Source organism: Yinghuangia aomiensis (genome assembly GCF_039542225.1).
GTDB classification, from domain to species: Bacteria; Actinomycetota; Actinomycetes; order Streptomycetales; family Streptomycetaceae; genus Yinghuangia; species Yinghuangia aomiensis.
This window is the reverse complement of record NZ_BAABHS010000011.1, coordinates 226,337-266,751: the sequence shown is the minus strand read 5'-3', so window position 1 is coordinate 266,751 and position 40,415 is coordinate 226,337. Positions and strand designations below refer to the sequence as shown.

The window sequence follows — 40,415 nt, the reverse complement described above, 5'->3', positions numbered from 1 at the left end:
GCCGGGGCGCTGACGCGCCCCGGCCGCCCGGCCGTTCGTTTGAGAGACGGCTTTTTGAGAAGAGGGGATGAGGCCAGGGCGCCAAGGGAGAGGAGTCAGTGGGCCCAAGGCCGAGAGGGAGCGCGGGCTGAGTCGCGGGTCTGGGTCGGGGGCGGGGTGTGGCCCGGGGCCCGGATGTCGGCCGGAGGCCGGGTGTTGGGCCCGAGGCCTGGGCGGCAGGCCGGGTGCTGCCCGGGCGCCGGCGCTGGGGCCGGATGTCGGCCGGGGGAACGTCCGTGGGTGGGTGTTCGGGTTGGGCGTGGTTGGGCGGCTTGAGGATGGCGGTGTCGGGGTGCGGGTCAACTGCCGGTGTGGCCGAGGCGGTCCATGAGGATGGCGCCGCCGGTGGTGAGTTCCAGACCGCCGAAGCGGTTCGGTTTGGCGTAGGTGAAGGTGATGGACTCCTGGAGCGGGATCATCACGACGTCGTCGGCGGTGACCTGGGCGAGCTTGGTGTAGGCCGTTTTCAGGGCCTCGGGGGTGGTGGCTGCGCGGCTGGCTTCGAGGGCGGCGTCGGCGGCGGGGGACTTGTAGCCGAGCCAGTTGTTGGGCGAGCCGCTGTGCAGCGTGTTCCACAGGAGGGGTTCGCCGGGGGTGGCGATGTTGTAGTAGACGGCCTGGTAGTCGCGGTTGACGAGGACCTTGGCGGTGAGCGCGCCGATTTCGACGGTGGACACGCGGGCGGAGATACCGGGGATCAGGTTCCACTGCTGCTGCAGGTACTCGGCGGTCTTGGAGCTGTTGGTGCTGGCCGGCATGAGCAGCGTGAAGTCGAGGGTCTTGCCGTCCGCGGCGAGTTGTCTGACGAGGTCGGCGGCCTGCGCCTTGTCCTGGGTGCGGGGCGGCACGGCGGCTTGGTCGATCTGCGTGGACGTGGCCGCGAACAGGCTCTTGGGCGTGACGACTTGGCCGTCGTACATCATCTTCGTGAACGCGTCCGGGTCGAGCGCCAGCGCGAGCGCCTTGCGGGCGCGGGGGTCGTCGAACGGCGGCTTGGCCATGTTGAACAGCACGCCGCCGGGGCCGTTGAGCGCCATCTCGGTGACGTCGAACCCGGCGTTCTTGGCCGCGGAGGCGTTGCGCGCGTCCAGGGTGATCGCCATGTCCGCGCCGCCGGTGGAGACGCTGTTGAAGGACTGCTGCTGGTCGGTGATGGTCCGGAAGGTGACCTCGTCGAGGTAGGGCTTGCCGGGCTGCCAGTAGCCGGGGTTGCGGACGTAGGTCTGGTGGTCGCCCTGCACCCATTCCTTGAGCGTGAACGGCCCCGCGCCGACCGGTTTGCGGGCGAAGCCCTGCGGGTCCTTCTGATACGCCGTCGGCGAGACGACGTAGGCGAGGTGCGCGGCGACGACCTGGTCGAAGCGCGCGTTGACCTGCGCGAGGCTGATGTCCAGGGTCCGGGCGTCGACCACCCGGGTGGTCACGCCGCGGAGGGAACTGCCGTACAGCGAGCGGGCGGCAGGGTCGGCCATGCGGTCCCACGTGAACTTGACCGCGGCGGCGTCGAGCACGGTGCCGTCGGAGAACTTCACGCCGTCGCGGACCACGAGTTTCCAGGTGCGGCCGCCGTCGGGAGTAGTCAGGGATTCGGCCAGCTGGGGCTTGACCTGGCCGGTCTTGGCGTCGCCGTAGACCAGGACGTCGTAGAGGGCGTTGAGGCGCGAGTAGTCGGCGACGCTGGACAACGTGCCCGTGAAGGGGTCTAGGCCGCGCGATTCGGTGACGATGTTGACGGTCAGCGAGCCGCCGGTTCGGGCGGTCGCGCTGGTGAGTCCGTCGCCGGGCTGCTTGCCGGACTTGCCGCCCGACGAGCCGCCGCAGGCGGTGAGGGCGAGGGTCAGAACCGCGGCGGCGGCGCCGAGCCGGGCCGCGAGCGTTCTCCGGGGAATCCGAGGGGGCACCGTACACACTCCTTGTCGCCGTGGGGCGTCGGGCTGCGTTCGCGGTGGGGCGGATCGGAGTCGGATCGAAACGAGATCCGGCTCCGGTCGGAGCGGGAGAGGGATCGGGGAAACAAGCGGAGGCGCTTTTATACTATCTTTGCCGGTGAAATACTAGCGATCTCGGATGGCGGGGCAGTCCGGCGCGGCGTCGCGGCCGACCGCGTTTGTCGCGGGGCCGTCCGAGGCGGATCGTGGTGGGAGAGGCACGTTTTCCCATGGCCGAACGCACCAGTCACGAAGCCGCCGCAGCCTCGTCGGGCGAGGCGAGCGGTGCGGTGATCCGCGCCGAGGGGCTGACCAAGGTCTACCGGCGGACGGACTTCGCCGCCGTCGACCGCCTGGACCTGCACGTGCAGCGCGGCGAGATCTTCGGCCTGCTCGGCCCCAACGGCGCCGGTAAGACCACGACGGTCGGCATCCTCACGACGCGGGTGATCCCGACCGCGGGACGGGCATTCGTGGGCGGCGTCGACGTGGTCGCGCATCCCGCGCTGGTCAAGCAGATCATCGCGGTGGTGTCGCAGCAGAACACCCTGGACCGAGCGTTGAACGTGCGGGACAACCTGTTCTTCCACGGCCTGCTGTTCGGCATGTCGGGCCGCGCGTCGCGGCGGCGCGCCGACGAGTTGCTCGACCGGTTCCGGCTCGCGAAGTGGGCGCGCTCGTCGGTGTACGAGTTGTCCGGCGGGATGGCGCAGCGGCTGCTGGTGGCGCGGGCGATCTTCCACCGCCCGGCGGTGCTGTTCCTCGACGAGCCGACCGCCGGGCTCGATCCGCAGGGGCGGCTGGCGCTGTGGGAGGTGCTCGGCGATCTCAACCGGGCCGGTCAGACGATCCTGCTGACCACGCACAACATGGAGGAAGCCGACCGGTTGTGCGACCGGGTGGCGATCATCGACCACGGGCGCATCCTGGCGCTCGGCACTCCGGAGGCGCTGAAGCGCGGAACGGGGGCGGACACGGTGGTGACGGTCCGGGTCGCGGACGGTGCGCCCGGTCTGGGCGATCTCCTGAAGCGCGAGATTCCCGGCGCGACGCGGGCCCGGGTGTCGGGGCGCACGGTCGAGCTGGAGGTGGGGGACGGGGGTTCCGACCGGCTGCTGCCGCGGGTGCTGGGGGCGGCGGAAGGGGGCGGGTTCGACGTCGTGGACCTGTCGGTGGCGGGGACCACGTTGGAGACGGTGTTCATCGGACTGACCGGGAAGGAGTTGCGGGACTGATGGCTTCTTCCGCGGCGGCGCCTGCGCCTGAGCCCCGGGGTGTGTCCGCGTCCGTATCCGCCTCGTCGGCGGTGGGCGGGGAGGAGTTGCTGCCGATTCGGCCGCCGCGGTCGGCGGCCGCGGCGTCGTGGACCGCGTTGGGAGCGCTGATCCGGCGTGACCTGACGGTACTGGGGCGGAATTTCGTGGAGTTCGCGGCGCGGACGGTGATGCAGCCGCTGTTGCTGGTTTTCGTCTTCCTCTACGTGTTTCCGACCATCGGGCAGGGCATCGGCGGGAGTTCGACGTCGCCCGGGGAGTCGGGGTTCGCCACGGTGCTGGTGCCGGGGGTGGTGGCCATCTCGATCATGTTCCAGGGCATCCAGTCGGTGGCGATCCAGATGTCCCAGGAGTTCGGCTACACGCGGGAGATCGAGGACCGGGTGCAGGCGCCGTGTCCGATCTGGCTGGTGGCGGTGGCGCGCGTGCTGTCGGGGTCGTGCCAGGCGCTCATCTCGGCGGCGATCGTGTTCCCGATTGCGGCGGTGGTGCATGCGCCGGGGGTGGAGCCGGACTTGCATGTGCACTGGCCGATCGTGGTGACGATCGTTCCGCTGGCGTGTGTGGCGATGACGTCGCTGGGGCTGGTGCTGGGGACGTCGTTCGAGCCGCGGAACATCGGGCTGATGTTCGGGTTCGTGGTGCTGCCGTTGGTGTTCCTCGGTGGGACGTACTACCAGTGGACGCGGCTGTCGCCGGTGCATGTGGGGGGCTTCCACTGGCTGCAGGTGCTGGTGCTGGCCAACCCGCTGATTTATGTGGCGGAGGGGATGCGGGCCGCTTTCACGGAGGCTTCACATATGCATCTGTATGTGATTTATCCGGTGTTGGTGGGGTTTTGCGTGCTGTTCCTGGCGATCGGGCTGCGGAACTTTCGGCGGAGGGTGTTGTCGTAGGGTTTTGGAGCGGTCGTTCGGGGAGGGCTTGTGAGCCGCGCGCGCTCGGGCCGCCGCGGGGGGCGGCAGGGCGGATGCCCGCGGCGGCCGAGGTCCGTTGCCGGTCTGAGAAGTGGGTCCCGGGTCAGAGGTCGGAGAGTTCGTCGACCAGGTCGTCGAGGCCCAGGGAGCCCTGGGAGAGGGCTGCCATGTGCCAGGTCTTGAGGTCGAAGGCGTCGCCGTGGCGGGCCCGGGCGTTTTCGCGGCCGAGGAGCCAGGCGCGTTCGCCGAGCTTGTAGCCGATGGCCTGGGCGGGGATCGTGAGGTAGCGGGTGAGTTCGCTTTCCACGAAGTCGGCGGGGCGGCTGCTGTGCGCGGCGAAGAACTCCTCGGCGAGTTCGGGGGTCCAGGTCTCGCCGGGGTGGAACGGGGCGTCGGCGGGGATCGGCAGTTCCAGGTGCATGCCGATGTCGACGATGACGCGGGCGGCACGCATCATCTGGGCGTCGAGGTAGCCGAGGCGGTGCTCGGGGTCGGTGAGGAAGCCGAGTTCGTCCATGAGGCGTTCGGCGTACAGCGCCCAGCCTTCGGCGTTGGCGCTGACCATGCCGATGGTGGCCTGGTAGCGGGACAGGTCGGCGGCCACGTGCGCCCACTGGGCGAGCTGCAGGTGGTGGCCGGGGACGCCCTCGTGGTACCAGGTCGAGACGAGGTTGTAGACCGGGAACGAGGTGCGGTCCATCGTCGGGAGCCAGGTGGCGCCGGGGCGGCTGAAGTCCTCGGACGGGCTGGTGTAGTACGGCGCCGCGGCGCTGCCGGGCGGGGCGATGCGGGCTTCGACTTTGCGGACGCGTTCGGCGAGTTCGAAGTGGGTGCCGTCGAGGGCTTCGATGGCTTGGTCCATGAGGCCTTGCAGCCAGAGGCGGACTTCTTCGACGCCGTCGATGTGGGTGCCGTGCTCGTCGAGGTGGGCCAGGGCCGCCCAGGGGGTTGCCGCGTCGGGGAGGATCTTGTCGGCTTCGTGCTGCATTTCGCCGCGGATGCGGTGGTATTCGGACCAGCCGTAGGCGTAGGCCTCGTCGAGGTCGAGGTCGGTGCCGTTGAAGTAGCGGGACCAGCGGGCGTAGCGGTCGCGGCCGACGGTGTTCGGGGAGTCGGCGACGGCGGGGGCGTAGACGTCGCGCATCCAGTCGCGGAGGTCGACGACGGCGGCGGTGGCGGCTCGGGCGGCTTCGTCGAGTTCGGCGCGGCGGGAGTCGGGGCCGGCGGCGGCGAAGTCTTCGAACCAGCCTTGGCCGTTGCCGGTGTCGGCCCATTCGCCGAGTTGGCCGATGAAGGTGGTGGTGGGGCGGGGGCCGGCGTGGAGTTTGCGGTCCAGGCCGAGGGCGAGGGAGGCGCGGTAGCCGGCGAGGGTGGCGGGGACGGCGCGGAGGCGTTCGGCTACGGCGGCCCAGTCTTCGTCGGTTTGGGTGGGGGTGAGGGTGAAGACTTCGCGGACGGAGTGGATCGGCGTACCGAGGTTTCCGACGGCGCGGAGGCCTTCGTCGGCGTCGTGGAGGGCGAGTTCGGCGGTGAGGCGTTCGCGGAGGAGGCGGGCGCAGCGGCGTTCGATGCCGGTGTCCGCGCCGGGGGTGCGTTCGGCTTCGTCGAGGCGGGCGAGGGTGTGGCGGGCGAGGGCGGCGGTGGCGGCTTGGCCGGTGGGTGAGAGGTCGGGGAGTTTGCCGAAGCTGTCGCGGACACCGAGGAAGGTGCCGGTGATGGGGTCGAGGGTGATGAGGGCTTCGACGTAGGCGTCGGCGATTTGGCGGGGCAGCTGCGGGGGGTCGGGGGTCGGGAGGGGCTGGGGGGTGTTGTCATCGGCCATGAGGCCATCTTGGTAGGTGGTGAGGTGGGAGTCATCAGGGCGCGGGGGGTGTCTGCTTTCAGCGGAATGCGGAGGAGTTGGCGGGTGGGTGGCTGGTCGGGGTGACGAACCCCGGAGACCGCTCCGGTCACGGAGTCGGCAGCCGCACCGGGACGCGTTCCGATCGACGGTGCCGGACGATGGGGTGCGGGCCGGGCGCCTCTCCTCGGCGGGCCGGCCACCCCGCGCGCACGGCCCGCTCCGCGCCGGGCGGGGGTCAGCGGGGGGTTTGCGGGAGCAGGGTCAGGTAGCCGGGGAGGCGGTCCACGGTCTTTTGGGGCAGCCGGGTTGTGTGGGTGGTTTCGGTGAGGTGGTCGTGGATGGTGAGGAGGTATTTGCCGTCCTGCCAGATGAGTTCCGCGGAGTACATGGCGACGGTGTCCGGGGGCACTGGTGTGTCTCGGGGTGTGGTTTCGGGGGGCGGGAGTGTCGTCATGAGGTGACCTTGTCCAGCCAGGCGGTCCAGGCGTCGGTTTCGGTGGCGGTGTCGACGGGGCCGTAGCGGTGGTGGCCGATCCAGAGGGGCCAGTTCCAGGACGCGCCGTTGTAGAAGCGGTAGAGGCCGTCGGTGGTGCGTAGGCCGAGGAAGTCGGTGTCGCGGTAGTCGATGACGGCGTCTTGCGGGGGCATGCCTTCGGGCGCGAAGACGACGTGGTCGCCTCGGCCTTTGGTGTCGGGGACGCCGATGGCGTGGAGGATGCGGGTGAATTGGGTGGTGGCGTCGGGGGTGGGGGCGGGGCGGTCGGCGCGGATGTAGGCGGTGGGCAGGCCGTGGAAGTGGGCGAGGTACTCGTGGAGGGAGTGGTGGTAGAAGTCGGCGTAGCGGGTGGCGGCGTCGGCGCGGGTGTTCCAGCCGTCGTCGGGTTGGCCTTCGTGCACCCAGTGGATGGACATGTGCAGGTGGGTGGTGGTGTGCGTGTCGTGGGGCTTGAGGTCGTAGGAGAGGGTGTTGGAGAAGCCGGTGTGGTCGGCGTAGCGGCAGGCGAAGGTGCGGGGCGGGTTCCAGGCGGTGACGGTGGCGGGGCCGCGGGAGACGGTGCCGCCTACGCGGGGTTCGACGTCCATGGGGTAGAGCCAGCCGCGGGTGCCGGGGGCGGTGGCGACGGCGTGCCAGACGGCGTCGGGGGTGGCGGGGAGGATGTGGTCGCGTTCCAGGAGGAATTCGGCGGGCATCGGCGGTTCGTTCCCTTCGTGGGGTCAGTAGGTGATGGGGAGGGTCCGTAGGCGTCGTTGGAGGGGGTTGGTGTGCCAGGTGAGGTCCTCTTGGGGCACGGCCAGGCGGAGGTTGGGGAGGCGGCGCAGCGTGGTGGCCAGGGCGATGCGGGTTTGGAGCCGGGCCAGGGGGGCGCCGAGGCAGAAGTGCGGGCCGTGGCCGAAGGTGAGGGGGCGGGCGGCGCCGGGGCCGGTGGCACGGGTGAGGTCGAGGCGGTCGGGGTCGGGGAATCGGGTCTCGTCGTGGTTGGCGGATCCGAGGAGGAGGTAGACGAGGTCGCCGGCGGGGAGGGTGTGGCCGGCGAGGGGGGCGTCTTCGGCGACGACGCGGATGATCGCCTGGGTGGGGGTGTCGTAGCGGGCGAGTTCGTCGACGGCCGCGGCGGTGAGGCCGGGGGTTTCGCGGAGCAGGGCGAGTTGGCGGGGGTTGCGGAGCAGCGCCAGGAGGCCGTTGCCGAGGAGGTGGGTGGTGGTCTGGTCGCCCGCGGTCACGAGCATGAAGCAGGTGGACAGGAGTTCGTCGTCGGTGAGGCGGTCGCCGCGGGCTTGGGCGGCGGTGAGGGCGCTGATGATGTCGTCGCCGGTGCCGCCGCGGCGGGCGCGGATGAGGCTGCCGAGGTAGTCCTCGAAGGCGATGACGGCGGCTTCGGCGCGGTCGATGTCGCCGGTGATGTCGCCGAGGACGTGGAACCAGTCGGCGACTCGGTCGCGGTCGGCGTCGGGGATGCCGAAGAGGGCGCAGACGACGGTGATGGGGAGGCGTTCGGCGACGTCGGCGATGTAGTCGGCGACTCCGCCTCGGGTTTGCGGGGCGTCGAGGAGGTCGTCGGTGATCTGCTGGATGCGGTCGCGGAGTTGTTCGACGCGGCGGGCGGTGAAGGCTTTGTTGACGAGGCCGCGCAGGCGGGCGTGGTCGGGCGGGTCGGTGTTGGTCATGACGCGGCCGAGGCGTTCGGTGAGCCGGCTGAGGGCGCGGAGGCCGCCGTCGCGGGCGAACAGGGCGCTGGTCATGCGGTCGCGGTCGTTGGACAGGCGCAGGTCGGCGAGGGCGGTTTCGATGTCGGCGTGCCGGCTGACGTACCAGACGCCGTGCGGGGTGCGGTGGACGGGACGGTCGCGGCGGAGCGCGGCGTAGGTGGGGTAGGGGTCGCGGAGGAAGGCCGGGTCGGCCATGGCGGACAGGACCGGGTCCGGCGGGGCTTCGGCGGCGGGGGCGGCTGCCGGGTCGTCGGTGGTGGAGGTCACCGGGGGCTCCTGTTCAGTGGTCGGCGGCGCGGTCCATGGCTTCGGCGAGGCTGCGGGGGCGCATGTCGGTCCAGGTCGCCTCGATGTGGTCGAGGCAGGCCTGGCGGGTGTCTTCGGGGTGGGCGGTGCGCCAGCCCGCGGGGACGTCGATCGAGGCGGGCCACAGCGAGTACTGGTCTTCGTGGTTGACGAGGACGAGGTAGCGGGCGTCGTCGTCTTCGAAGGGGTTGGTGGGGGCGTCGCTCACGGGAGTTCCTTTCGGTTTCCGGCAGGGTTTTCCGTGCCGGGTGGGGTGTGTTTCCGGGCCACGCGGTCGAGTTCGGCGGCCAGGACGGGGCCGATCTGGGCGAGGGAGCCGGGCTGGGTCATGCGGTCGTGGCGGGTGGCGACGTCGTGGGAGGTCACGTGTCCGGCCACGTAGGGCTGCCAGGCAGGGGCGCCGGGCGAGTCGGCCTCGCGGTCGATGGTGGAGTTGAAGAGGAGAAGGTCGCCGTGTAAGCGGGCGGGGGCGAAGTCGAGGGCCAGCCGCGCGTTGTTGATCATGATGGCGACGACGGCTTCGATGTGGTGCGGTTCGAGACCGGCCAGGGCGCTGCCGCGGTTCCGGAGGATCTCCGCGACGTGTTCGAAGGTGACGGGGCCGGGGCCGAGTTCGTCGGGGTTGCAGTCGAGGATGCCGACGAGGACGTCGCGTTCGGTGGGCACCGGGGGCTCGTCGAAGTCGACTTCGCCGACCGGGTAGGCGTCGAGGATCGCGAGGAGGGCGGTGTCCTTGCCGCGGTGGTGGAGTTCGACGGCCATGGCGTGGGCGATGAGGCCGCCCGCGGACCAGCCGAGGAGCTGGTAGGGGCCTTCGGGTTGGACACCGATGATCTGGTCGACGTAGTCGGCGGCCATCTGCTCGATGGTCGTGGGCCGGGGTTCGGGGCGGGCGAGGCTGCGCGCTTGGAGGGCGTAGACGGGCTGGTCGGGGCTGATGTGGTTGATCAGGCCGCAGTACGACCAGCTGATGCCGCCGCCGGGGTGGACGCACCACAGGGGTAGGCGGGTGCCGTGCGGGCGGAGGGGCAGGACGACTTCGAAGGCGTCGTCGCGGCTGTCGACGTCGAGGCGGGCGGCGAGGCCGGCGACGGTGGGGGCTTCGAACAGGGTGCGCAGGTTGAGGGGGACGCCGAGGGCGTCCTTGATGCGGCCGACGAGGCGGGCGGCCAGCAGGGAGTGGCCGCCGAGGGCGAAGAAGTCGTCGTCGATGCGGACCTGTTCGCGGTCGAGGACATCGGCGAAGAGGGTGCAGAGCATCTGCTCCTGAGGGGTGCGGGGCAGGCGGCCGTCGGAGGTCGCGCCGTCGTCTTCGGGGGCCGGGAGCGCGGCGCGGTCGACCTTGCCGTTGCGGTTGAGGGGCAGGGTGTCGAGGACGACGAAGGCGCTGGGGATCATGTATTCGGGCAGGGTGCGGCGGAGGCGGGAGGCGAGGGCGGCGGTGTCGAGGGGTTCGCTGTCGGATGCCACGGCGTAGGCGACCACCCGCTTGTCCCCCGGCCGGTCCTCGCGGACCAGGACCGCTGCCCGCGCGACCTCCGGGAAGTCGGTCAGGGCCGTTTCGATCTCGGCGGGTTCGAGGCGGAAGCCGCGGAGTTTGACCTGGTGGTCGGCACGGCCCACGAAGTCCAGGCCGTCGGCGGCGCGGCGGCGGGCCAGGTCGCCGGTGCGGTACATGCGCTCCCCCGCGGGGCCGTACGGGTCGGCGACGAACCGGTCCGCGGTGCGCCGCGGGTCGCCGTGGTAGCCGCGGGCCACGCCGTCGCCGGCGATGTACAGCTCGCCGACGACGCCGGGCGGGACGTGCCGGAGGGCCGCGTCGAGCACGTAGAGCCGCATGCCGGGCATGGGGCGGCCGATCGGCACCGGGTCGTCGGTGGCGGGGGTGGTGGTGGGCGGCGAACGTGGTGGTCTCGGTGGGGCCGTAGCCGTTGACCACGACGGTGCCGGGGCAGGCGGCCATGACGCGGGCGACCGCGCCGGGCGGGACGACGTCGCCGCCCGTCCACACCTCGGCGACGCCGGTGAAGCACTCGGGGAGGCGTTCGGCGACGATCTGGAACAGTCCGGCGGTCAGCCACAGTCCGGTGACCCGGTGGCGGCGTACGACGTCGCGAAGGTCGTCGGCGTCGAGGTGGCCGGGCGGGGCGACGACGATGGTGCCGCCGCCGAGGAGCGGTGCCCACATCTCGTAGGTGGAGGCGTCGAACGCGGTCGGCGCATACAGCAGCACGCGCTCGTGGGCTCCCCCGCGCCAGGTGGGTGCCAAGGCGAGTGCGGCGACGTCGTGGTGGGTGACGGTGATGCCCTTGGGCTCGCCGGTGGATCCGGAGGTGTACATGACGTACGCGGCGGATTGCGGGTGCCCGGCCGGTGCGGGGGCGGCGGCGGCCGGTGCGCCGGTGCGGCGGGCTTCGTCTTCCAGGGCGCCGAGGACGTCCTGGGTGAGGAGCACCCGTGCGCCGGTCTGGCGCATGATCAACTCGACGCGTTGGGAGGGGAACCGGGGGTCGAGGGGGACGTAGGCGGCGCCGGCTTTGACGATGGCGAGGACGGCGGCGACGAGGTCGGCCGAGCGGTCCAGGAGGAGGGCGACGGCGTCGCCGCGGCCGATGCCTTGGGCGGCGAGGGCGTGCGCGAGCAGGTTGCTGCGCTCGTCCAACTCCCGGTAGCTGAATGATTTTTCGCCATCCTGGACGGCGGTGGCGGTGGGGTGGGTGCGGGCTTGGCCGGCGAAGAGGGCCGGGAGCCAGGCGTTGTCCGGGACGGCGCGGCCGGGGGCGGTCGCGGTGGCGTCGGCGAGTTCGGCGGTGTCGAGGAGTTCGGCGCTGCCGATGCGGGCGGCGGGGTCGGTGAGGACGGCCCGCAGAAGCCTCGTCCAGCGGGTGACCAGCGTGCGGACGGTGTCCGCGTCGAACAGGTCGAGGGCGTACTCGACGGCGCCCGCGATGCCGTCGGGGGTGCCGTCGGCGGTGTGGCGTTCTTCGAGGGTGAGGGTGAGGTCGACGCGGGCGGTGCCGGTCGACACCGGCAGGGGCGTGGCGTGCAGACCGGTGAAGCGGAACTCGCCGGACGGTGCGTTCTGCAGGGCCAGCATCACCTGGAAGAGCGGGTGGTGGGCGAGGGAGCGCACCGGGTTGAGGGTCTCGACGAGGTATTCGAACGGGACGTCCTGGTGGGCGTAGGCGGCCAGTGAGGCGTCCTTGACGCGGGTCAGGAGGTCGCCGAACGACGGGTCGCCGGACGTGTCGGTGCGCAGCACGAGCGTGTTGACGAAGAAGCCGACGAGGTCGTCGAGGTTGTCGTCGGTGCGTCCGGCGATCGGGCTGCCGACGGGGATGTCGGTGCCCGCGCCCATGCGGGTGAGCAGGGCGGCGAGTCCGGCCTGGAGGACCATGAACATGCTGGCGCCGTGTGCGGCGGCCGCGTCGCGGAGCAGCGCGTGCAGGTCGGCGTCGATGGTGACCGGCAGCACTGCGCCGCGGCGGGTGGCGACCGCGGGGCGCGGGCGGTCGGCGGGCAGGTCGACGCGGTCCGGCAGGTCGGCCAGTGCCTCCTTCCAGTAGGCGATTTGGCGGGCGAAGCGGCTGGTGGTGTCGTCGTCGCGGCCGAGGAGTTCGCGTTGCCAGAGGGTGTAGTCGGCGTACTGCACGGGCAGCGGCGCCCAGTCCGGTGTGTCGCCGTGGCAGCGTGCGGCGTAGGCGGCGGCGAGATCGCGGGCGAGCGGGCCCATCGACCAGCCGTCGCACGCGATGTGGTGCACGACCAGGAATAGGACGTGCTCGGTGGGTGCCGCGGCGAACAGCACGGCGCGGAACGGGGGTTCGTGCTCCAGGTCGAACGGTGCGGCGGCGTGTTCGGCGATCGGGGCGTCGGGGCCTTCGTCCGGCAGCGGGATCACCGGCAGGTCGGGCTGTGCGGTGGCGAGGACGTGCTGGTACGGCATCCCCGCGTCGGCGCGGAAGACGGTGCGGAGGCTTTCGTGGCGGGCGGTGACGTCGCCGAGTGCGGCGTGCAGCGCGGCGCGGTCGAGCGGTCCGGTCAGGCGCAGCGCGAACGGCATGTGGTAGGTCGCGGCGGGGCCGTCGAGTTGTTGGAGGAACCACAGGCGGCGTTGCGCGAACGACAGCGGCAGCCGGTCGGGGCGCTGCTGCGGGGTCAGCGGTGGGCGGGCCGGCTGCGGGTTGCCCGCGTCCGACAGCCGGGCCGCGAGGCCCGCGACGGTCGGGGCTTCGAACAGGGCGCGCACGTCCGTTTCGACGCCGAGGGTGGCGCGGATGCGGGAGGCGAGGCGGGTGGCGAGCAGTGAGTGGCCGCCGAGGTCGAAGAAGCTGTCGTCGATCCCGACCCGGGCGATGCCGAGGACGGACGCGAACAGGTCGGCGAGGACTTGTTCCTGCGGGGTCCGCGGCTCGCGTCCCCCGGCGTCGGCGGCGTGCGGGGCGGGCAGGGCGGCGCGGTCGAGCTTGCCGTTCGCGGTGTACGGCAGCGCGTCGACGACCACGAAGGCCGACGGCACGAGGTGCTCGGGCAGCCGCTCGGCCAGCCAGGTGCGGAGGGCCCGCGGGAGGGCTGCGTGGGAGTGCGCGCGGGTGGGGTCGTTGGTGAGGGGACGGGGGCGGGTGACGACGGGAGGTGTCGGGCTGCCGGGTCGGTGGGCGCGTGCCGGGGCGTCGGCGGCGCGGTGGCCGGACCCGACGACGGCCACCGCGCGCTGCGGTGCGGCGATGCGGCGGTGGTCCCGGGGAGCGGTCCCGTTCGGGGCGAATCCGCAGCCGCTCCACGCCGCGGTCATCGCCGCGCCGACCGCGGCCGGATCGTCCGCGAAGTACACGTCGACGGTGTCGTTGTCCTCCGGCGACCACGTGGTGACAGCCGTGCAGCCGTGGCGCCCGGCGAGCGCGGGAAAGGCGTCCGGTGTCGGCCCGGCGGGGTCCGCCCCGCGGTGCGCGTCGGCCTGGGCGCGTGCGGTGATCTCTCCCGCGCGCTCCCCCTCCGCGCTTTCCGCCAAGGCACGTTCCGCGGCCGCGTCGGCGGCGAGGCGGGTGTTCGGCACTCCGCGCACGCAGAGGACGGCGCCGGGAACGCGCGCCGCCAGCAGTTCGGCGACGGCTGCCAGGCCGCCGTCGTTCCACGATGCGACGGTCACGGCGTGGGCGTGGGCGTGGGCGTAGGCGTCGGAGACGGATCGCTCCGACGTCGGCACGGTCGGGGTCGGCACGGTCGGGTTCGGCACGGTCGGGGTCGGCACGGCCGGGCTCTGCCCGGTGGCGTCCGCGGCCGCACGGGCCGGACCCGAATCCGCGACGGAGTCCCCCGCCGCCCGCCGCACCACCACGTCGTACCGGTACCGGCTCAGTTCGTTGTCGTAGCCCTCGGGCTTGCACGCCACCCGCACCGACGCGACTTCGGGCAGCCGGTCGCGCAGCGCGTGGAACAGCTCGGGATCGACCAGCAGTTCCTTCTCGCCGCGGAGGGCCTGTTCGGTCGCGTGCCGGACCTGGGCCGCGGTGGCGTCCGGTCGGGCGCGGCGCAGGTGGACAGCCGTCACCATGCGCCGGTGCAGGCGCAGGTTGCGGACGTCGCCGACGAACAGCGAGCCGCCGGGGGCGAGCCGGGACACCAGCCCGTCGAGCACCTCGGCGAGGTAGTCGCCGGACGGGAAGTACTGGGCGACGGAGTTGAGCACGATCGTGTCGAACCCGTCCGCGGGCAGGCCGTCGAAGTCGTGCGCGGGGCGGGTGCGCAGTTCCACGCGGTCGCGCAGGTCCGGGTCGGCGGCGACCCGGGCGGTCAGCGCGTCGATGGCCGTGGCGGAGAAGTCCGTGGCCAGGTAGCTCGCGCAGTGCGGGGCGATGCGGGACAGCAGCAGGCCGGTGCCGACGCCGATCTCCAGGACGCGGCGGGGGCGCAGGGCGAGGATGCGGGCGACCGTGCCGTCCCGCCATGCCCGCATGTCGGCGAGCGGGAGCGGCGCGCCGTCGTAGCTGCTGTTCCAGCCGGTGAAGTCGTCCGCGGCCGGCGCCGGGTGGCGGGCGGGGTCGAGCGGGAGCGCGTCGTAGGTGGCGCGCCAGGTGCCGACCTGTTCGTGTTCCAGGTCGGTGCTGCGTGCGGTGGCGGCGGGCACCAGGTAGGCGGCGAGGCGGTCGTCCTCGTACGGCACGACCGCGGCGTGGGCGACCGCGGGATGCGCGGTCAGGGCGGCTTCGATCTCGCCGGGCTCGATGCGGTAGCCGCGGACCTTGACCTGGTCGTCGGCGCGGCCGAGGTAGTCGAGTTCGCCGGTGCGGGTGCGGCGCGCCAGGTCGCCGGTGCGGTACATGCGGGACCCGGCGGGCCCGTACGGGTCCGCGACGAACCGGCCCGCGGTGAGGCCGGGGCGGTTCAGGTAGCCGCGGGCGAGGCCCGGGCCGGCCACGTACACCTCGCCGGGCACCCCGTCCGGAACCGGCCGCAGCGCCGCGTCCAGCACGTGGACCCGCGAGTTGAGGACGGGGCGCCCGATCGGCGGTGCCGCGTGCGGCCCGTCTCCCGTCGGCGGGAGCAGCGGGTCGCTCATGGTCGCGCACACGGTCGTCTCGGTGGGGCCGTACGCGTTGACCATGCGGCGGCCGCCGGCCCAGCGCGCCACCAGCTCCGGCGGGCACGCCTCCCCCGCGACGACGAGGGTGCGCAGCGCGGTGCCGTGCCCGTCCGGGACCGCGGCCAGCGCGGACGGCGGGACGGTCGCGTGCGTCACCGCGAGTTCTCGGTCGCCGAGCGCGGACAGCGGGTCGTCGACGGGTGCGAGGACCAGGACGGCACCGGTGAGGAGCGCGGTGAACACCTCGGACACCGAGGCGTCGAAGCTGGTGCTGGCGAGCTGCAGGACGCGGCTGTCGGCGTCGATCGCGAAGCCGTCGAGTTGTGCGGCGACGAGGTTGGGCACGCCCGCGTGGGCGACGACGACGCCCTTGGGTCGGCCGGTGGAGCCGGAGGTGTAGATGACGTAGGCGGCCTGTGCCGGATCGATGGCCGCCTTCGGATCGGTGTCCGGGTACCCGGCGGTGTCGTCGTCGACCTGGGCCGGGTCGTCGACGACCAGGACGGGGCGGGCGTCGGCGAGGAGGTAGTCGATGCGGTCGCGCGGGTAGGCCGGGTCGATCGGCAGGTAGGCCGCACCGGCCTTGAGCACGCCGAGCATGGCGACGACCCACGGGACCGACCGCGGGAGCGCGAGTGCGACGACGTCCTCGGCCCCGATGCCGCGGGCAAGGAGGGCGTGGGCGAAGCGGTTGGCGCGCGCGTCGAGTTCGGCGTACGACACGTCGGTGTCGCCGCAGACCAGTGCGGTCGACGTTCCGCATGCGGCGGCCCGGGACGCGAACAGTGCGGGGACGCAGCCGGGTTCGGTCGTCGGCCGGTCGGCGCCGCGGGCCGCGGCCAGCGCGGATACGCGTTCCTGGCCGGTGAGCAGGTCGACGTGCCCGAGCGGGGTGTCCGGGGCGGCAACGGCCGCGGCCAGCAGGCGTACCCAGCGGGCGACGACGGCTTCGGCGGTGTCCGGGTCGCACAGGTCGGCGGCGTATTCGGCGGCGCCGGTCACGCCCGCGGGGGTGCCGTCGTCGTCGAACGTCTCGGCGAGGCTGAGGCCGAGGTCGAACTTGGCGGTGCCGGTCGGCACCGCACCCGCGGTCACGGTGAGCCCGGGCAGGGCGAACTCCCCCATCGGCGCGTTCTGCAGGGCCAGCAGGACCTGGAAGAGCGGATGGTGGGCCGGGGACCGGGCCGGGTTCAGTTCCTCGACGAGGTGTTCGAACGGGAGGTCCTGGTGGGCATAGGCGCCCAGGGCGTTCTCCCGGACCCGCGCGACGAGTTCGCGGAACGTCGGGTCGCCGGACGTGTCGGTGCGCACGACGAGCGTGTTGACGAAGAATCCGACCATGTCGTCCATGGCCTGGTCGGTGCGTCCCGCGATCGGGCTGCCGACGGGGATGTCGGTGCCCGCGCCGAGCCGGGTGAGCAGGGCCGCGAAGCCGGCGTGCAGGACCATGAAGAGGCTGGCCCGGCAGTCCCGGGCGAAAGACGCGAGGGCGGCGTGCAGCTCGGCGTCGAGTCGGACGGCGGCGACGCCGCCGGCGAACGTGGCCGCGGCCGGCCGCGGCCGGTCGGCGGGCAGCCGCAGGAGTTCCGGGGACCCGGCCAAGGTACGGCGCCAGTAGCCGAGTTGGGCGGCGAAGCGGCTGTCCGGGGCGGTGCGGTCGCCGAGCAGGTCGTCCTGCCACAGGGTGTAGTCGGCGTACTGCACGGGCAGGGCGGGCCATTCCGGTGCGCGGCCTTCGGCGCGGGCGGCGTAGGCCTGCGCGAGATCGCGGGCGAGGGGCGCCGTCGACCAGCCGTCCCCGGCGATGTGGTGCACGACGACGACCAACGCGTGCCGGTCCGGTGCGACCGTGAACAGCCGCGCGCGGATCGGGATATCGGTGGCGAGGTCGAACGGGTGGCGGGCTGCGGTGGTGAGCGCGGCCTGCAGTTCGGCGGCGGCGACGGACTCGGCGCCGTCCGGCAGCATCGGGCCGACTGTGTCGGCGGCCAGGACGTGTTGGGCGGGCACTCCCGCGGCCTCGCGGAACACCGTGCGCAGGCTCTCGTGCCGGGCCACGACGTCCGCCAGCGCCTGTTCCAGCGCGGCGTGGTCGAGGGTCCCGGCAAGGTGCAGGACGAGCGGGATGTTGTACGTCGCGCTGGGGCCTTCGAGGCGGTGCAGGAACCACAGGCGCCGCTGCGCGTACGACAACGGCACCGCGGCGGGCCGTTCGCGCCGGGTCAGCGCGGGGCGGACACCCGACGCGGGATCGAGGCGCAGCGCCAGCCGGGCGACGCTCGGTGCCTCGAAGAGGGCCCGCAGGCCGAGTTCGGCACCGAGGACGGTGCGGATCCGGGCCACCAGCCGGGTGGCGAGGAGGGAGTGGCCGCCGAGGTCGAAGAACGAGTCGTCCGCGCCGACGTCGTGGACGCCGAGCACCTCGGCGTACAGCTCGGCGAGTGCGCGTTCCTGCGCCGTCCGCGGGGCCCGCCCGCGGAGGCCGTCGCCGAGCTGGGGCGCGGGCAGCGCGGCCCGGTCGAGTTTGCCGTTGGCGGTCACCGGCAGTGCGGCCAGCACGACGAACGCCGCGGGCACCATGTGCTCGGGAAGGAACCCGCGGACGTGGTCCTGCAACGCGCCGTGTTCCGGCATCGCGTCGCCGGACGCGGGAACGAGGTAGGCGACCAGCCGGTCGCCGCCGTACGGCACCACCGCCGCGTGCGCGACCGCCGGGTGCGCGGTCAGCGCGGCCTCGATCTCGCCGGGTTCGATGCGGTAGCCGCGCACCTTGACCTGGTCGTCGACGCGGGCCAGGAACTCCAGCTCGCCGCCGCGGTTCCAGCGCGCCAGGTCGCCGGTGCGGTACATGCGCGCACCGGCATCGGACGCGTACGGGTCGGCGACGAACCGGCCCGCGGTGAGCCCGGCCCGGTTCAGGTAGCCGCGGGCCAGGCCGGCGCCCGCGAGGTACACCTCGCCGGGGACGCCGTCGGGGACCGGCCGCAGCGACGCGTCGAGGACGTAGACGCGGGCCCCGGTGATCGGGCGCCCGATCGGCGGCGCGGACGTGGTGCGGCCCGCCGCGAGCGGGGCGCTCATGGTGGCGCACACGGTGGTTTCGGTCGGCCCGTAGGCGTTGATCATGCGCCGTCCGGGTGCCCAGCTTGCCACCAGCTCCGGCGGGCACGCCTCCCCCGCGACGACCAGGGTCCGCAGGCCCGCGCCCGCGCCGTCCGGGACGGCGGCCAGCGCGGACGGCGGCACCGTCGCGTGGGTGACGCCGAGCGACGCGTCGGCCAGTGCGGACAGCGGGTCGTCCACGGGGGCGAGCACCAAGGCCGCACCGGACAGCAGTGCCGCGCACAGGTCCCAGAACGACGCGTCGAAGCTGGGGCTGGCGAGTTGCAGGACCCGGCTGTCCGCGTCGAGCCGCAGGCCTTCGATCTGGCTCACGATCAGACTGGCGACACCGGTGTGGCTCGCGACGACGCCCTTCGGGCGGCCGGTGGAACCGGAGGTGTAGATGACATAGGCCGCCTGCGCCGGGTCGATCGCGGTCGCCGGGGCGGTCGCCGGGTAGGTCGCGGTGTCGTCGACCTGGACGGGGTCGTCCACGACGAGGACCGGGCGGGCGTCGGTGAGCATGTAGTCGATGCGGTCGCGCGGATAGCCCGGGTCGATCGGCAAGTACGCCGCACCGGCCTTGAGCACGCCGAGCACGGCCACGACCCACTGCACCGATCGCGGCAGCGCCAACGCGACCACGTCCTCGGGCCGGACGCCGCGCGCGGCCAGGGCGTGCGCGAAGCGGTTGGCGCGGGCGTCGAGTTCGGCGTACGACACCTCGGTGTCCCCGCAGCACACCGCCGGAGCGTCCGGGCGGGCAGCGGCCTGGGCGGCGAACAGCGCCGGGAACGAGACCGGTTCGATGCCGCGGGCGGCGGCGTTGCGGCAGCCGTCGCCGGTGCCGGTGAGGGCGTGGTGTTCGGCTTCGGTGAGCAGCGGGAGGCGGCTGATCGGGGTGTCGGGGTGGGCGGCGGCCGCGGTGAGGAGGCGGATCCAGCGGCGGGTGAGGGCGTCGGCGGTGGCGCGGTCGAACAAGTCGGTCGCGTACTCGACGACGGCTTCCAGCCCGGCCGGGCGGCCGTCTGCCGTGCGGCGTTCCTCGACGCTGAACGTGAGGTCGACGCGGGACGTCCCGGTCGGCACCCGCACCCCGCGGGCTTGGAGGCCGGGCAGCGTGAAGTCGGCGTCCGGTGCGTTCTGCAGCGCCAGCATGACCTGGAACAGGGGGTGGTGCGCCGGGGACCGGGCGGGGTTCAGCTCCTCGACGAGGTGCTCGAACGGCAGGTCCTGGTTGGCGTACGACGCCAGCGCGTTCTCCCGGACCCGGCCGAGGAGTTCACGGAACGTCGGGTCGCCGGACGTGTCGGTGCGCAGCACGAGCGTGTTGACGAAGAACCCGACGAGGTCGTCGAGCGCCGGATCGGTGCGCCCGGCGACGGGCGTACCGACGACGATGTCGTCGCCCGCGCCGAGCCTCGTGCACAGCGCCGCGAGACCGGCTTGCAGCACCATGAACAGGCTTGCGCCGCCGCGCCGGGCCAGGGCGGTGAGCGCGGTGTGGGTGTCGGCGTCGACGGCGACGCCGAGGTGGTCGCCGCGGGTGCCGGCGACCGCCGGGCGGGGCCGGTCGGCAGGCAGCCGCAGCAGGTCGGGGACGCCGTCGAGGGCCTTGCGCCAGTGGTCGAGGCGACGGGCGGCCAGGCTTGCCGGGTCGTCGGCGTCGCCGAGGAGTTCGTGCTGCCAGTCGGCGTAGTCCGCGTAGCCGACCGGCAGTTCGGCCCACTGCGGGACGCGGCCGTCGAGACGGGCGGCGTAGGCGTGCGCGAGGTCGCGCGACAGCGGTTGCAGCGACCAGCCGTCGCAGGCGATGTGGTGCAGGGCCAGGGCGAGGATGTGTTCGGCGGGTTCGCCGACGCCGGCGGCTTCGGCGGCTTCGGCGGCGGCTTCGGCTTCGGCTTCGGTGGCGAACAGGGTGGCGCGCAGCGGGGGTTCGGTGGCCAGGTCGAAGGGGTGGCCCGCCGCCGCGGTCAGCAGCGCGGGCAGGTCGTCGGTGGAAGCGTGCACGACCGGCAGCGCCAGGGCGGCGCGGGCTTCGTCCGGGTCGAGGATGTGCTGGTAGGGCACGCCGGCGGCGGATTCGGCGACGACCGTGCGCAGCGTCTCGTGTCGCTCGGCGACGTCGCCGAGCGCGGCCCGCAGGGCCGCGCGGTCGAGGTCGCCGGTCAGGCGCAGCACGAGCGGCATGTTGTAGGTGGCGGTCGGCCCGTCCAGGCGGTACAGGAACCACAGGCGGCGCTGCCCGAACGACAGCGGGATCCGGTCCGCGGCCGTGCGGGGGACGCGGCGCAGCGCGGGGCGGGTTGCGGCGTCCGCGCTGCCGAGGGCGGCGGCGAGGTCGGCGACCGTCGGCGTTTCGAACAGGACGCGCAGCGGGAGTTCTAGGCCGAGCACGGCGCGGAGCCGGGACACGAGCCGGGTGGCGAGCAGCGAGTGGCCGCCGAGCGCGAAGAAGTCCGCGTCGACGTCGACGTCGTGTTCCGGCAGGCCGAGCACCTCGGCGAAGAGTTCCGCGAGGAGGCGTTCGTGCGGGGTGCGCGGCGGGCGCGCGGCGGCCGGGCCGGGGTCCGCGTCGCCGGGGCGCGGTGCCGGGATCTGCGGCAGCGCGGCCCGGTCGAGCTTGCCGTTGGGGGTGCGCGGGAGCGGCCGGTCGTGCACGAGGAACACCGCGGGGACCATGTAGTCGGGCAGGCGTTCGCGCAGGCTGCGGCGCAGGCGGTCGGTGAAATCGGCGGATGCGGCGGACGCCTCCGATCCGTCGGACACCGCACCGGCACCGGCCACCACGTGGGCGACCAGCTGGACTTCCCCGGGCCGGACCTGGCGCGGCACCACGGCGGTCTGGGCGACGCCGGGGCAGCCGCTCAGCGCCGATTCGATGTCGCCGAGTTCGACGCGGAAGCCGCGCACCTTGACCTGTTGGTCGCCGCGGCCCAGGTACTCCAACTCCCCGTCGGCGTTCCACCGGGCCAGGTCGCCGGTGCGGTACATGCGGGCGCCCTGTTCGCCCGCGGGGGCGTAGGGGTCGGCGACGAACCGCTCCGCCGTCCGGCCCGCCCGGCCGACATAGCCGCGTGCCAACGCGGCACCGGCGATGAACAGTTCGCCCGGCACCCGGGGCGGCACCGGGTTGAGCCCCGCGTCCAGGACGTACACCCGCACGCCCGGGATCGGCGTGCCGATCGGCGGCAGCGACGCCCCGGGCGGGCCGCCGGCCGGCACGGTGTGCGCGGTGACGACGTGTGTCTCGGCAGGCCCGTAGTGGTTGTGCAGCCGCCGTCCCGGCACCCGGTCGACGAACGACCGCAGGCCCGCGGTCATCCGCAGCGCCTCGCCGGCCTGCGCGATGCAGCGCAGCGCGGGCAGGTCGAGCCCGGCTTCCCCGGCGGCTTCGGCGAGCGCCTCGACGACCAGCGTCGGGGCGAACAGCTCGGCGACCTGCTGCTCGTCGAGCCAGGCCGCGAACAACTCGGCGCTGCGCCGCTGTTCCTCACTGGGCACGCACAGCGTCTTGCCGTGGCAGACCGCGGACAGGATCTCCTGCACGGACACGTCGAAGCCGACCGCGGTGAACTGGGCCGTCCGGGTCCCCGCCCCGCCGCCGACCGCGTCGTGGTGCCAGCGCAGCAGGTTGACCACGGCACCGCCCGGCATGGCCACGGCCTTGGGGGTGCCGGTGGAACCGGACGTGGAGATCAGGTACGCGGGATGCCGCGGGTCCAACGGCCGACATCGGTCGCTGTCGGCCGGGTTGCGGGTGGGCAGCAGACAGCTCTCCGCCGCCCACGCGGCGGCGTCGAGCAGCAGCGTGGCGACGCCGTCGCCGGGGGCCACGGCGTCCTCGTCGAGGACGCCGGACCGGGTGACCAGCAGGGCGGGCCGCGCCTCGGCGAGCATGAGCCGGATGCGCGCCGCGGGGTGGTCTGCGTCGATCGGCTGGTACGCGGCACCGGCCTTGAGGATGCCGAGCAGCGCGGCGATCGGCGCACTGCCGCGCGGCAAGGCGACCGCGACCGTGTCGTCGGGCCCGATGCCGCGGGCGATCAGCGCGTGCGCGATCCGGTTCGCGTCGGCGTTGAGTTCGCGGTACGTGCGGGTCCCGTCGGCGGACTCCACCGCGGGGAGGTCGGGAACCGCGCGGACCTGGGCCTCGAACAGGCCCGGCAGCGTCTCGGGCGGCGCGGTGCGGGCCGCCGGAAGCGCGAGCAGGGTGCGGCGTTCCGCGGCGGACAGGATGTCGATGCGCCCGATCGACCGCGCCGGGTCGGCGGACGCGGCGTCCAGCAGGCGCAGCCAGCGGGTGGCCAGGGCCTCGACGGTGGTGTGGTCGAACAGGTCGGTGCGGTACTCCACGGCGACCCGCAGCCCGTCGTCGGGGCTTTCGGTCACCGCAAAGAACAGGTCGAACTTGGCGGTGGCGGTGCCCACCGGCACGGGTTCCGCGGTGAGCCCGGGCAGCGTGAAGCCGCCGCCGGGGGTGTTCTGCAGCGCCAGCATGACCTGGAACAGCGGGTGGTGGGCGAGGGACCGCGCCGGGTTGACGGCTTCGACGACCTGCTCGAACGGGGCGTCCTGGTGGGCGTAGGCGCCCAGCGCGGTCTCCCGGACCCGGTCGAGGAGTTCCCCGAACGACGGGTCGCCCGAGGTGCCCGTCCGCAGCACCAGCGTGTTCACGAAGAAGCCGACCAGGTCGTCCGACGCCGCGTCGGTGCGCCCGGCGACCGGCGTGCCGATCGGCACGTCCGTCCCGGCACCGAGACGGGTCAGCAGTGCGGCCAAGCCCGCGTGCAGGACCATGTGCACGCTCACCCCGCGGGCGCGGGCGACCTCGCGGATCCGTGCCTCTGTATGCGGGTCGAACACCAGCGTGACGTGGCCGCCCGCGTGGCCCGCGACGGGCGGGCGCGGCCGGTCGAACGGCAGCTCGACGTGGTCGGGCAGCCCGTCGAGGACGTGCTGCCAGTACGTGAGCTGTCGGCTCAGGACGCTGCCGGGTTCGTCGCGGTCGCCGAGCACGCCGCGCTGCCACAGGGCGTAGTCGGCGTACTGCACCGGCAGCGGTTCGGCCGCCGCAGTCGTGCCGTCACGGCGCGCCGCATACGCCGCGGCCAAGTCGCGGGCCAGGGGCCGGACCGACCAGCCGTCAGCCGCAATGTGGTGCACCACCAGCAGGAGCACATGCTCGGTGTCTCCGATCGCGAAGAGTTCGGCGCGCAGCGGGAGCTCGGCGGCCAGGTCGAAGCCGCGGCCGGCGGATGCGGCGAGGAGCCGGTCGACGTCGGCCGGTGCGGCCGGGGTGACGGCGAGGGGCACGAGTCCGTCGGCGGGTGCGAGCACCCGCTGGCACGGCACCCCGTCGGTGTCCGGGAAGACCGTGCGGAGGCTCTCGTGGCGGGCGACCACGTCGTCCAGCGCCCCGGCGAGCGCGACGCGGTCGAGCGGGCCGCCGGTCAGCCGGAACGCGAAGGGGATGTTGTAGGTCGCGCCGAGCGCTTCCATCCGGTCGACGAACCACAGCCGCTGCTGTGCGAACGACAGCGGCACCGGCTCCGGCCGGTGCGCGGCCGCGCCGAGCGGGGGCCGGTCCGATGCCTCCGCGGCCGCCAGGCGCGCGGCGAGTCCGGCGACGGTGGGTGCTTCGAACAGGTCGCGTAGGCCGATCTCGACGCCGCGCACCGCGCGGATCCGCGCGGTCACCCGGGTCGCCAGCAGCGAGTGGCCGCCCAGGTCGAAGAACGCGTCGTCCGCCCCGATGCGGTCGGCCGGCAGGCCGAGGGCCTCGGCGAACAGTCCCGCGACCACGATCTCGTCGGACGAACGCGGCGCCCGGCCGCCGCCGGTCGTCCCGTCCCAGGTGGGCGCGGGCAGAGCGGCGCGGTCGAGCTTGCCGTTGACGAGCAGCGGCAGCTCGGGCAGGACGACGAAGGCCGCGGGCACCATGTAGCCGGGCAACCGGGCTTCCAGGTGGGCACGCAGGTCGGCGGGCACGGGCGTGCGTCCGGGGTCGGCGGCGACGTAGGCGGCGAGGCGGTTGCCGTGCGCGAGGACCACGGCGCGCGTCACGCCCGCGTGTGCGGCGAGGACCGCTTCGATCTCGCCCGGCTCGATGCGGTAGCCGCGGATCTTGATCTGGTCGTCGGCGCGGCCGGTGAAGTCGAGGGCCCCGTCGGGGCGGACCCGCACCAGGTCGCCGGTGCGGTACATGCGCGCACCCGGCTCGGCGGCATGCGGGTCGGCGACGAACCGTTCGGCGGTCAGCCCCGGGCGGCCCAGGTAGCCGCGCGCCAAGCCCGGCCCGGCCATGTACAGCTCGCCCGGTACGCCCACCGGCACCGGCTGCAACGCCGCGTCCAGCACATAGGCGCGGGCCCCGGTCATCGGACGCCCGATCGGCGGGCTCTCGCGGCTTTCGTTGCCCGCGCCGACGGCGGGCAGTGCGCCGGTCAGGGTCGCCAGGACGGTGGTCTCGGTGGGCCCGTAGGCGTTGACCATGTGCCGGCCCGGTGCCCAGCGGGCGACCAGGTCGGGCGGGCAGGCTTCGCCGCCGACGACCAGCGTCCCGGCGGTGATGTCCCCATCACCGACGGCGGCCAGCGCGGACGGCGGGACGAGGGCGTGCGTGATGCCGAGCCGCCGATCGGTCAGCGCGGCAAGCGGCTCGTCCGCGGGGGCGAGCACGAGCGTGCCGCCGTGCAGGAGAGCGGCGCACAGGTCCCAGAACGACATGTCGAAGCTCGGCGACGCGAACTGCAGGTGCCGGGCCCCCGGTCCGGCACCGAGCCGGGCGCTCTCGGCCGCCAGCCACGCGACGCCGGTGTGCGGCACGACGACGCCCTTGGGGCGGCCGGTCGAGCCGGAGGTGTAGACGACGTAGGCGGGATGCGCCGCATGCCGCGCCGCGACGGCGGGCGGCGTGTCCGGGTGCCCGTCCGCGAGTGCGGCGACCTGGGCTTCGTCGTCGAGCACGAGCGCGGGTGCGGCGTCGTCGAGGAGGAACCGCACGCGCGCTGCCGGAAGCCGCGGGTCGATCGGCACATAGCCGGCACCGGCCTTGAGCACGCCGATCACCGCGACGACCTGCGCGACGCAGCGCGGCAGCGTCAACGCGACCAGGTCCTCCGGGCCGATCCCGCGCGCGGCGAGGGCATGTGCGACGCGGTTGGCCCGGGCGTCCAGTTCGCGGTACGTGAGCCGCTCGCCGTCGGCCGCCTCCAGCGCCGGGGCGTCCGGGCCGGCGGTCACCCGCGCGGCGAACAGGGCGCCGAACGTCCGCGGCACGACGCCTTCGGACGGGACGCCGGACGCCCGGTCGAGCAGCTTCGCGCGTTCGTCCGCGCCGAGCACGTCGATCCGGCCGATCCGCTGCCCGGGGTCGACCGCGACCGCGCGGAGCACGCGCAGCCAGCGCGCGGCGAGGGCTTGCGCACCGGAGGAGGTGAAGAGGTCGGTGCGGTATTCGACGGTGCCGTCCAGGCCGCCGTCGCCGCCGTCGGTGAGCGCGAAGGTGAGGTCGTACTTGGCGGTGTCTGTCCAAAGCCGCGCTTCGGTGACCGCCAGGCCGGGCAGGTCGGGCACCTCGGGGGCACCGTGCTCCAGGGTGAGCATGACCTGGAACAGCGGGTGGTGGGCAAGCGAGCGCGCCGGGTTCACGGCTTCGACGACCTGCTCGAACGGGGCGTCCTGGTGCGCGTAGGCACCCAGCGCGGTCTCCCGGACCCGGTCGAGGAGTTCCCCGAAAGTCGGGTCGCCGGACGTATCCGTCCGCAGCACGAGCGTGTTGACGAAGAACCCGACCAGGTCGTCCAGCGCGGCATCGGTGCGCCCGGCGACCGGCGTGCCGATCGGCACGTCCGTCCCGGCACCGAGACGGGTGAACAACGCGGCGAGGGAGGCGTGCAGCACCATGTGCGTGCTGACGCCGGAGCGGCGTGCCAACTCGGCAAGGTGCGCGTGGAGTTCCGGGTCGACATGGACCGGCAGGTGGGCGCCGCCCGGTGCCGCGGCGGTCGGGGCCGGGCGGTCGAAGGGCAGGGCGAGGCGGTCGGGCAGGCCGCGCAGGCTCGTGCGCCAGTAGTCGAGACGGCGGTGCAGCAGGCTGTCCGCGTCGTCACGGTCGCCGAGGTAGGCGCGCTGCCACAGGGCATAGTCGGCGTACCGCACCGGCAACTCCGGCCACGCAGGCGCCTCGCCCGCGCACCGGGCCGCGTAGGCGGTGGCCAGGTCGCGGCTCAGCGGGCCGGTCGACCAGCCGTCTCCGGCGATGTGGTGCAGGACCAGCAGCAGCACGTGCTCGTCGGGACCGACCGCGAACAGTTCTACACGTAACGGCGGTTCGGTGGCGAGGGCGAACGGGCGCCGGGCGGACGCGGCCAGCAGCGCGTCGAGGCGGCCCGGATCGGCTTCCGTGCACGGTACGGCGATCCGCACCTCCGCCGCGGGCAGCACCCGCTGCACCGGCACGCCGTCGGTCTCCGGAAAGACCGTGCGCAGGCTCTCGTGCCGGCCCGCGACATCGGCCACCGCACGGGCCAGCGCCGCACGGTCGAGATCGCCGGACAGCCGCAGCACGAACGGGATGTGGTAGGTCGCATCCGACTCCCCCACCCGGTCGACGAACCACAGCCGCTGCTGCGCGAACGACAGTGGCACCGCGTCGGGCCGGTCCGCACAGGCGCGCAGTGCCGGGCGCTCGGCCGCGTCCGCCGCCGCGACCCGCTCGGCGAGCCCGGCGACCGTCGGCGCCTCGAACAGCTCCCGCAGTCCGATCTCGACGCCGAGGAGCGCCCGGATCCGCGCGAACAGCCGGGTGGCCAGCAGCGAATGCCCGCCGAGGTCGAAGAACCCGTCGTCCGCACCGATCCGGTCGGCCGGCACCCCGAGCACCTCGGCGAACAGCCCGGCCAGCACGGTCTCGCCGGACGACCGCGGCCCGCGCCCGGGCTCGTCCACGCCTTCCCACGCCGGCACCGGCAGCGCGGCGCGGTCGAGCTTGCCGTTGACGGTCAGCGGCAGCGCGTCGAGGACGACGACCGCGGACGGCAGCATGTAGTGCGGCAGGCGGCCGCGGGCATGCTCGCGCACCGCCGCGACATCGACCGACGCACCGGTCTCGGCGACCAGGTAAGCCACCAGCCGCGTGTCGTCGGCACCTTCCCGCCGCGCCACGACGGCGGCGTCGGCGACGTCGGGGTGAGCCGCGAGGACGGCTTCGATCTCGCCGGGCTCGATCCGGAAACCGCGCACCTTGACCTGCTGGTCGCCGCGGCCCGCGTACTCCAGCGTGAGGCCGCCGCTGCCGTCCGCGCGCCACCGCACGATGTCGCCGCTGCGGTACATGCGCGTCCCGGGCTCGGCCGCGAACGGATCGGCCACGAACCGCTCCGCGGTCAGGCCCGGCCGGTCCAGGTAGCCGCGCGCCAGGCCGCCGCCGGCCACGTACAGCTCCCCCGGCACGCCGGGCGGCACCGGGCGCAGCGCGGCGTCCAGGACGTACAGCCGCAGGTCCGGGATCGGGCCGCCGATGACACTGCCGGTGCCGTCGGCGGCGTGGCCGCGGTCGAGGGCCGCGTAGGTGACGTGCACCGTCGTCTCGGTGATGCCGTACATGTTGACCAGCGCCGGCGCTTGGTCGTCATGCCGGGCGTACCAGTCGCGCAGCCGCGTCGGGTCGAGGGCCTCGCCGCCGAACACGACCGTGCGCAGCTTCAGCCGGCGGCCGGTGTCCGGGTCGTCGCGGTCGGCCTGCATGAGCTGGTGGAACGCCGACGGGGTCTGGTTGAGGACGGTGACGCCCTCGTCGGCGAGCAGCCGCAGGAAGCGGCCGGGCGAGCGGGTGGTCTCGAACGGCACGACGACCAGGCGCCCGCCGTGCAGGAGCGCGCCCCACAGTTCCCACACCGAGAAGTCGAACGCGGACGAGTGGAACAGCGTCCACACATCGTCGGCGCCGAACCCGAACCACGGCTCGGTCCGGTCGAACAGGCGGACGACGTTGCGGTGGGTGACGACGACGCCCTTCGGGCGGCCGGTCGAACCGGAGGTGTAGATGACGTACGCGGCATGGTCGGGCCCGGCCGCGACCGCGGGCGCGTCGGCCGGATGCTCCTCGAGTTCACGGCGCATGCCGGGGTCGCCGAGGGCGACGGTGGCAACGCCCTGCGGTGCGCCCGAGGCGTCGTCGACGACCAGGAGTGCGGGCCGCGCATCGTCCAGGATCAGCGCGAGGCGTTCCGCGGGTGCATCCGGGTCGAGCGGAAGGTACGCGGCCCCGGCCTTCAGGACGGCGAGGATCGCGACGACCAGATCGAGCGAGCGCGGGAGGGCCAACGCCACGAGGGCTTCGGGACCGGCGCCGCGGGCCCGCAGGGCGTGGGCGAGCCGGTTGGCGCGGGCGTCGAGCTGCGCGTAGGTGAGGGATTCGGTGCCGTGGCCGGCGGCGGTGCGGTCGGGAGTCTGGCGCGCTTGTGCGGCGAAGCGGGCGGCGAGGGTGGCGCGTTCGGTGCGGTGCTCGGTGTGCGGCTCGGCGTGCGCTTCCGGTGCGCGGCCTGCGGGCAGCAGCCGGTCGGCTTCGCCGTCGAGGAGGACGTCGATCCGGCCGATCGGTGTCTCCGGCGCGACGGCGACGGCACGCAGGACCCGCAGCCAGCGGGCCGCCAGCGCCTCGGCGCCCGCACGGGTGAACAGGTCGGTGCGGAACTCCAGGACACCGGCCAAGCCGCCGGTCTCCGTACCGCGGCCGTGCTCGGTCAGGTTCCAGAACAGATCGAACTTCGCCGTCCCCGTCCCCACCAGCACGGTCTCCGTGGCCACCCCGGCGAGCGCGAAATCACCGCTCGGCGCGTTCTGCAACGCCAGCATCGTCTGGAACAGCGGGTGGTGCGCCGCCGAACGCGCCGGGTTCACGGCCTCGACGACCTGGTCGAACGGCACGTCCTGGTGCGCATAGGCACCCAGCGCGGTTTCCCGCACCCGGTCGAGGAGTTCCCCGAACGTCGGATCACCGGACGTGTCGGCGCGCAGCACCAGCGTGTTGACGAAGAAGCCGACCAGATCGTCCAACGCGGCATCGGTACGGCCCGCGATCGGCGTGCCGATCGGAATGTCCGTGCCCGCACCCAACCGCGTGAACAGCGCCGCCAGGGCGGCGTGCAGCACCATATGCAGACTCGCGCCGCGTCGCCGCGCCACGCGGGCCAGCGCCGCGTGCAACTCCGGGTCGACGCGCAGCGGCACGTGCGCGCCGTCGCGGATGGCCACGGTCGGCTTCGGGTGGTCGTACGGCAGCGGCACGCACTGCGGCAGGCCACGCAAAGCGCCCTTCCAGTAGTCGAGTTGCGTGCGCGCCAGGGTGGTCGCGGCATCGCGTGAACCGAGCAGTTCGCGATGCCACATCGTGTAGTCGGCGTACTGCACCGGCAGGGGCGCCCACTCGGGCGCATGGCCCTCGATCCGGGCCGCGTACGCCGCGGCGAGGTCGCGGGCGAGCGGATCGGTGGACCAGCCGTCACCGGCGATGTGATGCAGCACCAACAGCAGCACGTGCTCGTCGCTGGCGCTCTCGAACAGCGTTGCCCGCAAAGGGATTTCGGCGGTCAGGTCGAACGGGTGGGCGGCTGCCTCGGCCAGTTCGGCATCGAGCCCGCCGACATCGAGCCCGCCGGCTTCAGGCCCTTCGGCCTTGACCACGGGCAGCCCGACCTTCACACGCTCCGCCGGGAGAACGTGCTGTACCGGTCCGCCGACGCCTTCGGCGACGACCGTGCGCAGGCTCTCGTGCCGGCCGACGACGTCGGTCAACGCCGCGGCCAGCGCCTCGGGTACGAGCGGTCCGGTCAGCCGCAGCGCGAACGGGATGTGGTAGGTCGCGCCGAGGTCTTCGGTGCGTTGCAGGAACCACAGGCGGTTCTGCGCGGACGACAGCGGCACCGGTTCCGGCTCCGTTGCCGAGTCGGCTTCCGGCCGTGCTTCCGGCCCTGCTTCCGGCCGTGCTTCCGGCCCCGACGCGCGGCGGCGCAGCGCGAGGCGCGCCGCGTCGGCGCCGCGCAGCCCCGCCGCGAACCCGGCGACCGTGGGGGCCTCGAACAGCGTCCGCAGCTCCGCCTCGACACCGAGCACCGCCCGCACGCGGGCGATCAGCCGGGTGGCGAGGAGGGAGTGGCCGCCGAGGTCGAAGAACGAGTCGTCGGCCGCGACCCGCTCCCGCGGCACGTCGAGCACCTCGGCGAACAAGCCCGCCACCGCGAGTTCCTCCGGCGTCCGCGGCAAAGGACCGCGAGGCGCCGACGTCTCGTGCGCGCCCCACGCGGGGGCGGGCAGCGCGGCACGGTCGACCTTGCCGGTCGCGGTCAGCGGGAGCGTGTCCAACCCGACGAGCACCGCGGGCACCATGTGCCGCGGCAGGCGCGCACGCAGCCGCCCGAGCAGCGGGCCCGGATCGGCGGCGGCACTCTCCGGCACCACGTAGGCGACGAGACGGTCGTCGCGGGCGACCACCACGGCCTGCTCGACCGCGGGCTCCGCCGCCAGCACGGCCTCGATCTCGCCGGGCTCCACCCGGAAGCCGCGGACCTTGACCTGGTCGTCGGCACGGCCGAGGAACTCCAACGACCCGTCGGCACGCAGCCGGGCGACGTCACCCGTGCGGTACATCCGCGCGCCCGGCGTCCCGGCGTACGGATCGGCCACGAACCGCTCGGCGGTCAGCGCGGCGCGGTCGACGTAGCCGAGCGCGAGGCCCGCGCCCGCGACATACAGTTCACCGGCGACGCCCACCGGCATGGGCCGCAGCGCGGTGTCGAGGACGTACGCACGGGCACCGGGGACCGGCCGCCCGATTTCCGGCTTGGCCGCCCGGACCCGGGCCGCGGCGGCGTCGACGGTGCACTCGGTCGGGCCGTAGCAGTTCCACACCTCGGTCATGGGAAGGCCGCGCAGCCGCCCCCACAGGTCGGCCGGAACGGTGTCGCCGCCGACGACCGCGACCGCCGGGCACCAGCCTTCGGCGGGATCGAACGCACCGCGGTCGAGCAGTTCGCGCAGCCAGGCCGGAGGCGCGTTGACGAAGTCGATCCGCTCGTCGCGGATCCAGGCCACGGCCGCGGCGGGGTCGAGCCAGGTGTCCCGGTCCACGACGTGCAGCGCGTGACCGTGCGCCAACGCGGCCAGTTGGTCCCACGACGCGTCGAACGCCGCCGACGTCGTCAAAGCCACGCGCAGCGCCCGCGCGTCGGCACGATCGGCCGCCGACGCGAACATCGCGGCACTCTGCCCGGCCACCAGGTTCGCCAGCGCCGCGTGGGTCACGGCGACACCCTTGGGACGGCCGGTGGAGCCGGAGGTGTGGACGACGTAGGCCAGTTGGCGCGGCAACAGGCCGGAACGCCGCGGGGCGACGTCCGGGTGCCCGGCAAGTTCCGCGCGGGTTTCGGGATCGTCGAGCACCAGGGACGAGGTCTCGAACGGGTGCTCGCCGGTCGTCACCGTCAGCAGCGGCCGCACGTCCGCAACAAGTGCCGCCAGACGCGCGGCCGGGTAATCCGGATCCAACGGCACGTAGGCGGCACCCGACTTGAGCACCGCGAGGATCGCCACCACCAGGTCCGCACCACGCGGCAATGCCACACCGACGAGGCGGCCCGGGGCCGCACCGCGGGCAACCAGCGCGTGCGCCAAGCGGTTCGCGCGGGCGTCGAGATCGGCGTACGTCAGCGTCACGCGCGCTGCCGCGGACCCAGTGGTGGCGACCAAAGCGTCGGCGTCCGGGGTCGTCCGGACCTGGGCCTCGAACAACGCGGGGAACGTGGCCGATTCCCCGGGCGCCCGCGTCGCCGCGGCCGCGACCGACGGCGCCTCGTCGGGCAGCAGCACCTCGAACGCGCCGACCGGGCAGTCGGCTTCCGCGCGGGCGACGGCGTCGACGAGCCGCACGATGCGCTGCTGGTGATCGGCGAGGTCACCGTCCCCGTAACGCGACGGGTCGGCGTGCAGCACCACGGCCGGGGCCTCACCGTCCTGCCGGTCCCAGACCCCCACCGAGAGGTCGGTGATCGGGCCCATCGACATGTTGTAGGCGGTCGCCGGATGGCCGGCGAACGCGACGTCCTGCGCGAACCCCATGAAGTTGACCACCGGCGAGAACACCGCCTCCGCGGCCCCGGCCGGCCCCATCTCGCGCAGCAACTCCTCGCCGCGGAAACGCTGATGCCGCACCGCCGCGTGCACCCGCGCGTCGATCTGCGCGACCAGCTCGCCCAGCGTCGTCTCCGGCCGCACCGCGAGGCGCAGCGGAAGCACGTTCGACATCATCCCCGGGACACGCCGCGCCGCGGCCCCCACACGGCCGGTGACCGCCAAGCCGAGCAAGACGTCACGCGCACCGGTCAGCCGATGCGCGTACACGGCCACCGCGGCCGCCACGAGACGCGAGTGCGAGACCCCCAAGCGCGCTGCCTTGTCGCCGAGCTGCCTTCCTTCCGCCAGCTCCAGGAACCCGGTGCGCCGCGCCGTGCGGCGGCTCGCATCCGGCTGCCGCGGCTCCGCCACCGCCGACACCAGCCGCGCCCGCGGCCGATCGGCGAGCAACTCCGCCCAGTGCGCCCGATCCACGGCACAGCCCGCCGACGTCCGGTAGGCCTGATCGGCAGCCACCAACTCCCCGAGCCGCCCGAACGGCGAGTCGGTCGGCTCGGCGCCCGCCATCAGCGCCGAGTACGTCTCCGCGAGACGCCGGACGACCCGGTTGAACGAGAAGCCGTCCATCGCGACGTGGTGGTAGCTGTGGAACCACCAGTAGCGCTCGGGGCCGAGCTTGAGCAGGGCGTACGAGAACAGCGGCCCCGCGGCGAGGTCGAGCCGCCGCGCCATGTCGGCGTCCACCCACGCCCGCGCGGCGGCCGCGGGGTCGGCCTCTGCGGACACATCCACCAGCGCCAGGCACTCGGCCGGCACATCCCCGACCACCTGCACCGGCTCCGCGCCGCCGACGTCGACGATGCGCGCACGGATCGCGTCGACCTCCCCGACGAGCCGCCGGACCGCGTCCTCGAACACGACCGCGTCGACGGGCCCGGCGATGTCCAGGTACTCGCCGATCCGGTACGCGGGATTGCCACCCGGCACACGCTGCTCCGCCAACCACACCTCACGCTGCGCAGCAGTCAACGGCACCGCCCCGACGGGGGTGACCTCGGGGGCGACCTGGCGGGCGACCTCGGGGCCGACCGAACCGTGACGAGACAAGGGGGTACCTCCAGTTGAGTGACCGCAGGACGAGCCGCCGCAGGGGGTGGGGCGGGGGTGTGGGGTGAGTGGTGGGGCGGGGGCGTGGGCGTGCGGTGGGCAGAGGAGGGGGCGGGCGGTGGAGTTGGGATGGAGATTTGGTGGCTTTGGAGTCGATGGGCGGAGGGGTGGGGACGAGGGGGCGGGCGGACGGGCTGTGGGTCTTGCAGGGCCGGCGGGGGTGGAAGGCGGGGGCGTGTGGACTGAACGGGCTGGGCTTCAGTGCTTGGGAATCCGCTGACCGAGGGGTTGCGGGGTGGACGGTTTGCCGAGCAAAGAGGGTGTGAGGGCGAGGAGAGGGCGACGGGTCGGGTCGGGTCGGGTCGGGTCGGGTCGGGTCGGGTCGGGTCGGGTCGGGTCGGGTCGGGTCGGGTCGGGTCGGGTCGGGTCGGGTCGGGTCGGGTCGGGTCGGGGGCGAACGGATCAGCGGTGGCCGGGGATGCGGGGGAAGGTTGCCGGGGCTGCGGTTTCCGGCCACGGTGCCGAGCCGCGGATCCGGGCCGGGCAGCCCACCCGGGCACCTCGGGCAGGAGGCGCGCGGGCGCGCCGAACCACACCGCCCGCAAGCGGCAGGCGGCGTCATCGACCACGCGGGATCCGGCGGCCCTCCCCCAGGCACGTCCGGCGTGACATCACCCCCCGGGCTGCACCCCCCGGGTCCCCCGGCCTCGACCACGCGGATTCGCGCCGGGCGTCCGGCCGTCCCGCGACCCGGGCGCACCACGACCGGACGATTCTGGCGCGGGCGGCGAGCCCTCGGGCGCCCCGTCGGCCGACGCGGACTCCGGTGGAGCAGAGCCGCGATCGGGTTCGTGGGCAGGCGATCGGCCGTCGTCGCGAGGCTGGTCGGATGCCGGCGAAGCTGTCTGGTCGGATGTGGGCATGGGATCACCGGCGGGCCCGGCAGCCTTTGCGGGCGACGAACGCCCGTGCCCGGCCCGCACGCCGCCGGCCACTCCGCCGGCCTTCCCGGTCGCGGGCGCCGGCAACTCGCCCTCGCCCGGCACTTCAGCCCTCGCAGGCTCCGCGAGCCCACGCCCCGCCGTCACGCGCACGCCCGACGCCGCACCGGCCTTCGCACCCGCGCCGTGGATACTGCCGCCGAACGCGATCCGCACGTCCGCCTGGACGTCGAGCCCCGGCGGGGCACCGCGACGCGGCGCGCCGGGCTGTGGCGCCTTGTCGGCGGTTGGTGCTGTTTGCTGTGAGGTCTGAGAGCTAGGGCCCGTTACCAGTCCTCGATTCTCCGCCGAAGCCGAGGGAGAACCGGCCGCCGCGTCGCGACCGGGGCGGCGGGCGGACTCGTGCACCAGGCCTGGTCGGCGGGCACTTTCGACGTCGGCAGACATCGAGGCATCGGCAGGCCGCGAAGCGGCCGCCGAGGCCACACCCGACCCGCCGGCCGCCACGCCACCCGGGGCCGACGCACCCGATGCGGTGACCAGCCCCACATCGAGCGTCGCAGCCGCACGATTGGCAGCGGCGGAGGCATCGGGCGCCGACTCGCCGCCACTTGGCGCCGCCTCAGTCGACGCGGCCGCCCGCAGCCCCACCGCCTCAAGGGCCGAAGCCGCCAAACCGGCCTCCCCCGCCGACCCGCCGTCACCGGGCGCCACCTCGGCCGACACAGCAGCGTCCAGCCCCACCGCCCCGAGGGCCGAAGCCGCCAGACCCGCCTCCCCCACCGACTCGCCGCCGCCGGCCGCGGCAACACCCCGTGCCGCCAGACCGGCGCCAGCCTCCAGGCCGGTCACCGGTGTTGCCGCCAGACCACGCCCGGAGACACCACTGCCCGGGTCAACAGACCCACCGACGAGCGGCACGCGCCCGCCGCGACCACCCGGCACCGCAGAACCCGATCGCGGCGATTCACCGCCGCCCTCGGAAGCCGTCGCCGACTGCGAGGGCACATCCGCCCCACCCGCGGACGCCCCCCGCTCAACCCCTGGCGCATCGGCGCGCGAGCGACGCGGATTCGGCTCCGTGCCGCCGGCTCCGCCACTCGCCTGGGCCCTTGAAGCCGCGCGACTGGGGCCCGTTACCAGCGATCGATTCCCGGCCGCGCCGGCGCGCGTGACGGGCGGACGCGTACGGCCCGCGCCGGGCCCCGCCGACTTGGCTGTCACATCCGGGGCAGCCACCGCATCGGCCGCCGCAACGGCGCCGGACCCACCGCCCGCCGCACGGTCGACTGCGGACACACCCGACGCATCCCCGGCACCCGCCCCGGGTCCGGCAACGGCCACAACGTCCGCCGCAGACCGGGATTCCTCGACACTCGGACCGGCACCCACCTCGTCGTCCACCGCAGGGGCGGCTCCGCCCCCGGCCGACGCAGCTACGTCCACCGCCGCGCCGAGACCCGCCGCCGTCAGACCGGCCGCAGCCGCCGCGCCGGTGACCGACGTTGCCGCCGGCCCACTGCCCGAGACCGTCACGCCACCACCGGCAAACGTCCCACCCGGGCCGCCGGACGCCCCCGCGCCCGTTCCCTCCGACGCATCGCCGACGGCGACAACAGCGCCGATCGGCTCCGAATCCCGTCCGTCGAAATCGGCGACGGGCAACCCGGCAGACCGCGAGGCCGAGTCCGCAGCTCCCGAACCCACCTCCCCGGCACCGTTCCTGTCCATCACGCTCGTGTGCGTACTCGGCCGCCCGGAGAGCGCCGGCCGCGGCACCCCACCACTCCCGGAAGACGCCGACACCGGCGGCTCCTCCCCCGACTGCAGCCGCCACAGGTCCGCGTACACCCCGTCCTGGCCGATGAGTTCGTCGTGCGTGCCCTGTTCGGACAGCACGCCGCCGCGGTCCAGGACGTAGATCCAGTCCGCGTCCCGAACCGTGGTCAACCGGTGGGCGATCACCACCATCGTGCGGCCCGCGCCGAATTGCTTCAGCGCGCGTTGGATCGCGGCTTCCGTGCCGTTGTCGACGGCCGAGGTGGCCTCGTCGAGGAGGACGACCGGCGGATTGCGCAGGATCGTGCGCGCCAGCGCAATCCGCTGCTTCTGGCCTCCGGACAGCGCGGACCCGCGCTCGCCGACGATCGTGTGCTCGCGTTCCGGCAGATCCCCGATGAACGACTCGGCCTCGGCCAGCCGGGTGCCGACCAGCACGCGGCGGTCGTCCGCGTCGAAGCTGCCGTACCGCACGTTGTCCGCGATCGTGCCGTCGAAGAGCACCGGCTCCTGGGCCACCAGGCCGATGGTGGAACGCAGTTCGTGCAGCGGTACGGCGCGCAGGTCACGCCCGTCCAGCAGGATCCGGCCCTCGTCCACGTCCTCGAAGCGCATCAGCAGGCGCGCGATCGTGGTCTTGCCCGAGCCGGTCGGGCCGACGATGCCGGTGACGCGACCCGCGGCGATCCGCAGGCTCAGGTCGCGCAGCACGGGGATGCCTTCGGTGTACGCGAACGACACACGGTCGAAGACGAGTTCCCCGTCCGCCTTCTTCGCGGCGGCGGAGGAGTCGGCTTCCGCCCGTACCGGCTCCTCCGGCATCTCGACCAGCGCGGCGACCCTGCCGTACGAATCGAGCGTGCGGCGGTACTGGTCGGCCGTCGCGCCGAGTCGGGTGAGTCGCCACAGCATCTGCTGTGGCAGGCCGACGAGCGGGCTGAAGGCCTGGAAGGGGAGTTCGCCGGCCAGCACCGCGCGACCTCCGAAGAGCAGCGTCCCGGCCATCGAGGCGGTGGTCGCCAGCCGCACCGACTCGGTGTGCCGGACGGTACCGCGGTCGGTGTGCGCGGTGGTGTCGCGGTATTGGTCGCCGAGTTCGACGATTCGGGCGTCCTCGTAGTCCTCGGTACACGAGGCCTTGACGGTGCTGTTGGCCTGCAAGGTGTTCGCCATGCGGCTGTGCAGGCGCGCGCGGGTCTCGCCCGCGGCGGCGTACGCACCCGCGTCGCGGTCGTGGAAGCGGAACGACAGCCACGTGACGAACGGCACCGGCAGGAACGCCACCCACGCGATCTGCGGCGCGAAGACGAGGAACACCGGGACGATGACCAGCACGCTCGTGACCATCTGCACCAGTTCGGGCAACGTTCCGGCGACGAACGCGCCCATGCGGCCGATGTCGTCGGACAGGACGCCGGCGACCCTGCTGGTACGGCTGCCTTCCAGCGCGGACAGCGGCAGCCGTTGCGCGTGGGCGTACGTGTGGTTGCGCCAGTCGTACTCGACATCGCGCGCGAGCCGGCGCCACGCGAGGCCGGACGTGTACGACAGCGCGGCGACCACGCCGCACACCAGCGCCGTTGCCGCGGCCAGCCACCACAGTTGGGTGCCGGCGCCGACGATGCCCAGCCCGGCCAGGAATTGGCTCTCGCCTTGCATCAGGACGACGGCGATCGTGGCGATGAACAGGCCGAGGGTCATTTCCGCGGCTTGGGCGAGCAGCGAGGTGAGCGCGGCGAGGGTGAAGCGTTTGCGGTGCGGGCCGATCAGGTCGCGCAGCATATGCCGCCGTGGTCTGGCCGCGCCGGGTTCCTCGGAGCGGCGCCAGGCGCGCCGGACGATGAGGGTGGTCGCCCCGGCGACCAGGCCGAGGCTGACGAGCGGGCGCAGCAGGAATCCGACGACGGCACCGCCGGTCCCGACCACGAGCAACGCGCCGCCCGCCGCGAGCGCGGCTCTGCGGAGCCATCGCCTGGTCGAGCCGGTCCGTTGCGAACGACGCGATGGGGAACCGGGGCGTGTGCCGCCGGGACCGGATGCCCGTTGGCCGGGGAGCGCGGACCGCACCGGAAGTCGGCTGCGGTGGCCGGAAGCGCCTCGATCCGTCGCGTCTTCCCGAGCGGCCCCGAGGGCTCCGAGCCCCAGGCGCCCGGCGGTTGCGCTCCGCACGCTCCGCATGCGGGCGCGGGCGGTTCCCGGGCGCCGTGCGGGCGCCGGGGGCGGTGGGGCCAGGACGCGGGCGAGGGCGCGGACGACGGCGCGGCGCAGCAGGTGGGAGGCCTCGGGCGTGGTGAGGGTCCGGTCGTGCAGGAGGAGGACGCGGCCGGTGACCGGGTTGGCGGTGGCACCGTCGACGCCGGCTTCGGTGCGCAGGGATTCCTCGACGAGCCGTGCGGCGTCCGGGCGGCCGCGGAGGCCCGCGACTTCCCAGCGCTGACGTCCCGGCACGACCGAACACGGCCGCATCACAAGCGTGCGGGCCGCGACGTCGGGCACGGCGGTGGTCATGGCGGAATCCCCCGAATCGGTATACAGACTGACCTGCGGTGCTGCGGTGCTGCGGTGCTGCGGTGCTGCGGTGCTGCGGTGCTGCGGTGCTGCGGTGCTGCGGTGCTGCGGTGCTGCGGTGCTGCGGTGCTGCGGTGCTGCGGTGCGGTCGAGCCGTCGTGCGATAAAGCGCGAGGCCCAGCGCCATGGCCGGGCTGCCGGGCGTCCGCGCAACCTCGGCGCCGTCGGCCGCGCCCGGGACACGGCCCGAGCGACTGCCGCCGGCTCCCCCGGTCACCTGGAGCAAGCAGCGGCGGGAAGGGCTCCACCGCTAGGCCTACCGGACCTCACAAGTCCGACCCACCCCACGGCGGTTCGCACGGCGCACGGAATTCGGCCAGGTCGGTCGCCGCGTCCAAGTCCGCCCAGGCAGGGGCAGGCAGGCATGACGGGACGGCCGACGTCCTGCCATGCAGGCCCGGACCCGCTCCTCCACCGCCCCCCGGACGGACGGCCAAGCTCTCCGCGTCGAAAGCTTCGAGCACAACGCGCCCGTCAAGCCACGACGCCCCTGGGAACCAGCCGTTCAGGCAGCAGCAGCCGAGACCGACAGGTCCGCTAGCGGACCGCTCAGCCGACAACTCGGCAACTACCGAGCCACCCCGGCGAGCCGGCGCGCCAAGCCGATCCACCCCTGGCGCAACCAGGCGCCCGAAGCGAACCATTCGGCATCGAACGAGCCGCCTGGCCGATCCGTGCCCAGCCCAACCGCGCGTCCCAAGCGGACGCCCGGCCATGACCGGGCCGAACCGGCCATCCCGGCAACCGCACCGGCTCCACTCCCTGACGCCACCAGGCATCCGAAGCAGTCCACGCGACGATCCGCCGGGCCGACCAGGCAATCAACCCGATCCGCCGCGCACACGACGCGGCGCCCGAACCGGCATCCGAACCACCCGGAGACCGCGCTCACCTCGCCGCCGCCCGGACGGCCGACAGCCGACGGCTCCGCGACAGGCTCAAGCCGCAACCACCCCGGCCCTTCACCCGAACCCGTCACCGTCCGACGAGCGGTTCAGCGACAGCGCAACCCGCCACCGCCGCCACCCGCCCGCCCCTCAAGCCGTGGCGGTGGCCGCCTGCCGGCCCTTCCCCACCGCCTTGCCCGCCGCCGGGCGCGGGGCGGCGGCTTCCTCCTCGGCGTGCTTGTCGGTGAACATCTCCGCGGCGACCTCGGCCGCCAGGTCGTGGACGCCCTCGCCGGCTTCCTGGGCGGCTCGTTTGACGTCGAGGGCGATTTCCACCGAGGTCTTGATGACCCCGCGCACCACGGGCTTGACGAGGCGCTTGGCGATCGGCGCGACGACGAGCCCGACAAGGAAAGGCGCAATTGCGGGCGGCATGGTCGATCGTCCCCTTCGGGTAGGTGGTCGGTTGGCAGAGCAGCCCCGCGGGACTGCGCTCGCGTGCCGTGCGGTGCTTCGGCGATGCCGGGCAGGACGAAAGGCAAGGCACCCCCGTCCGTGCGACGGCGCCACGACGGCGCGTCGGCAGGCCACGACGGCGGTTCCACGCTCGGGAACCGCCGCCACCTTGCGGCGAACGTGCTGGTGCTCGATGCTCGTTCACCCCCCGGCATGACCCGACGCGCACCCGGGCGGATCGCCCCGTGCTGGTGACCACGGGTGTCCACCCGGATGCTCGTCGTGATCGATGTCGAGACTAGGCACACCGGTTGGTCGCCACCAACCGAATAGGGCTCCATTCA

General features: G+C 73.9%; 10 protein-coding genes and 3 pseudogenes. 2 read left to right on the top strand and 11 right to left on the bottom strand.

The annotated features are described in order from the left end of the window. Positions 1-338 precede the first annotated feature (338 nt). The gene (locus ABEA93_RS17695) at positions 339-1,940 is read right to left on the bottom strand and encodes an ABC transporter substrate-binding protein (RefSeq protein WP_345676534.1); all 1,602 of its coding nucleotides are present in this window, start codon (positions 1,938-1,940) and stop codon (positions 339-341) included. A 257-nt stretch (positions 1,941-2,197) separates the two neighbouring features. On the opposite strand from ABEA93_RS17695, the gene ABEA93_RS17690 reads away from it, so the two are divergent. Continuing rightward, positions 2,198-3,202 (top strand): ABC transporter ATP-binding protein, encoded by a 1,005-nt coding sequence (locus tag ABEA93_RS17690; RefSeq protein ID WP_345676533.1) that lies wholly within the window; start codon positions 2,198-2,200, stop codon positions 3,200-3,202. Positions 3,203-3,273: 71 nt separating this feature from the next. Further along, positions 3,274-4,137, top strand: coding sequence for an ABC transporter permease (locus ABEA93_RS17685; RefSeq protein ID WP_345676532.1), 864 nt, complete (start codon positions 3,274-3,276; stop codon positions 4,135-4,137). 124 nt (positions 4,138-4,261) lie between these two features. Here the strand turns inward: ABEA93_RS17685 and ABEA93_RS17680 are convergent, their stop codons facing one another. From ABEA93_RS17680 to ABEA93_RS17640, 10 genes and pseudogenes are all read right to left on the bottom strand, one after another. Continuing rightward, on the bottom strand, positions 4,262-5,980 hold the full coding sequence (locus ABEA93_RS17680) for a DUF885 domain-containing protein (RefSeq protein ID WP_345676531.1): 1,719 nt from the start codon (positions 5,978-5,980) through the stop codon (positions 4,262-4,264). Between the two features lie 256 nt (positions 5,981-6,236). Beyond that, positions 6,237-6,455 carry a hypothetical protein gene (locus ABEA93_RS17675; protein ID WP_345676530.1) on the bottom strand — a complete coding sequence of 73 codons (219 nt, stop codon included), beginning with the start codon at positions 6,453-6,455 and terminating at the stop codon, positions 6,237-6,239. After that, complete coding sequence (locus ABEA93_RS17670; protein ID WP_345676529.1) at positions 6,452-7,192, bottom strand: SRPBCC family protein; 741 nt, start codon at positions 7,190-7,192, stop codon at positions 6,452-6,454. The genes ABEA93_RS17675 and ABEA93_RS17670 overlap by 4 nt, the downstream gene beginning before the upstream one ends. Before the next feature lie 24 nt (positions 7,193-7,216). Further along, positions 7,217-8,476 (bottom strand): cytochrome P450 family protein, encoded by a 1,260-nt coding sequence (locus tag ABEA93_RS17665; protein WP_345676528.1) that lies wholly within the window; start codon positions 8,474-8,476, stop codon positions 7,217-7,219. Positions 8,477-8,489: 13 nt separating this feature from the next. After that, positions 8,490-8,696 (bottom strand): annotated as a pseudogene (locus ABEA93_RS17660) (MbtH family protein); the annotation flags it as partial. A 23-nt stretch (positions 8,697-8,719) separates the two neighbouring features. After that, positions 8,720-10,354, bottom strand: coding sequence for a thioesterase domain-containing protein (locus ABEA93_RS17655; protein ID WP_345676546.1), 1,635 nt, complete (start codon positions 10,352-10,354; stop codon positions 8,720-8,722). A 97-nt stretch (positions 10,355-10,451) separates the two neighbouring features. Continuing rightward, positions 10,452-14,435, bottom strand: a pseudogene (locus tag ABEA93_RS42145) (condensation domain-containing protein); the annotation flags it as partial. A gap of 237 nt (positions 14,436-14,672) precedes the next feature. Beyond that, positions 14,673-33,368 (bottom strand): annotated as a pseudogene (locus tag ABEA93_RS17650) (non-ribosomal peptide synthetase); the annotation flags it as partial. 743 nt (positions 33,369-34,111) lie between these two features. After that, positions 34,112-38,668 (bottom strand): ATP-binding cassette domain-containing protein, encoded by a 4,557-nt coding sequence (locus ABEA93_RS17645; RefSeq protein WP_345676527.1) that lies wholly within the window; start codon positions 38,666-38,668, stop codon positions 34,112-34,114. Positions 38,669-39,765: 1,097 nt separating this feature from the next. Continuing rightward, positions 39,766-40,050 carry a DUF5132 domain-containing protein gene (locus tag ABEA93_RS17640; RefSeq protein ID WP_345676526.1) on the bottom strand — a complete coding sequence of 95 codons (285 nt, stop codon included), beginning with the start codon at positions 40,048-40,050 and terminating at the stop codon, positions 39,766-39,768. Between the last annotated feature and the right edge of the window lie 365 nt (positions 40,051-40,415).

What these genes read in the sequence shown, in the direction of transcription:
- ABEA93_RS17690 (WP_345676533.1), top strand. Translation starts at nt 2,198, where the DNA reads ATGGCCGAACGCACCAGTCACGAAGCCGCCGCAGCCTCGTCGGGCGAG.
- ABEA93_RS17680 (WP_345676531.1), bottom strand. Translation starts at nt 5,980, where the DNA reads ATGGCCGATGACAACACCCCCCAGCCCCTCCCGACCCCCGACCCCCCG.
- ABEA93_RS17675 (WP_345676530.1), bottom strand. Translation starts at nt 6,455, where the DNA reads ATGACGACACTCCCGCCCCCCGAAACCACACCCCGAGACACACCAGTG.
- ABEA93_RS17670 (WP_345676529.1), bottom strand. Translation starts at nt 7,192, where the DNA reads ATGCCCGCCGAATTCCTCCTGGAACGCGACCACATCCTCCCCGCCACC.
- ABEA93_RS17655 (WP_345676546.1), bottom strand. Translation starts at nt 10,354, where the DNA reads ATGCGGCTCTACGTGCTCGACGCGGCCCTCCGGCACGTCCCGCCCGGC.
- ABEA93_RS17645 (WP_345676527.1), bottom strand. Translation starts at nt 38,668, where the DNA reads ATGACCACCGCCGTGCCCGACGTCGCGGCCCGCACGCTTGTGATGCGG.
- ABEA93_RS17640 (WP_345676526.1), bottom strand. Translation starts at nt 40,050, where the DNA reads ATGCCGCCCGCAATTGCGCCTTTCCTTGTCGGGCTCGTCGTCGCGCCG.